Source organism: Mesorhizobium sp. WSM2561, assembly GCF_000513915.1.
Classification (GTDB): domain Bacteria; phylum Pseudomonadota; class Alphaproteobacteria; order Rhizobiales; family Rhizobiaceae; genus Mesorhizobium; species Mesorhizobium muleiense.
The window spans coordinates 1-56,635 of sequence record NZ_AZUX01000023.1; the positions used below are offsets into that span (position 1 = coordinate 1).

Sequence of the window (56,635 nt, forward strand, 5' to 3'; positions counted from 1 at the left end):
GACCCGTAGCTGCCCTTCCTGCGGAGAAGAGCAAAGGCAAGCTTCCTCGTGCGCGCGCACCGTGCCGGGTGTATGTTGCTGATATGAGTTGGGTCGACGCCCTTCAGGCTCTCACGCCCCAGCAGGGTCGGGTCAGCAACAGGAGGAAGTTATGGCAGACGTGACGCTAAGAAATCAGAACTCCGAGCTCGTTCGGCGCNGTTGTGCCGCGTTCAACTCGGGAGACATGGACACGCTCACGCAAATCATCGACGAGTCCTGCATCTGGCATACTCCGGGGAAGAGTCCGATCGCCGGGGACTACGAAGCCCGCGAGGCGACCTTTGGCCAGTTCGGCCGCTATGGCGGCGAAACCACGGGACTTTCAAGGCCAACCTTTTGCATGTGATGGAGAGCGAGGACGGACGCGCGGTCGGCGTCCATCGCAATACCGGGGAGCGCAACGGCAAACGGCTGGATGTGCTCTGTTGCATTGTCTTCGACATCAAGAATGGCAAGGTGATTGACGGCCGGGAGCACTTCTACGACCTCTACGCCTGGGATGCGTTCTGGGCTTAGCCTCGCGAGTTATCTCGGGCGGCACGCGAGACTGCCCCGGGGTTCGGCCCGGATGGGTCAGCTCAGGGGCGCTACTTGCTCGTTGGGAAGAGACCAACGACCGCTTCCCACCCTAACCCGTCCTTTTTCAGCCTTATCATGAATGTCGCGCAGGCTTGTAAATCAGACATTGCGCTGGCGCGGTTCGAGCGCTCCAGTTAATTCGAGCATCTGATAGCCGGCCAAGAGTGTGATCAGAGATCCGACAACCCAAGAGCGTCCTTTCCCGCAATGCCTTGACCATCTATCCCGACAGCGGTGCCGCAATAACGCCTCCAGCGATCAGGCCGGCGACCGAAGTTGGGTAGTCGCAGAATCCGCCGGCGTGCTCCCAACGGGCGGTAAAACAGAATGCATTGGTTTAAAGGGCGGCCATGGGCACTTCCGCGAGATTGCTCCCAGCGGTTGTCGGTGCTAAATTTGGTAGAAGCTGCCGCACTGATGTGTCCGAGTGCGCCGCCTGCCGCCGCCGATGCGTTCTTAGAGTGGCCTAAAGAGGTGGCAGGGTTTGGAGACCGGGACGATGAGCTTGACGCGCCGCGATGTGTTGATCGCCGGGAGTGTGGGGTTTGCCGGGGTCGCGCTCTTCTCGCCGCGGAGCGCGCGTGCGAACGATGAAGCGTTGGATCTCATCGAGCAGCTCACCGGACGGACGGCCACGGTGTCGGATCGCCTTCACCTGATAATGCCGACGGACTTCCCGACCGGCTACACCGTGCCCATGAGTCTTTACATCGACAGCCCCATGACCGAGGCCGACCATGTAAGGCAGATGCGCGTGTTCGCGCCGCGGAACCCGCTCATCGAAGTGGCCAGTTTCCACTTCGTCCCGCAACGCAGTCTGCCCCGCGTGTCGACGCGCATCCGGCTTGCCAAACCGCAACACGTCGTCGCTGTCGCTGAAATGAATGACGGCATTTTGCTGATGACCACGACGTGGGTCCGTGTCGCCTCGGATGGCTGTGCCTGAGGATCGGAGAGAGACTGTGACCACCCCGACACCACGCGTGATCGTGCCAAACGCTGCGGCGAAGGGGGAGATTTTTCAGGTCAAGACCATTATCAGCCACGAGATGGAAACGGGGCTACGCCATGATGATCAAGGCAATGTAATCCCGCGCAAGATCATCAACAAGTTTGTCTGTCGCTACAACGAAACTGTGGTGTTCAGTGTCGATCTTCACGAGGCGATTTCGGCCAACCCGTTCTTCGAATTTTCCTTGCGCGCGACGGAGAGCGGCCGGCTCGATTTTGTCTGGGAAGAAGACGGGGGTGGCGTATATATGTTGTCGCACCAGTTCACGGTCGGTTGAGGTGTCGACGCAATCGAGCTGCGCGAATTATAGCGTGACAAGTTGAGTGGGAGCGTGACCGGAAAACTGCGAAACAGACGGGTATTCAGCATGCGCCCCGTCGCGAGATCTGCGATTGCCACGGGCCTCGTGCTGCTCTTCAGCCAATCCGGCGCGGCGGCGGGGCCCGATCAAGGCGCTCAACTCGCCGCAATCTGTGCGTCCTGCCATCGTCTCGATGGCGGCGGCACAGGCATTCCCAGCATCATCGGGCTTGGTGAGGAGAGGCTTACCAACGCCCTGCTTGCCTACCGGGCGAGCGAGAGTCCAAATCACATCATGCACGTTATCGCGCTGTCGCTCAGCGACGAGGAGATCGCGAGCGTCGCGCGCTATGTCGCAGCGCAGGGAAGTAACCCGCGATGAAATCCTGGACTCGTCGCGAGTTCGGCCGCCTCACCGGAGCAGCGTTGTTAACGGCGCTCAACCAGCCGAAGGCGCGGGGCCAGGCCAAGGCGCGTGTCGTCGTGATCGGCGGCGGCATCGGCGGCGCAACGGTCGCCAGATATCTCGCCGCCAGCGCCACGGCTATCGAGGTGACCCTGGTTGAACCGCGGCAGAGCTACGCGACCTGTTTCTTCAGCAATCTCTATCTCGCCGGGCTGCGCCCGTTCGAATCGCTCAGTCATGGTTATGAAGCGCTGGCAAAACAAAATGGTATCATCGTCATTCATGAGTCCGCCGCGGCGATTCACCCGGCGGCGAAAACCGTTGCGCTCAACAACGGTTCAAAGCTCAGCTACGACCGTCTCGTTGTTGCGCCAGGCATCGCATTCAGGGATCGGGCGCTTAAGGGCTATGACGAAGCGGCGATGGAGATCATGCCGCACGCCTGGAATGCAGGACCGCAAAGCAAGCTGCTGCGCCGGCAACTGGAAAGCATGGAGGACGGCGGGCTGTTCGTGCTCGTTGCTCCGCCGAATCCGTTTCGCTGCCCGCCCGCCCCCTACGAGCGCGCTTCCCTCGTCGCATCCTATTTCCAGCGCCGCAAACCCAAGGCCAAAATTCTGATCCTCGATGCGAAAGACAGCTTCAACGCGCAGGACCTGTTCCAGGACGCTTGGAACCGCCACTATCCGGGAATGATCGAATGGCTACCGGCTCAGTTCACCGGCGGGGTCACGGCAATCGACGCGAAGACCCGGTCGGTGATCACCGCGGGAGCTACATTCAAGGCCGCGGTGGCCAATGTCATCCCGGCGCAAATGGCCGGGCGCTTGGCGCAGCAGGCGGGGCTCGCCAATCGGTCGGGCTGGTGTCCGGTCGATCCGGTCACCTTCGAATCGGCGCTGCAGCCCGGCGTCCATCTGGTCGGTGACGCGATCATCGGCGGGGATATGCCGAAATCCGCCTTCTGCGCCAACAGCCAGGCCAAAGCCTGCGCCTTTGCCATCGCGGCCGATCTCACTGGATCAGCGCGTTTCCCGGCGCATTTGTTCAACACCTGCTACACCTATCTCGCCCCCGACGATGCGTTCAGCAACGCCATCAGCTTCAAGCCCGTCGACGGGAAGCTCAAGAGCGTCATCAGCTTCGTCAGCAAGGTCGAGGAAAGCTACGAGGTCCGCCGGCAGGCTGCGCGCGCGGCGGAAGGCTGGTATGACGCCTTCACGCACGACGTGTTTGGCTGAAACGAAACTCAACTCCGCTCGACGGCCGGGCCGGCCATTGCGGAAATGCCGGCGCCATCGTGGGTACGCTGCGACTTGGTGCCGGATCGTTGCTCCGGGATCAGCGCTGGAACAGGATCGGGCAGCCGCTCCAGCCGCAGCGAATTCACCACCACGAGAATGCTCGAGCCGGCCATGACCGCCGCCGCAAGGATTGGCTGCAGAAGTCCGAATGTTGCGAACGTCAGGGCGACGAGGTTGTAGCCGAACGCCCACATAAGGTTGGTCAAGATGGTCCTGCGGACCGCACGGGCCACGTCGACGATCCAGGGCAGCATCCACAATCCGTCCGCAGGCAGCACGAGCGCTGCAGTCTCGCGGGCGAGATCGGTGGCGGAGCCGACGGCAATACCGACATCTGCGGCGGCCAGGACCGGCCCGTCATTCAGTCCATCGCCGACCATCGCCACCGAACCGTGGTCATGGCGGAGCCGATCCAGGGCCAGCCGTTTGGCCTCCGGCGAAAGGCCCGCTTGGACGTCCTTGATCCCGACCAGAGCCGCGATCCGCTCCGCCGCTTGCGCCAAGTCGCCGGTCAACAGCGTGGCGTCGAGCCCGCGCTCACGCAGGGCCGCGATCGCGGCATGCGCCTCGGGAAGCGGTGAATCATCGAGCGACAGCACGGCGTGAACCTGCTCGCCCCAACCGACATAGACCACCGAATAACCGCTCGCCTCCAGCGACCGCGCACGCTCAGTCAGCGACGGGGGAAGCGGCCAGCCCAGATCATTCATCAATCTGCCGTTCCCTGCCGCTACGGGCCGGCCTTCGGCGCTGCCGCGGACGCCACGGCCGGGAACCGTCCGGACATCGCGGGTGACGAGCGGCGTGATGCCGCGCTGAGCGGCGGCTGCCGCGATGGCCCGCGCCAGACCATGCTCGGAAAGTCGCTCCAGACCGGCGGCGCGCGCCAGCACTTCGTCGATGCCGACCTCCTGGCAGTCGACGCCGACGAGACGCGCTTTGCCCGCCGTCAGAGTGCCGGTCTTGTCGAAGGCGAGCAACCGGACACGCGCGAGGGTCTCAAGCACGCCGGGGTCGCGGACAAGGCAGCCGTGCCGTGCCAACCGGCCGATGCCGAGTGATGTCGCCATCGGAGCAGCGAGGCCGACGGCACAAGGACAGGCAACCACCAGTACCGAGAGGCCAATCAGCAACGCCCGATCGAACGGCAATGACTGCGCCCAGTAAACGATCGTCAGCCCGCCGAGGGCGAGGACGAGCGGCACGGACACGCCAACGACGCGATCGGCAAGACGCTGGGTTGGACTGCGACGGCCCAGCGCTTCGCGCACCGACCGGCAAATCCGCGCCCAGCGGGTTGCAGTTCCGTCACCGCTGCTTTGGATCAGGAGCGGGCCGTCGATATTGATACTGCCGGCAATCACCTTGGAGCCGGCGCCCTTGGTCACTTGCCGGCTTTCTCCGGTAATCACGGCTTCATCGGTGTTCGATTCCCCTTCGACAACCACGCCGTCGACCGGAATGCGCTCGCCTGGCCGGACCCGCACCAGCATGCCGGCCGACACCTCCCGCACCGGACGGCGGATCTCTGCCGCGCCATCGATCACGGTCGCGCTCTCGCCTTCTGCGGCCAGAAGAGGTTCGAGGTCGCGCGCCGCCCTGGCGCGGCCAACAGCCTCGAGATAGCGGCCAACGGTGAACAGCATCAGCACCATCACGGCGGTGTCGAAATAGACATGCGTGCTGCCCTCGAACACGGCAAATGCCGAATAGAGGTAAGCGGCAGCGACGCCAAGCACGATGAGTGCCGACGACGTCACTCGTCCCTGAATACCATTGAGCCACATTTCGCGCAGATAGGGTCCGCCGAGAATCACCACCGCCGGCGTCGCGAAGATCCAGAGCAAAAGGTGGATCCACGGCAGCACGCCCGCATCGACGCCGGTGAACGCGTCCGAATAGAGGAGGAGGCTGAACATCATGATATTCATGGAGAGAAAGCCTCCCACGCCGAGCTGGATCAGAAGCCAGGCGGCTTCCCACTCTTCGTGTCTGCCGCTCTTCACCTGAAAGGCGATGCAACAGCCGTAGCAGCAGAATGCGCAAGCCTCACCATTGAGCCTGCGCTCCATCGGGCGCAGGCCGACGGGCAGCGAACAATGGCTACAGAGGATATCGCCATGCGCAGTCATGCAGGATGTCCGCCCAGCCAGGCAAGGCCGATATGCGCGTCGGAAGGCAGGAGACCACGGCCGAGCGTGATGAGACCGAGCAAAAGAATAAAGCCGCCAGCCAGCCGCACGCCGCGCCGCCGCCAGGCTGGCCCTAGTATCCGGCCAACGCCGCCCATCATCAACATCGCGGGGAAGGTTCCCAGTCCGAACCATGCCATGACGAGAAGCCCGGGAAGCGCTCCGGCGGTGCTCGCCGCCTGGGCGGCGAAGGCATAGACCAGGGGACATGGCAGGAAGCCGTTGAAAACGCCAAAGGCAAGCGGTGCTGCGCTGCTCCCGGCGGTCAACAGACCGCGCAGAGACAATGCAAATGTGCTGCCGCCAAATCCGATCGCAAGACGATGGAAGACCTGCAGCAAGCCGAAGAACTGCAACGCCATGGCAATCATGAGCAGGCCAGCGACGATCGCGAGAATTCGTTGGGCGGTGTCGAGGGAGCCGTTCAAGGGCGGCGCCGCCGTTAGACCTTGCGTGGTGCAGATGACCTGACCGATCGCACCCGCGAGCCCGCCCAGAAAGCAATAGGTTGTCAATCGGCCGGTATTATAGAGCAGGTGGCGAAGGACGGTTGCGCCTCCGCCTCGCTGATCGCGGCCCAGCGCGCAGGCAAAGCCGCCGCACATGCCGATGCAATGAAAGCTGCCTGCAAATCCAGCGGCGAAGATCACGAGGTAGTAGATCATTGGCGTTTTCGCAGCGCCGCGCCCGCGTCGCTATTGCCGCACAAGATAGACAAGAAAGATGATAAAGCCGACGGTGCAGCCGCCATAGATGAGGAAGCCGAGCATCTGTGGCAAGCCGGCGTCAGCGAGCTTGAAAACCGTGTCCTGTAGCATCCGCTGCTCCTATGTCAGCCGAAATAAAGACGAAGCACGTTTACCGCCACCTCGAAGGCCAGGAAAAGGAGGTTCAATGCGGCGACCCCAAGGAGAATTTTGGCTACCAACATCTCCATCACTCCTGCCTTACCAGCTCTTGCGACAGTCTTCTTAGAACAGACGGCCGGGGCCGAGCCCGCCCCAGTAAACATACATGTAATACAGCCCCCAGGCGAACAGCAGCACGTAGACGACGAGAAGCCATAGCGGAATGAAGCCCACACGCGCCTGTATCAGGCCGCCGGCATAGTCCTCTAGTTCAGGGTGCGAGCTTTGACGTACATCCAGTTCCGGGTGCCTCGGGCTCTCCGGATCGCTGCTCTGCAGATCGCTCATTCTCCATCTCCCTTTCAAAAAAGCCGTTGGCGGCTTTGTCGGTGCCGCTCAACGCGCCGGATAGGACGCCCCAGATGAACAAGAACAGGGCCGCCAGGCTCATCATCATGGCGCCGACATAGGGTCCGGTGACTTCAAAACCGAGCATGCGCTAACCTCCGGCGGGTGCCTGTTCCTCGCCAGGCGGCGCTGGCGGGCCGGACGCCGGCACCGACGGATCGGGCACATAGGCTCGCTCAGGCTTGTCAGCGACCAGTTCCAGATCGTTCAGCGCCGCGCGGGCCTCCTTCTTGATCGACAGCGGCTGCAGCGAGAGCGGGTCTTTATAGGCGGAAAGCGCCACCACGAAATAAGAAAGCGCCCACCGGTCCTCGTCCGGAAAAGAATCCCGATACGACGGCATCGGCGTGCCGCTGAGGCCGGTAGTTATCGTTCGGAAGATGTCTTCGACGGCCGGGCCAGACTTGAACTGGCCGCTGGTGAGGTCGGCCGGCACGGTGGCGAACCCGAGATCATCCTTGAGGCCGGCAGCCTTCTCGCCGTCGCCCTTGCCGCCTTGGCCGTGGCACTCCCAGCACTTCGCCACCTGCCAAACCTCCTTACCTCGGTCCAGCATCGTCTGGGACGGCGTCGGCGGGCGCCCGATATACAACGGTGGGCCAGGCGGTTCCTCGACGAAGAAAGCGTAAGGACTGGCGGGATCGGAACGGTCAACCGCTAGCTCATATTTGATGTATTGGATCACCGCCAGCCGATCGTTGAGCGGCAGTTCGTACCAAGGGGGCATTGCCGTGCCGCGGATGCCGCGAGTAATGGTGCGCAGCATGTCGCCGTCCGTGGGCAGGGGCTCCTTTGTCAACCTGAACTTGAAGACTGCGGACGTGAAGTCCCTGGGCCGCTGGTTAAACATAAAGGTGGCGGCCGGCCCGTTGCCGTCGCCTTTGGCACCGTGGCAACCGATGCAGCGGCGCTCATAGACTTCCTTGCCATAAGCAATCCATTCCTCGGAGCGCGGCATCGTCGCATCCATGACCTCCAGACTTTGCGGCTCGAAAAGATCGCGCCATTTACCCCGGTTCGTGCCGAGCTTCTGGACGTAGGAAACGAGCGCCGCCACCGATTCCGTCTCCGCCGCGATGCTGACGGTTTCTCCTGTGTATTCGTCATTCGGCGTCAGGATGATCGGCTTTCTTTCGCGCGCCTTCAGCGGCACGAACAGCAACCCGTACGCATTCGGCGTCAGCTGGATGGCTTGCTGGCTGTCGAAGTCGAACAGGCCTTCGGTGACCTCTGTCCTTTCCAGGGTCCGATTTCCAGCGCCGTCGTCAACGATACGGACGGCTGCATCGGGCTCGTGGAAGAGGCCGCGATACGGCGCCATTATCGAGTCCGGCACCAGCATCCGAGGATTGTAGAAGTGCGCCAGGTGCCATTCGTCGCTGTATTTCAGGCCGACGCGCGTCAGGTCCGGCCCGATCCGGCGTGTGCCTAACAGGTGCGGCACGTCATAGGCGTATTCGCCCGCCTCGCTGACCGGTCCCCAGCGGCGGATCTCGCCGGTCACCGGCCGCACGAATTGCGAATGGCAGTACCAGCAGCCTTCGCGCAGGTAAATGTTGCGGCCGCGACGCTGCTGTTCGGTGTAGTCAGTCGCCTCTGAAACCGTCCATTTCAGCTGGCCGAAATCCGTCCGCACCACCGAGGTCACGCGCGTAGTTCGCGAGGACGGCTCCACGAAGGGCAGCACGCCCTGCGTGATCACCGCAAGGGTGATGCAAAAGACGCCGGCGAACAGCGCGAAGAAGCGAACGTTCACTGCGCGGGCCCTCCCGCCGGGGCCGGGATAGGCGCCTCCACCGGCCCGCGGACGCGTCGCGCCTCAGCCGCCGGGCTGGTCAGTGCGGTCAGCATCAGATTCACCACCAGCAGCGACATACCGATATCCATGCTGATGCCTGCCAGGGTCCGCGCCAGCCAGTAGGGCTTCACCCAGACGAGCGAGTCGAGCCATTCGACACCATTCATCCATTGATAACCCTGCTGCAGCCCGCCCGCTGTGAGAACCAGGCCCATGGTCGTGATGCCGATGGTGATCAGCCAGAACGACCAGTTGCCGAGCTTGAAGGACCAGAGTTCGCGCCCGAACAGCCGCGGCCAAGTATAGACGAGGCCCCCCATCGCCCATACGACGAAGGTGCCGAACACGGTGAGATGCGAATGCGAGATGACGAAATCGGTGAAATGGGTCGGCTGCTGCAGCTGCCGCAGCGCCTCGGTCGAGCCCTGGAAGCAGCCGACGAGATACATGAGCGAGCCCATGATCAGGAACTTCGCCGGCAGATTCCTGCCGAACTCATGCCACTTGCCCATCATAGTGCCGAAGAAGTTCACCAGTACCGTCCACACCGGAATGATCAGTAGCATCGACGTGACGACGGCCAAGGTCTCGGCCCAGTCCGCGATCGGGCTGTAGAGGTAATGGTGGATGCCGACGAACGGGTAGAACAATGCCAGGGACCAGAAGCCTACCAGCGAGAGCTTATGGGCATAGAGCGGATTTCGCGCGCTGATCGGCAGGAAATAGTAAATGATCACGTAGCCCGCGGGCGTTAGCCACAGCCCGACGATGTAGTGGAGATAGAGGCCATGGAAGGCGGCGCTGTTGATGCCCGAGATCGTGTACGGCAGGATGAAGCTTCCAAGCACGAAGTTCATCGTCGTCCACACGAAAGTGGCGATCAAGTACCATAGCGCGACATAGATCGCCGGCTCGAGCCTTCGACTGATCGTGATCAGGAATTGCGCGGTAGCAACAGCCACTACGATGAAGAATGCGACCTTCGCATAGAGCGGAAACTCTCCGGCTTCCAAACCGTCACTGTCGCCGAACAGCAAGCCGACCAAACCGGCAAGCGTTGCGACGTTCCAGACCCATGCGAGAAGAACCGACCACTCCGACCATATTACCCGCACCCCCGACAGACGCGGCACGAGATAGTAGCAAAGGCCGATGAAAAGCGTCGAGAAAGCGCCGAAGATGACACCGTTGACGTGGACCGGGCGCAGCCGGCCGAAGGTGAGCTCGAGATTCCCCGATCCGAGATAGTCGGGGTAGTTGAAGGTGCTCGATATCAGGACGCCGACGGATGGCGTTACCATCAGCCAGAACATGCCGAAATAAAGCCAGGTCCGCACGACCCGGTTGTCGACCAGCGCATCCAGGTCCACATTCGCGAACTTGCCGCGCAGCTCCATCCCAGTCTCTGCCAACGCATAGACCTCCCCGCGCGGTTCCCCGGCCGCACGACTGCTTCAACCCCACCCATCGAGGTGTCACCCCCGATGGCGGACGCGCTCCCGTGAAGCCGAGCCCCGGCTATCGACGAGACTAGTACTTGCCTGGCACCAACACCGAACCGGTGTTCGACCAGGTGATGTACGCCTCGAGCGCCTTCATCGCCTCCGATTCGGGATCGATCTTCTCGCCCTGGTTCGGTTTCTCGATGCACCAGTTGATCATGTCGCGCAGTGTCGCGAATTTGGCCATCGACTGCTGGAACTTCGGGAACGCATGCGGGTGGGTATCGGAGGCCATCGGATGGCACATGGCGCAGGCCCACCCGGTGGTCGACAGCTTGACGCCCAACTGCTCCGCCATCGCCGCATCACCGTGGAACAGGAGGTCTCCCTTCCTGACCTCCTCCATGAACGCCTCTTGATAGAGCTTCAGCTGCTTTGGCGTCACCGGGTCCTTGTTGGCACTGGCCGGGCCGACGACGACGGCAGCTGCGACGACTGCTCCGGCGACGGTGGAACGCCTCAGAATGCAGAGGAATGTCGATGTGTTTATCATAGCCATCCCCTTTATGGATTTTCCCACGGGTACTGTCTGTCGGCGATGCGTGGCTGTAAGACCTCCCCAATGCTCTTGTCGTGGTCCTCCGGCGACTGGACGAACACCTCCTTGCGGCCCCACATGATGTACTCGACATCGACCTTGTCGTCGGCGTTGACGCTCACGGTTTCCCAACCGACCCCGTCGAAGGGATCGCCCGGATCGACACGGATCATCGGCTTGGTCAGCTTGGGCACGCCTTCCGGCGCATACGGCCATGGCCAGGAGGTCGCCAGCATGCCGATCGAGCGCATGCTGCCGATCTCGTTGTAGAGCACCTGGTGCACGTGACCGTGGATGTTGGTGACCTTGGTATAAGGCTTCAGCACGTCATTCACTTCGCGCCAGTCGCGCACCCAGAAATTCCAGGGCGGGTAGTACTCATACAGCGGATTATGGCTGAAGATGACGATCGGCTTGGACTTATCCCAGTCGGCGAGTGTCTTCTGCATCCAGTCGAGTTGCTCGCGGCCGACGCCGGCCCACGCGCCGGCAACCGTGCCGTCGAGGGTAGCCATGTGGCCCATGCGCTCCTCTGGCGTCATCTTTTTCGCTGTCCAGTAGTCCGGTCCCCGGCTGACCGTATCGAGCCCGATGAAGCGCACGCCTTTGTGATCGAAGGTCCAGTTGGGTTGGCCGAACAACTCGCCCCACTTCTTGCCCATATCCAGATACCAGTCATGCTCGCCCGGGATGTAGTACTTCTTGATCTTCAGATCCTTGAGGAGCTCAACGCCAAGCTCAAGTTCCTCGATCTTTCCGAGCTGGGCCAGGTCGCCGCCGAAGATCAGGAAGTCGGCCGGCGGATCCATGGCCTGGACCTCTTGTACGGCGCGCACCACCTTGTCGACGAAGCGCGTGTTGAGGGACCTCTCGTAGAGATGGGTGTCCGAAATCCAGGCAAACTTGAAGGGCGCTTCGGCGGCGTGAGCGACGTCGATGGTGTTGAGCAGCGGCCACCACGCGAACGTCTGGCCGACGGAAGCAGCGCCGAACAGCAGCGATCTGTGAATGAATGTGCGGCGGGTGATTTGGAGCGAGTCGTCGGGCCGTACTCCAGGCGGCTGCAGCACCGCATGCATTTCGCGCCGAATGCGGTCAAGCTCGTCAGACATCAGGGTTCCTCCTCAGTGCAGACCGTTTCTTAAAGCGTCGGCCTTCTCGCAGGAGCGCGACCCTATTGAATCAGTGGGTCGCCCATTTTCTTATTTTTTCAGTTCAATCGTCAGACTGGTGGCCTTATTCTCCTCTACCTTTACAATCTGCTCGATGGGCCCGGTGAAGGGGTGGATCGCCACGAGCTTGTAGTCCCCAGGCGGAACATCGGTTATGCTGAACTTGCCGTCGGCGCCGGTGACAGCGTAGTAGGGATTGTCTACCACATAGACCCAGCCTTCCATCCAGCCATGCGCGTCGCAGTCGACGCGGACAGTGCCGGCCCGCTTCAGTTCGACGGGTATCCGCTGGCCCTTATTGGGCAGCGCCAGGTTGAAGGCGGTGCGCTTGCCATAATACCCGTGGGTGTTGTGGAGCATTGGGTCGCTGTTGACCACCTCCAGCGAACCGGCGGGTATCATCTGAACCGCGGGCTCAAAGCGACATTTGAGGTTGTTGAGCTCAGGCGGCTTTCCGGGCTCCGGCCAGGCCTTTCCCTGTGCCACGTCGACCAGCTGCACCGCCGCGTTCAGCACGGCCTGATCGCTGCCGACTTCGATCAGCGGCTCCTCGCGGGGATCGCCGCACACCTCGATATCCTTGGTGGGGATGATCTTTGTTGTCGGCACGTCGCCGCGGTAGACGATCGTACCCTCGATCGTTCCGCCTCCCGTGACCGGACCCACTTCGTAGGCTTGCGCAGGCGCGGACACCATCGCAACGAAAGCGATCGCCGCCAGCCCGCTCATCAATTCGCGAATGGTCATAAAAGCCTCCTCCTTCTAGCGAGATGAGGGGCAACTGTTAAAAATAGAGCTAAACCAGTACCATGTCTAGCCATTCAGCAACAAAACATGATAAAGTGAGATAGTTTAGGCGAGTTTGTTAATCACAAACACACGCGGGGGTTGGTGCGTCATTCTCGAAGTGCCGGAGGTACTTGATGAAGCGGCGGCATGGACTCCTCAGCCCCTGGGCCTACGGTCCGCATACCCTCTTCTGCATCATATTCGCAGCGGCCCTGTCGATCTGCCAACCGCTCGTGCGGGCCGACACGGCGCCTGTGACGGTCGGTGGCCCATTCACGCTTACGGCGCCGGACGGAACGACGGTCACCGATGAGACTTATCGCGGCAAATGGCTGCTGGTTTTCTTCGGCTATACTTCTTGTCCCGACATCTGTCCGACGACGCTGTCATCAATCGCCGCGGCGATTGAGGAACTCGGCCCCGACGCCGCAAAACTGCAACCGCTCTTCATCACTGTCGATCCCGAACGCGACACGCCTGAGGTGATGGGAAGCTTTACCGCAGCGTTCGATCCGCGCATCCTGGGACTGACCGGCAGCCCGCAACAGATCGCTGCGGTTTCGGAGGCATATGGCGCCTATGGTGTGGCGCGCCGGGGCGAGGCGGGCGGTGACGACTACCTAATGGATCACGGCACCCACATCTACATCATGAACCCACAGGGGCAATTCGTGGAGGGGCTAGACTCTGACACACCAAGCAGCGGCATTGCCGCTAGGTTGGGTGAACTGGTGCGATGACACCAGCCCTGGGATGACGGACATCACGATTATGCAGTTGAGCGATCCATAGAAAGTTGTCATCCGGAAGGAGAGCGACCATGCAAAGACATACAAAGGAGGCTTCGGAGCTTAAGGCATTGATCCTCGCGGATCTTCATAAGGAGCCGGGATGCGAGCACGTCACTGATTTTGTGATTCAGCGGCTCGAAACCAAGGAGAACGGGGCAAACTGGACTGTCAAATATCTGGATCCTAATCAAGATAAGGTCTGCGAGACAATTCTGATAAACATCGCGCGAATGTTGCAGCTCAATTTCGACCTTCCTGAACGCGGGTCGTGAGGAACTATGCGAGCGGGATCGGCGCGCATCGCGCTTCGACATAATTCGTATGCAAGCAGGGGAATCGGGCGATGGCGGAACCCACAGCGTTGCACACCGGCAAACCTGGCGGCGTAAAGAACGTCCTTGCGCCGCGGCGATTTGGACCTCCGATGACCGGAGATGCGGGCGATATGGCCGGTGGGCAAGGCCGTATCTTGGTGCCAGGCAATACGAGTTATGACGGTTTCTTTGCAGATGCGATCGCGCGTCTGCAGGAGGAACGGCGCTACCGTGTGTTCGCGGACCTCGAGCGCGTCGCCGGACGCTTTCCCAATGCCGTGTGGCATTCCCCGCATGGACCGAAGGACGTCGTGATCTGGTGCTCCAACGACTATCTCGGGATGGGACAACACCCAAAAGTGGTCGCCGCCATGGTGGAGACTGCTACCCGCCTGGGAACGGGGGCCGGCGGGACGCGCAATATCTCCGGCACCAGCCATCCGCTCCTAGAGCTCGAGAGCGAGCTTGCCGATCTCCACGGCAAGGAGGCGGCACTGGTCTTTACGTCCGGCTATGTTTCGAACCAGACTGGCATCTCGACCATCGCCAAGCTGATCCCCGGTTGTCTGATCCTGTCCGATGCGCTCAACCACAATTCGATGATCGAAGGCATCCGTCAGTCCGGTACGCAGAAGAGCATCTTCCGCCACAACGACGTCGATCATCTCGAGGAATTGTTGAAGGCAGCGGGTCCGGATCGGCCAAAACTCATCGTCTTCGAACTCTATTCGATGGACGGCGACGTCGCGCCAATCAATCGCATTTGCGAAATCGCCGATCGTTACGGCGCAATGACCTATCTCGACGAGGTCCATGCTGTGGGCATGTACGGCCCTCGCGGCGCCGGCATCGCCGCGCGCGACGGCGCCATGAACCGGATCGATGTTATCGAAGGCACGCTCGCCAAGGCCTTCGGCTGCCTCGGCGGCTATATCACGGGAAGTGCTGTGCTGATCGATGCGGTTCGTTCCTATGCTCCGGGTTTCATCTTCACCACCGCGTTGCCGCCGGCGATTTGCGCCGCGGCCACAGCGGCGATCCGGCATCTGAAAACCTCGCACTGGGAGCGCAAGCGCCAGCAGGATCGCGTCCGGCGGGTCAAGGCGGCGCTGGGTGCCGCTGCGCTGCCGGTCATCCTGAGCGACACCCATATCGTTCCGGTGGCAGTCGGCGATCCGGCGCATTGCAAAGCGGCGAGCGACCTGCTGCTGAGCGATCACGACATCTATATCCAGCCGATCAATTATCCGACTGTGGCGAAGGGAACTGAGCGGCTGCGCATCACGCCGACACCCTGTCATGAGGACATCATGATTGATCGGCTCGCGGCAGCTTTGTTCGATGTCTGGAATCGGCTCGGGCTGCCACGGGACAATCTCGCCTGAGCGGCCGAATGAGGCGTCGCCGTTCCCCGAAGATTTGGTCTTAAGGAACAAGGAAATGGCTGCCAAGGAAATCATGTTCTCGTTCGAAGCTCGCGACAGAATGCTGCGCGGCATTGACATCCTGGCGAATGCGGTGAGCGTCACGCTTGGCCCGCGGGGGCGCAACGTCGCGATCGGCAGGGAGCACGGCGCGCCACGGGTCACGAAGGACGGCGTGACCGTCGCCAGGGAAATCGAACTCGACAACAAGTTCGAGAACATGGGCGCCCAGATGGTGCGCGAGATAGCAACAAAAACCTCCCATCAGGCCGGCGACGGCACGACCACCGCCGTCGTGCTCGCGCATGCGATCGCCCGGGAGGGCGCCAAGGCGGTGGCCGCCGGCATGAATCCCATGGACCTGAAACGCGGCATCGATCTCGCGGTCGAAGCCGTCGTCGCGGAACTCAAAAACAACGCCACGAAGGTCACCTCGAACGTCGAGATTGCGCAAGTCGGGACCATCTCGGCCAACGGCGACAGGGAGATCGGCCGCTGCCTCGCCGACGCCATGAAGAGGGTCGGCAATGACGGCGTGATCACTGTCGAGGACGGGACGTCGCTCGAAACCGAACTCGAATTCGTCGAGGGCATGCAGTTCGACCGCGGCTATATCTCGCCCCATTTCATCACCAATCGCGCAAAGATGCGGGTCGAGATGCAGGATGCCTATGTCCTCGTCAGCGAGAAGAAACTGTCCAGTCTGAACGAAATACTGCCGCTGCTGGAGAAGGTGGTGCAGGCCGGCAAGCCGCTGCTCATCATCGCCGAGGATGTCGAGAGTGAGGTGATGGCGGCGCTGGTGGTCAACAAGTTGCGCGGCGCTCTCAAGGTTGCAGCCGTGAAGGCGCCGGCCTACGGAAACCGCCGCAAGGCGATGCTGCAGGATCTCGCGCTGATGACCGGCGGAACGGTGATCTCCGAGGATTTGGGCATCAAGCTCGAACATGCTTCCCTCGATATGCTCGGGCGCACCAAGAAGGTGATGATCGACAAGGCAAACACCACGATCGTCGGCGGCGCCGGCGAGCGGGAAAGCATCGAGGCCCGCATCGCCGAGATCAAGCTCGAGCTTGCGGAAACCACCTCCGATTTCGACCGCGAGAACCTCCAGGAGCGGCTGGCCAGGCTCGCCGGTGGCGTCGCCGTTATCCGGGTCGGCGGTGCAACCGAAGTCGAGGTCAGGGAGAAGAAGGATCGCATCGATGACGCGATGAACGCGACAAGAGCCGCGGTTGCAGAGGGCATTCTCCCCGGCGGTGGGGTCGCCTTACTGCGCGCCGGCAGGGCGCTCAAGAAGCTCAAGGGCAGCAACGAGGACCAGCAGGTCGGCATCGCGATCGTCAGGAAGGCGATCACCTGGCCGGCTCGGCAAATCGCGATCAATGCCGGCCTGGAAGGCTCGGTCGTCATCGCCGGGATCCTCGAAAACGATGACAATGCCTATGGCTACGATGCCCAATCGGGCGTGTACGCGGATCTGGTGTCAAAGGGCATCATCGACCCAGCCAAGGTGGTGCGAACGGCGCTCCAGGGCGCAGCCTCGGTGGCAGGCCTCCTCATCATGACGGAGGCGATGGTGGCCGAAGTGCCTGGCCCGCCGCCGCCGGAGCTTCCCGGTCACGAGCATCATCATCACGATATGGATTTGGATTTCTGACCGCTTCGCGGTCGTAATCCGGCCTCGCCGCCGTCAACAATGATCTCGTCCGCTATCGAGGTGAGACAAGTCGTCGAGGATCACGGTATCCAAGGTGTCGGCTTATGGCGCTACCTGCTCGTTCCGATAGATGAGACGACTGGCAATATTCACCCATCTCGGCCCTTCTCAGTACCTACCTGATTAGGTTTTACCTGGGCCGTGATCCCGAACCGAAGGTCAGCGCAGCAAGATGTGAAACCGGTTTCGGGAAAGGACTAATGAAGCCCCATCCCGATTCCATCGAGATCGATCAAGCGCTGGTCAGACCGGCCGCACCAGAACGTGTTTTTTCTTGCCGAGCGACAGCTTTACGACCTGTTCCGGACCTAGATCCTCAAGTGTCACCAACCGGCGATCGTCGGACACGGACTGGTCGTTCAGCCGCACGGCGCCGCCCTGGATGTGTCGCCGCGCCTCGCCGTTGGACGCGGCAAGCCCAGCGGCAACGAACAGCGACAATATGCCGATGCCGCTTTCCAGATCGGCCTTGCCGACCTCGACGGTCGGCAGCGTTTCGGCCAGCGCACCTTCTTCAAACGTCTTGCGCGCGGTTTCCTCGGCTTGCTCGGCCGCCTCGCGGCTGTGCACGATGGCCGTCGTTTCCGTGGCCAGGACCTTCTTGGCCTCGTTGATCTCGGAGCCGCCAAGCGCGGCGAGCCGCGCGATCTCGCCGAGCGGCAGGCGGGTGAAAATCTTGAGGAAGCGCGTGACGTCGGCGTCCTCGGTGTTGCGCCAGTACTGCCAGAAATCATAGGGCGAGTAGAGGTCGCCGTTCAGCCAGACCGCGCCCTTGGCCGATTTGCCCATCTTGGCGCCTGACGACGTCGTCAGCAGCGGTGTGGTCAAGGCATAGAGCTGCGGCGTGCCCATGCGGTGTCCGAGATCGACGCCGTTGATGATATTGCCCCACTGGTCCGATCCGCCCATCTGCAGGCGGCAGCCATAGCGCCGGCTGAGCTCGACGAAATCATAGCCCTGCAGGATCATGTAATTGAATTCGAGGAACGACAGCGATTGTTCGCGCTCGAGCCTCAGTTTGACGCTGTCGAAGGTCAGCATGCGGTTGACCGAAAAATGCCGGCCGACATCGCGCAGGAACTCGACATAGTTGAGCTTCATCAGCCAGTCGGCATTGTTGACCATGATCGCGTCGCCCGCACCGTCGCCGAATCGCAGGATGCGGCCGAAGATGCGCTTGATGCCCTCGATGTTGGTGGCGATGGCCTCAGGCGTCAAAAGCTTGCGCTGGTCGTCGCGGAAGGAAGGATCGCCGATCATTGAGGTGCCGCCGCCCATCAGCGCAATCGGCCGGTGGCCGGTCTCCTGCAGCCAGTAGAGCATGGTCGCGGAAATCAGATTGCCGATATGCAGGCTGGTCGCGGTGGCGTCGTAACCGACATAGGCGGTCACCGTTTCCCTGGCGAAAAGCTGGTCGAGGCCGGCATCATCCGAAATCTGGTGGATGAAACCGCGCTCGCTCATTACGCGCAGGAAATCGGATTTGAAGGCGGACATTTTTTCTTTCCCGAAAGCGCCCGACCGATGCGGATCGGGCGTGGTATGGGTGAACGCGGGCGTTTAGCATCCAAGCGCGGTCAGCAAAAGGGGAATCCGGTTTTGCCACCTGACCGCTGTAACGGCGCCGCACGGCATCGAATCGAATGCCATATCCTGCGACAGAGCCGAGATGCCGGAGATATCTTCGCTGTTCGGCCTATCTCAACCGTTTCGGCCGCGGGTCGGACAACTCGCCTGCCAGACGGCGATCGAGATAGTCCGCGCATTCCTGGAGCAGGAGGTCCGCATCGTTGGAGAAGAAATGGTTGGCGCCGGGCAAGGTCTTCTGGGTGATGGTGATGCCCTTTTGCGTGTGCAGCTTGTCGACCAGCCCCTGCACGTCCTTTGGCGGCGCGACCTTGTCGGCGTCGCCATGGATGATGAGGCCGGACGACGGGCAGGGCGCCAGGAACGAGAAATCATAGGTGTTGGGCTGCGGCGCGATCGAGATGAAGCCTTCGATCTCCGGCCGGCGCATCAGAAGCTGCATGCCGATCCACGAGCCGAACGAATAGCCGGCGACCCAGCAGCTCTTGGAATCCGGATGCAGCGACTGCACCCAGTCAAGTGCCGCGGCCGCATCCGACAGTTCGCCGGTGCCGTGGTCGAATTCGCCCTGGCTGCGGCCGATGCCGCGGAAATTGAAGCGCAGCGTGGTGAAATCCCGCTTCTGGAACATGTAGAAGAGGTCGTAGACGATCTTGTTGTTCATCGTGCCGCCGAACTGTGGGTGCGGGTGCAGGATGATGGCGATCGGCGCGCTCTTTTCCTTGGAAGGCTGGTAGCGACCCTCCAGGCGGCCGGCCGGACCGGTGAAAATGACCTCAGGCATAAAATACTCCACATGGCATAAGAATGCGCGGCGCCCAGAACAACTCTTCCTCTGGCCCCAGTCTTCCGCAGGCCTTGACGCAGGGCGAGCGTCTTTCTAGAAGCTAGTTTAGAATTGTTCAAAACTGGGTGGCCAAAACGTCGTGGTTCGGCCATCCGCGCCGCAAGTCGCGTAAATAGGACGGCTTGCCTTGCAATTTCAAGGAAATAACGCGCTATCCTCGCGGAATGGCTCTTGAAGGGACCCATCGAAACGAAAATGGCCGGAAGACGCGCCTATCTCGACTACAATGCCAGCGCGCCGCTGCTTGCCGCGGCGCGCACGGCAATGATTGCCGCGCTCGACACCGCCGCCAACCCATCGTCGGTCCATGCCGAGGGCCGCGCCGCACGGCGGCTGATCGAGAATGCAAGGCGCGACGTGGCGGCGCTGGTCAACGCCGGCGCCGAGCATGTCGTGTTCACCTCCGGTGCGACGGAAGCCGCCTCGACGCTGCTGACGCCGGATTGGCAGATGGGGCGCGGCACTGTCCGCATGAGCCGGCTCTATGTCTGCGAAGCCGATCATCCCTGTGTGCTGAACGGCGGGCGCTTTCCGGCAGCCCAGGTAATACGCATCGGCGTCGACGCCGACGGCCTGGTCAGGCTGGACGCGCTGGCGGCGGCACTTGGCCGTCATGACAAGGCAGACGGCCTGCCGCTGGTGGCGATCCATGCCGCCAACAACGAGACCGGCGTTATCCAACCGGTCGGGCGCATCGCCGAAATCGTCAAGGCGGCAGGCGGCATCCTGGTCGTCGACGCCGTGCAGGCAGCCGGTCGCATTCCGCTCGATATGTCAGCGGGTTATGCCGATTACTTGATTCTGTCTTCGCACAAGATCGGCGGTCCCAAGGGCGTTGGCGCCATTATCGCCGCCGCGGACCTGATGATGCCCAGGCCCTTGATCGCCGGCGGCGGCCAGGAAAAGGGTCATCGTGGCGGGACCGAAAACCTGGCCGCGATCGCCGGCTTTGGCGCAGCGGCGCGCGAAGCCCTGATCGGGATGAAGACCATCGAAGCGGTCGGCAGCCGCCGCGACGAGATCGAGGCCATCGTGAAAACACTGGTGCCGGATGCGGAAATCTTCGGAACCGGCGCGCCGAGGCTTGCCAACACGACGTTCTTCGCTATTGCCGGCATCAAGGCCGAGACGGCGCAGATCGCCTTCGATCTGGCGGGCGTGGCGCTGTCGGCCGGTTCCGCCTGTTCGTCGGGCAAGGTCGGCCCGAGCCATGTGCTGAAAGCCATGGGATACAATGACAGCCTTGGCGCTTTGCGCGTGTCCATCGGCCACGCAACGAGCGCCGAGGACATCGAACTGTTCCGCGCTGCGCTGGCAGGCATTGCCTCACGCCGCGCAGGCAGGGAAGAAGCCGCCTGAGCGCGGCAAACAAACGCAGGCTTTTTGGCCTGGTAGAGCCGTGCGTTTCATGGTGGCCGGGTGAATTCCCGGCAGGGACGCACTATATGGAACTTACGCCGCCTCGGTTGCCCAAGGGCACTCGTTTCGCGGTGCCATAGTTTGAAAACTGCCGGGCCTTGACCCCGGCGTGGATGGAGAACGCTGATGCCTGCTGTGCAGGACACGATCGATCGGGTCCGAAAGATCGACGTCGACCAATACAAATACGGATTCCAGACCGAAATCGCGATGGACAAGGCCCCAAAGGGCCTGAGCGAAGACATTATCCGCTTCATTTCGGCGAAGAAGGACGAGCCGTCCTGGATGCTGGAATGGCGTCTGGAAGCCTATCGGCGCTGGGTGACGCTGGACGAGCCGAAATGGGCGCGCGTCCATTATCCGAAGATCGATTTCCAGGACCTCTACTATTACGCGGCGCCCAAGAGCACGCCGGGACCGACATCGCTGAGCGACGTCGATCCCGAACTGTTGAGGGTCTATGAAAAGCTCGGCATCCCGCTGAGGGAACAGGAGATCCTCGCCGGTGTGCAGAAGACCGACGCGTCGGAACTCGAGGAAGCCAGCGACAATGTCTACAAGTCGGGCCGCGTCGCCGTCGACGCGGTGTTCGATTCGGTTTCCGTTGTCACCACCTTCAAGAAGGAGCTGGCGCAGGCCGGCGTCATCTTCTGCTCGATCTCGGAAGCCATCCGCGAGCACCCGGAACTTGTAAAAAAATATCTCGGCTCGGTCGTGCCGACCTCCGACAATTTCTACGCCACGCTGAATTCGGCGGTGTTTACCGACGGCTCCTTCGTCTTCGTGCCCAAGGGCGTGCGCTGCCCGATGGAACTGTCGACCTATTTCCGCATGAACGAGAAGAACACCGGCCAGTTCGAGCGCACGCTGATCATCGCCGAGGAAGGGGCCTACGTCTCCTATCTCGAAGGCTGCACGGCGCCGCAGCGCGACGAGAACCAGCTTCACGCTGCGGTTGTCGAGCTGATCGCGCTCGACGATGCCGAGATCAAATACTCGACGGTGCAGAACTGGTACCCCGGCGACGCCGAAGGCAAGGGCGGCATCTACAATTTCGTCACCAAGCGCGGCGACTGCCGCGGCCACCGCTCGAAGATATCGTGGACGCAGGTCGAGACCGGTTCGGCGATCACCTGGAAATATCCGAGCTGCATCCTGCGCGGCGACGATTCCAGCGGCGAGTTCTATTCGATCGCCGTGTCGAACGGCTACCAGCAGGTCGACAGCGGCACCAAGATGATCCATCTCGGCAAGAACACGTCGAGCCGCATCATCTCCAAGGGCATCGCCGCCGGCTTCTCGCAGAACACCTATCGCGGCCAGGTCTCGGCGCACCGCAAGGCAACCAATGCCCGCAACTTCACCAACTGCGACTCGCTGCTGATCGGCGACCAGTGCGGCGCGCACACCGTGCCCTACATGGAAGCCAAGAACGCGACGGCACAGTTCGAGCATGAGGCGACGACGTCGAAGATTTCCGAGGACCAGAAATTCTACGTCATGCAGCGCGGCATTCCCGAAGAAGAGGCGATCGCGCTGATCGTCAACGGCTTCGTCAAGGACGTCATCCAGCAACTGCCGATGGAATTCGCGGTCGAGGCGCAGAAGCTGATTGGGATTAGCCTCGAGGGCTCGGTCGGCTGACCGGACAAATATTTTCAGGAAAAGAAGAAATGCTTGAAATCAGAAATTTGCATGCTCGCATCGTCGACGACGGCACCGAGATCATCCGCGGCCTGAACCTGACGGTGAAAGCCGGCGAGGTCGCCGCCATCATGGGGCCGAACGGCTCGGGAAAATCGACGCTGTCCTACATCCTCGCCGGGCGCGAGGACTACGAAGTCACCGAAGGCGACATCCTCTACAACGGCCAGTCGATCCTCGAAATGGATCCTGCCGAGCGCGCCACATCAGGCATTTTTCTCGCCTTCCAGTATCCGATGGAGATACCCGGTGTGGCGACGATGGAATTCCTGAAGGTGGCGATGAACGAGCAGCGCAAGGCCCGCGGCGAGGAGCCGCTGAAGATCCCCGAATTCCTGAAGCGCGTGAAGGACGCCGCCGCCTTGCTCGACATGGATATGGCGATGCTGAAACGGCCGCTCAATGTCGGCTTTTCCGGCGGCGAGAAGAAGCGCGCCGAGATCCTGCAGATGAAGCTTCTGGAGCCAAAACTCTGCGTGCTCGACGAGACCGATTCCGGCCTCGACATCGATGCGCTGAAGATCGTCTCGGAAGGCGTCAATGCGTTGCGCGCGCCGGACCGCGCCATCGTCATCATCACCCACTACCAGCGCCTGCTTCAGTACATCGTGCCGGATAGTGTGCACGTGCTCTACAGAGGCCAGGTGGTCAAGTCGGGCGACAAGTCGCTGGCGCTCGACCTCGAGGCCAACGGCTATGCCGGCGTGATCGGCCAAGCTGCGTGAGATGCCAGAAGGCCAAGAAGGCAAGCCAAACAAGGCGAGACCGATGAATATACATACGACACCCCAGCGAACGCCGGCCGAAACGGCGCTGATCGACGCCTTCAGCGACCGGCTGTCGTTGCTGCCCGGCGACGGCACGGTGATGCTGAAGCGCGACGACGCCATCGAGGCGATCAAGAGCGGCCTGCCGACGCGGCGCATCGAATCCTGGCACTACACCGACCTGCGCCGCCTGTTGACTTCGGTTCCGGATTTCGATCCCGCAGCCGCCCCAAAAGCCATTGCGCCTGTCGTCGAAGGATCCGCTGTCCTGCCGGTGCTCAACGGCGTGTCGAGTGCGAAAATGCCTGAAATCGAGGGCATCGCCGTGCAGCGCCTGTCGGAGAAGCTGACCGACGGCAGCATCGCACCGGGCCTCGACCTCTATGGCGTCGACGATGCCATCGGCGCGCTGAACACCGCTTTCGTTGCCGACGGCTATTTTGTCGACATTGCCGACGGCACCGAGTTGGACAAGCCGATCGAACTGCAGAACCTGCAGGCCGGCGGCCAGACGCATGTCCGCCTCAGCGTCCGCGTCGGCGCCGGCGCCAAGGCCGTGATCGTCGAGCGCCAGGCGGGCGAGGGCGCCGCACTCGTCAGTTCGGTCAGCCAGCTTCTGCTTGACGAGGGCGCCGAGGTGACCTGGCTGATCGTGCAGGAGCAGCCGGATACGGCGACGCATCTTGCCCAGTTCAAGGCGCATCTCGGCAAGGATGCGAAGCTGACGCTGTTCGTGATGAACGCCGGCGGCAAGCTGGTGCGCCAGGAGATCGTGGTCAGAACGACCGGCGAAGGTGCCGATTTCACGCTGCGCGGCATCAACCTGCTGGCCGGTGACACTCATACCGACGTGACCATGGTGCTCGACCATGCGGTGCCGCATACGGCTTCGACGGAAGTGATCCGCAACGTGGTGACGGGAAGAGCGCGCGGCGTCTTCCAGGGGCGCATCAACGTCCACCAATACGCGCAGAAGACCAACGCCAAGATGGCCTGCAACACGCTGCTCCTGTCGGATGACGGCGAATTCTCGACCAAGCCTGAGCTCGAAATTTTCGCCGACGACGTCGTCTGCGGCCACGGCGCGACCGTCACCGAGATCGACCACAGCCACCTGTTCTACCTGATGGCGCGTGGCATCGACGAGAAGGCCGCCCGTGGCCTGCTGGTCAAGGCCTTCGTTGCCGAGGTGATCGAGGAACTGGACGACGAGGCGATCGTCGAGGCGCTGGAAACGAGGCTCGACGGCTGGTTCGCGGCGCACGGGTGACAGTGGGTGAGGGTTGGGCTTCGGCCAGCACCCCTCATCCGTCGCCTTCGGCGACACCTTCTCGTAGCGCCAAGACGGATGAGGGGTGCTGGACGGAATGAGGCGATGCCTCGAGAGAGCTTATGATGGACCAGAAAGTCGAAAACATCCCCTACGACGTCGAGGCGATCCGCCGCGACTTTCCGATCCTGTCGCGGGAAGTCTACGGCAAACCGCTGGTCTATCTCGACAACGGCGCCTCGGCGCAGAAGCCGCAGGCCGTGCTCGACGCCATCCAGCACGCCTACGCCCAGGAATATGCCAACGTCCATCGCGGGCTGCATTTCCTGTCGAATGCCTCGACCGACGCCTTTGAGAACGCGCGCAAGATAGTGCAAAGATTTCTCAACGCGCCAAGCACCGACAACATCGTCTTCACCTCGAACACGACCGCGGCGATCAACACCGTTGCCTATGGTTATGGCATGCCCAATATCGGCGAGGGCGATGAAATAGTCCTGTCGATCATGGAACACCATTCCAACATCGTGCCGTGGCATTTCATCCGCGAGCGCCAGGGCGCGAAGCTGGTCTGGGTGCCGGTCGACGATCTCGGCGTCTTCCATATCGAGGAGTTCGAGAAGCGGCTGAGCGATCGCACCAAACTGGTCGCCATCACGCACATGTCGAATGCGCTGGGCACGGTGACGCCGATCAAGGAGATCGTCCGCATCGCGCATGCGCGCGGCATTCCGGTGCTGGTCGATGGCAGCCAGAGCGCCGTGCACATGCCGATCGACGTCCAGGATATCGACTGCGATTTCTTCGTCTTCACCGGCCACAAGGTCTATGGGCCCTCTGGCATCGGCGTGCTCTACGGCAAGAAGGACATGCTGGAGCGCATGCGCCCGTTCATGGGCGGCGGCGAGATGATCGAGGAGGTGACGCAAGACATCGTCACCTACAACGATCCGCCGCACCGTTTCGAGGCAGGCACGCCGCCGATCGTCCAGGCGATCGGGCTGGGTGCGGCGCTCGAATATATGGAAAAGATCGGCCGCGAGCGCATCGCCGCCCACGAGGCCGATCTCAGGGATTATGCCCATCAGCGGCTGCGCGCCATCAATTCGCTGCGCATCTTCGGCGATGCGCCTGACAAGGGCGCCATCATCTCCTTCGAGCTGCAAGGCATTCATGCCCACGACGTGTCGATGGTGATCGACAGGCAAGGCGTCGCCGTCCGTGCCGGCACCCATTGCGCCCAGCCGCTGTTGAAACGTTTTGGCGTAACCTCCACATGCAGGGCATCGTTCGGCATGTATAACACCAGGGCCGAAGTCGACGCTTTGGCCGATGCGCTCGAAAAAGCGCGAAAGTTCTTCGGATGACGATCATGGATGATGCAGGCCACACCGCTGAGACCACGTCGGAAACGGTAACCAATGAGGTGGTTTCCGCCTCGGCAATTCCCGCCGACGAACTGGCACGGCTGACCGACGACATCGTTTCGGCGCTGAAGACGGTTTACGACCCGGAAATCCCGGCCGACATCTATGAGCTCGGCCTGATCTACAAGATCGACATCGAGGACGACCGCTCGGTCAAGATCGACATGACCCTGACCGCGCCGGGCTGCCCGGTGGCCGGCGAAATGCCCGGCTGGGTGGAGAATGCCGTCGGCGCCGTCGAAGGCGTTTCCGGCGTCGAGGTCAACATGACCTTCGATCCGCCCTGGTCGCCCGACCGCATGTCGGAAGAGGCGCAGGTCGCGGTGGGCTGGTATTGAGGCGCACTTGCGCCAGGCAGAAAACTTCACCATTTTAGGTGAAGACTCATTCCGCAGGCCTTGAACCTGCGTGAACGCGGAGAAAAAGAATGGGACGCTTCGCCGTCATCACGATGACCGAAAAGGCTGCCGACCGGGTGCGCGAGATCGTCGCGACCCGTGAGAATGCGCATGGCATTCGCCTTGGCATCAAGAAGGGCGGCTGCGCCGGCATGGAATATACGGTCGACCTGGTGACCGAGCCCAACACCAAGGACGATCATATCGAGCGCGACGGCGCCCATGTCTATGTCGCGCCTGAGGCGGCGCTTTTCCTGTTCGGCACCGAGATGGATTTCGAGCAGACGACGCTGCGCACCGGCTTCACCTTCCGCAACCCGAACCAGAGCTCGGCCTGCGGCTGCGGCGAATCGGTGGAGCTCAAGCCGGCCGATTTGAAGGCCTTGGCCGAGGCGCGCGCGTCGGCCTGATCTTCCCTTCGCCCCGTTTACGGGGAGAAGGTGGCCCGAAGGGCCGGATGAGGGGCAGAGCCGGCCTCTCCTCTGTGATGCTTGCGCCGCCCCATAGCTTAGCTTCTCTCCCCGTAAACGGGGCGAAGAAATGCTAATCCGCCCACATTCCCGTCCGTTTGTGCCAGTCTGCGATCGATTCCTCGGGATAGACGTCGAAGACCTTGTCGCCCTTGCCGATCACGGGTTCGACCCAGTTCGCCTTGTATTTCAGCATGAGGTGCACCTTTTCAGGCGGTTTCGGCAGGTCTGTGTCGATCGCCGAGGCGAAGGGGTGGACCAGTTCCGGCCAGGTCCGGTCATAGAGCCACAGTGCCGATCCGCATTTCCTGCAGAAATTCCGCTCGCCTGACGAGATCTCGCATTGCGGATGCTCGTCGTCCTCGATCTCGGCCTGGTAGACGCCAAGATTGCGCTTGCCCTTGATTTTCAGCGTCTCGTAATCGGCGCCGAGATTGATGGCAAAGCCACCGCCGCCCTGCTGCTTGCGGCAGATCGAGCAGTAGCACAGCATGAACGGCACCGGCGTGTGGCTTTCCACCTCGAAGCGGACGGCATTGCACCGGCAGGACCCTTTGAGCAGAAGTGGCATGAAAAACTCCGACGAAATTGGCTTTCAACTTGTCAGGATGGTGCCGGTTGCGGCGATGACAAGGGGAAATCCGGATGACATGATCGCGGCATGGACAATGAACGCATCGCCGAACTGTTCGAAGGCCTCGGCCCGGTCAGCATTCGCAAGATGTTCGGCGGCAAGGGCATCTATTTTGATGGCCTTATCGTGGCGATCGTCCTTCGCGGCGAATTGATGCTGAAGGCCGACGCCGAAAGCATGACCGATTTCGCAGAAGCCGGCTGCACGCAGTGGACCTACACCGGCTCACGGCACGGCAAGCTGGTGTCCATGCCGTATTGGAGCATTCCCGACAGTGCTTTCGATGATCCGGACGAGATGGCGGTCTGGGCGCGCCGGGCCTATGAGGCTGGGCTGCGGGCCGGCAAGTAGGTGTGTCCGCTAGCCACTCAGCTTAAGATAATCGCTTCAGGTTGTTGAGGGGCGGCGCCAACATCCAGGATTTCATGCCACGTCGCGCGCCTCGGGCACGAATGCCAGCGCCTCGGCAAAGATAGCGCTCGTGAAGGTGGCGTTCTCGACGGCGAGCATCGCGGCGGCGACGCCTTCGCGCAGCGCCGCGCGCAGCGTCAGGCCGCGCAGCAGGGCGGCGACCGTTGCGCCCGCCACCGCATCGGCGGCGCCGTCCGCGACTTTTTTCGGCGGCAGGATCGAGAAGGCGCCGGCCGCGTCGAAACCCAGCACCGGACCGTCGCCAGCGGTGACCACGCCGCTTTTCAGGCCGGCGCGTCTTAGGCCGTCGACAATGCCACGCTCGTCGGCATCGACGTCGGCGCCGGTAAGCGCGCCGGCGTCGTGCCGGTTCATGAAGGCCATCGCCAAAAACTCAAGCACCGGCGCGAGCCGCGCCGCCTTGCTGGGCGAAACGGCAAGTGCAAACACCGGCTTGCCGGCGGCAAGCGCCACCAGCCGCTCCAGCGCCATCGGCGGCAGGTTGGCGTCGCACAGAACCGCATCGGCGGTGCTGATTGCCTCGCGCACCTTGGCACGGCGGATCTGCTTGGTAAGCGCCAGGTCGTAGAGCGCCATGTCGGCAAGGCCGACGATCAACGCGCCGTCGCCGTCGATTATCGTCGTGTTGCTCGGCGTCGTGCGATCGAGGAACACCACGGACAGATCGGCAATGCCGGCCGCAGCGATGGCGCGCGAGACCGTATCGGCCAGAACATCACCGCCGCGCACCGAAAGCAGCGAACCGGAGACGCCGCGGCGCACGGCGCAGCACAGCGCATTGAAGACGGCGCCGCCGACAGCCTCGCGCATCGTGCCGGGATTCGACGCTGCCGGCACAAAGGCGCCCGACACCTGGCCGCGCCGATCTATATACGCGGCGCCTACTGCCAGGATTGTCGGCGACTTCATCATGCCGGCGAGGAGACCTTTGCTGTTGCCGGGTGGAGACTAGGTTGTCCGGCGGAACCCGGCAACCGGAGGCGCGATTCGGAGATGCCGGCGCGATCCTGCGGGAGACGCGGGATACATCTTGGCGTGAAAGCGCGAAACAAAAAAAGAACAAATCCGGATACCTTTTTGTTTTTCAATGGCTTGTATCCCCTTGCCAGATGAGAACAAAAAAGGTACAAATTAATAAGGATTACGGATTGTCCGGCCTTCATTGACGACCAAGGGGTGATGTATCATGGCTCAGAATTCTTTGCGGCTTGTAGAGGACAAAGCAGTGGACAAATCAAAGGCTCTGGATGCGGCGCTGTCGCAAATCGAGCGTGCCTTCGGCAAGGGCTCGATCATGCGGCTCGGCGCAAACGAGCAGGTCGTCGAGATCGAAACCGTGCCGACCGGGTCGCTTGGCCTCGACATCGCGCTTGGCGTCGGCGGCCTCCCACGCGGCCGCATCGTTGAGATCTACGGGCCGGAAAGCTCGGGCAAGACGACGCTGGCGCTGCACACTGTGGCCGAAGCCCAGAAGAAGGGCGGCATCTGCGCCTTCGTCGATGCTGAGCACGCGCTCGATCCGGTCTATGCCCGCAAGCTCGGCGTCGATCTCGAAAACCTGCTGATTTCGCAGCCCGATACCGGCGAGCAGGCGCTGGAGATCTGCGACACGCTGGTGCGTTCCGGAGCCATTGACGTGCTGGTGGTCGATTCGGTCGCGGCGCTGACGCCGCGCGCCGAAATCGAAGGCGAGATGGGCGATTCGCTGCCCGGCCTGCAGGCCCGCCTGATGAGTCAGGCGCTGCGCAAGCTGACCGCCTCGATCTCGCGCTCCAACACCATGGTCATCTTCATCAACCAGATCCGCATGAAGATCGGCGTCATGTTCGGTTCGCCCGAGACCACGACCGGCGGCAACGCGCTGAAATTCTACGCTTCGGTGCGCCTCGACATTCGCCGCATCGGCTCGGTCAAGGACCGCGACGAGGTCGTCGGCAACCAGACCCGCGTCAAGGTGGTCAAGAACAAGCTGGCGCCGCCCTTCAAGGTGGTCGAGTTCGATATCATGTATGGCGAGGGCGTGTCCAAGACCGGCGAGCTGGTCGACCTCGGCGTCAAGGCCGGCGTGGTCGAAAAGTCGGGCGCCTGGTTCTCCTACAATTCGCAGCGTCTCGGCCAGGGCCGCGAGAATGCAAAACTGTTCCTGCGCGACAATCCCGACACGGCGCGCGAAATCGAATTGGCACTGCGGCAGAATGCCGGGCTGATTGCGGAAAAGTTCCTCGAGAATGGTGGTTCCGAAGGCGGAGACGATGGTTTCGAGGACGAAGCTGGCGCCATGTAGGCTTCGGCAATGGCCGGAGTTTGGCCATGATTCCCGCGCATCACCTCCAGCCTGTGTAATCGAGTTCTGTATTGTTGCGTTCGAACCGCCGGCCTAGCGCCGGCGGTTTGCGTTTCAGCGGTGGCGCCGAGATGACCGGCAAGCCCCGCAAATTGGCCCAGTTCCGTGTTTCTGGACAGGGTGCAACGCGGCGGCTAAAAGGCCATGTCCATTTGCCGTCGGCCGCGCCGACGGCTCTCTCTAAAGCTAAAAGGCAGTGTCATTCATGAGTGGCGTGAACGAGATCCGGTCGACATTCCTCGACTATTTCCGCAAGGAGGGTCACGAGGTCGTCGCGTCGAGCCCGCTGGTGCCGCGCAACGACCCGACACTGATGTTCACCAATGCCGGCATGGTGCAGTTCAAGAACGTTTTCACCGGCCTGGAAAAGCGACCCTATTCGCGTGCCACGACGGCTCAGAAGAGTGTTCGCGCCGGCGGCAAGCACAACGACCTCGACAATGTCGGCTACACCGCGCGCCACCTGACCTTCTTCGAGATGCTCGGCAATTTCTCGTTCGGCGACTATTTCAAGGAGCGCGCCATCGAGCTTGCCTGGAACCTGATCACCAGGGAGTTCGGGCTGAAGAAGGACAAGCTGCTGGTCACGGTCTATCACACCGACGACGAGGCTGCCGGCTACTGGAAGAAGATCGCCGGCTTTTCCGACGATCGCATCATCCGCATTCCGACCTCGGACAATTTCTGGGCAATGGGCGACACCGGACCTTGCGGTCCGTGCTCGGAGATATTCATCGACCGTGGCGAGCACATCTGGGGCGGCCCTCCCGGCAGCCCCGAGGAAGATGGCGACCGTTTCCTCGAATTTTGGAACCTGGTGTTCATGCAGTACGAACAGGTGACGAAGGACGAGCGGATCGACCTGCCGCGCCCGTCGATCGACACTGGCATGGGCCTGGAGCGCATGGCCTCGATTCTGCAAGGGGTCGAGAGCGTCTTCGAGACCGACCTGTTCCGTCACCTGATCGAGGTGGCGTCATCCGCGCTCGGCCGCGGTCCGGATGCCGACACCGTCGCATCGTTCCGCGTCATCGCCGACCATTTGCGTTCGTGCTGCTTTCTGGTGGCCGACGGCGTGCTGCCGTCCAATGAAGGCCGCGGCTACGTGCTGCGTCGCATCATGCGCCGCGCCATGCGCCATGCGCAGCTTTTGGGCGCCGGTGATCCGCTGATGTGGCGGCTGGTGCCGGCGCTAGTGCGTGAGATGGGCCAGGCCTATCCGGAACTGGCGCGCGGCGAACAGATGATCACCGAGACGCTGAAGCTCGAAGAAACCCGTTTCCGCAAGACGCTGGTGCGCGGCTTGGGCCTGCTTTCGGAGGCGACGGAAAAGCTGGGTGCCGGCGACATGCTGGATGGCGAGACCGCCTTCAAGCTCTACGATACCTATGGCTTTCCGCTCGATCTGACGCAGGACGCGCTGCGTCAGCGCAACATCTCGGTCGATCTTGCCGGCTTCACCAATGCGATGGAGCAGCAGAAGGCGGAGGCGCGCAAGAGCTGGGCTGGTTCCGGCGAGGCCGCGACCGAAACAGTGTGGTTCCCGGTGCGCGAGAAGAATGGCGCCACCGAGTTCCTCGGCTACGAGACCGAGCAGGCGGAAGGCCTTATCCAGGCGCTGGTCAGGGACGGCAAGATCGTCGACAGCGCCGCCAACGGCGACGCGGTTGCCGTGGTCGTCAACCAGACGCCGTTCTATGGCGAATCCGGCGGCCAGGTGGGCGATACCGGCGTCATTTCAGGCGAAGGGTTCTTGATCGAGATTTCCGATACGCAGAAGAAGGCCGACGGGCTTTTCGTGCATCTCGGCAAGGTGGCCGACGGCACGGTCGACACGGGCGCGAGCGTCGAGCTGAAGGTCGACCATGCGCGCCGCTCCAGGCTGCGCGCGAACCATTCCGCGACGCATCTGATCCACGAAGCGCTGCGCGAGGTGCTCGGCACCCATGTCGCGCAGAAGGGCTCACTGGTCGCGCCCGAGCGTCTGCGCTTCGACATTTCGCACAACAAGCCGATCTCGCCTGACGAGCTCGAAGAGGTCGAGCGGATGGCGAACGAGATCGTCGTCCAGAACAGCCCGGTCACCACGCGGCTGATGTCGGTCGACGATGCCATTGCCGAAGGCGCCATGGCGCTGTTCGGCGAAAAGTATGGCGATGAAGTGCGCGTCGTATCGATGGGCACGGGTTTGCATGGTGCCAAGGCCAACCGGCCCTATTCGGTCGAGCTATGCGGCGGCACCCATGTCAGGGCGACCGGCGACATCGGTCTGGTGCGCATCGTGTCGGACAGTGCAGTCGCTGCCGGCGTGCGCCGCATCGAGGCGCTGACCGGCGAAACGGCCAGAAAGCATCTCGACGAGCAGGACAAGCGGCTGAAGGCGGCCGCGGCGGCGCTGAAGATTTCGCCGTCCGACGTGCCGGCGCGCGTCGAAGCGCTGCTCGACGAGCGCAAGAAGCTCGAGAAGGAACTGATCGAAGCGCGCAAGAAACTGGCGCTGGGCGACCGCTCGCCAGCCGGTGTGCCTGCGGAAAACGAGACCATTGCCGGTGTCGGTTTTCTCGGCAAGGCGGTATCGGGCGTCTCGCCAAAGGATTTGAAGCCATTGGCAGATGCCGGCAAGAAATCGCTCGGCTCCGGGATCGTCGTCTTCGTTGGCGCCGGCGAGGACAACAAGGCGAGCGTCGTGGTCGGCGTCACCGACGACCTGACCGGCCGCTTCAGCGCTGTCGATCTGGTGCGTGTGGCGTCCGCGGCATTGGGCGGGCAGGGCGGCGGCGGTCGGCCTGACATGGCCCAGGCCGGCGGCCCGGACGCCTCGAGGGCCGAAGACGCGATCGCTGCGGTGAAGGCGGCCCTGGAGGCGGCTTGATCGGTTGCTGTGATTCTTCCCTTCTCCCCTTGTGGGAGAAGGTGGATTGGCGCGCAGCGCCAAGACGGTTGAGGGGTGTTGGACGGAGTGCGGTTTTGCCAAGCTGGAGCACCCCTCATCCGACCGCTTCGCGGCCACCTTCTCCCACAAGGGGAGAAGGGGAGAGCCGCACTGGCGGGCAGGCAAGGGGGGGCCAGCGCCAACGCTGGAAAGGGGTCACGGGACCCCCTGCTGTCACCCGGCCTTTTCGGTCTTCGCAAAACTCTCCCGTAGGGCGATGCGCGCGAACCAGTCCCGAATATCTGGAAATTCGGCCAGCAGGTTCTGTCCGTCGGCAACCTTGACGAAATAGCCGATGATGGGTGCTGCATGCAGGTCGGCCAGCGTCAGTTGCTCGCCCAGCAGCCACGGCCCGGCGGCTTTCAGTGAGGTGAGTGCGCGAAGCACCGTCGCCGCCTGCAGAAGCCCATTGGCGATCAAAGCCTCGTCGGGCGTTGTTTTCTCCAGTCGCTCGACGGCGACATCCCAGACCATGGCCCGATAGGCATAGGCGTCGAGCATGGCGATGATCTGGTTCATACGTGCGCGAGATCGGGCTTCGATCGGTTGCAACGCCGGGCCGTCGAACGCTTCGTCGACATAGCGGGCGATCGCGCCGGTCTCGTGGAGGCGGAACCCGTCATGCTCGAAGGCCGGGATGCGGCGGAACGGCTGATGGTCGAGATACCAGCCCGGAATGCCGTCCGCCGCAAAGATGTCGACCGGCACGAGCTCGTAGCCGATGCCTTTTTCCTCGAGTGCGAGGCGGACGATGCGCACATAGACGCTGTAGTCCGCCCCGTAGACGACGGGCCTGCTCACAACGCTGGTCAGGCCATCGCCTTCTGCAGATTCTCGTCGATCTTGTCGAGGAAGCCGGTGGTCGAAAGCCATGGCTGGTCGGGACCGATCAGCAGCGACAGATCCTTGGTCATGAAGCCGGCTTCGACGGTCTGGATGCAGACTTTTTCCAGCGTCTCGGCAAAACGCATCAGCTCGGCATTGTCGTCGAGTTTGGCGCGGTGCGCCAGGCCACGCGTCCAGGCGAAGATCGAGGCGATCGAATTGGTCGAGGTTTCCTCGCCCTTCTGGTGCTGCCGATAATGGCGGGTGACGGTGCCGTGCGCGGCCTCTGCCTCCACCGTCTTGCCGTCCGGCGTCATCAGCACCGAGGTCATCAGGCCGAGCGACCCAAAACCTTGCGCCACCGTGTCCGACTGCACGTCGCCATCATAGTTCTTGCAGGCCCAGATATAGCCGCCCGACCATTTCAGGCTTGAGGCAACCATGTCGTCGATCAGCCGGTGCTCGTACCAGAGCTTCTTGGCTTTGAACTCGGCTTCGAACTCTGCCTCGTAGACTTCCTGGAAAATGTCCTTGAAGCGGCCGTCATAGGCCTTGAGGATGGTGTTCTTGGTCGAGAAGTAGACCGGGTAGTTGCGCAGCAGGCCGTAATTGAGCGAGGCGCGGGCGAATTCGCGGATCGAGTCGTCGAGATTGTACATGGCCATGGCGACGCCGGCCGCCGGCGCCTCGAACACGTCATGCTCGATCACCTGGCCGTCCTCGCCGACGAACTTGATCGTCAGCTTGCCCTTGCCGGGGAAGCGGAAGTCGGTGGCGCGGTACTGGTCGCCGAAGGCATGACGGCCGACGATGATCGGCTTGGTCCAGCCGGGCACCAGCCGCGGCACGTTCTTCATGATGATCGGCTCGCGAAAGATGGTGCCGCCGAGGATGTTGCGGATGGTGCCGTTCGGCGACTTCCACATCTTCTTCAGCCCGAATTCCTCGACACGCTGCTCGTCGGGCGTGATCGTCGCGCATTTCACGCCGACGCCATGTTTCTTGATGGCATTGGCCGAATCGATGGTCACCTGGTCGTTGGTGGCGTCGCGGTGCTCAACGCTGAGGTCGTAATATTCAAGCTTGAGGTCGAGATAGGGGTGGATCAGCTTGTCCTTGATGAACTGCCAGATGATGCGGGTCATCTCGTCGCCGTCGAGTTCGACGACCGGGTTCGCCACCTTGATCTTCGCCATGGAAAGAATGCCTCATTGTTGGGGATCGGAACGGCCTTGCCCGCATGGCTTTGGCCGGGGATGCGGCCCGTATATCAAAGCATTTTTGGCCGCGCAAACGGCGATCCGCGCTAGCGAGCTCGCCCCTGGCATCGGGCGTTGCCTGCCAAAGCTTCATTTTCGCGGCCGGATATGGCAGGGGACGCTGAAATGCCGCAAACAGCAGTTCATTGAGACAATGCAAGCCAGCAACGACATCCTTCCTGCCACCGGCCCGGCGATCATCCTGGTCGAGCCGCAGCTCGGCGAGAATATCGGCATGGTCGCGCGCGCCATGGCGAATTTCGGCCTTGCCGAGCTGCGCCTCGTCAATCCGCGCGACGGCTGGCCGAGCGAAAAGGCGCGCGCCGCCGCGAGCCGCGCCGATCACGTCATCGATGCCGCTGGAGTATATGACGATCTGGCCTCGGCGGTCGCCGACCTGAACTTCCTCTTCGCCACCACGGCGCGCGCGCGCGATAATTTCAAACCGGTGCGCGGGCCGGTCGAGGCGGGCAGGGCGCTGAGAGCGCGGCAGCGATCCGGACAGCGCACCGGCATCCTGTTCGGCCGCGAGCGGTTCGGGCTCTACAATGACGAGGTCGGCCTCGCCGACGAGATCGTCACCTTCCCGGTCGATCCCGCCTTCTCCTCGCTCAACATCGCCCAGGCTGCCCTGCTGATGTCCTATGAGTGGATGAAGTCCGGCCTTGAGGATGAGACGAAAACCAATTTTTCCAGCCCCGACATGATGCCGGCGACCAAGGAACAGTTGCACGGCCTGTTCGCCTATCTGGAAGGCGCGCTCGAAGCGCGCGGCTATTTCCGCCCGGCGGCGAAGAAGCCGAAAATGGTCGACAATCTGCGCGCGGTGCTGACGCGCGCCGGCTTCGCCGAGCCGGAGCTCAAGGTGCTGCGCGGCATAATATCATCGCTGGACAGGTTCTCGCCGGCCATGCCGCGCGGCGACGGATCGCCGGGCGATGATCCAAGGCGGCTTCCGGCAGCGGCCCGCGCCGCCAAGGCGACTGACAAGAACCAGGTGTAAGAGACAGTCTGTAGCCGTAACCGAATGTTATTTGCTGTGGTCCATCATCCCAAAAATGATGGATCAGGATTTGTGACCATCTTCCCGCCGCGGACCCGCAGCCTTCTCCGCCTTCTCCTGTAGACGATGACAATGACCGATCCTTCAAGCGCCCGCCCGATCCTGATGTTCGATTCCGGCATCGGCGGCCTGACGGTGCTGCGCGAAGCGCGGGTGCTGATGCCCGACCGCCGCTTCATCTATGTCGCCGACGACGCGGCTTTCCCTTACGGGGCTTGGGAGGAACCGGCACTGAGGGCACATGTGCTGGAGCTGTTCGGCAAACTGCTTGATCGTTTTTCGCCGGCCATTTCAGTCATCGCCTGCAATACCGCCTCGACGCTGGTCATCGATGCGTTGCGCGAAAGATTTCCCGGTCATCCTTTCGTCGGCACGGTGCCGGCGATCAAGCCGGCAGCGGAACGCACGCGCTCGGGGCTGGTTTCGGTGCTGGCGACGCCCGGCACCGTCAAGCGCCAGTATACGCGCGACCTGATCGGCAAATGGGCGCAGAAATGCCATGTCCGCCTGGTTGGCAGCGACCGTCTGGCGGGACTGGCCGAGGTCTATATGCGCGATGGCTTTGTCGATGAAGAGGCGGTGCGTGCCGAGATCGCGCCGTGCTTCGTCGAACGTGACGAACTGCGGACCGACATCGTCGTGCTTGCCTGCACCCACTATCCCTTTCTGGCCAATCGCATGCGCAAGACGGCACCCTGGCCGGTCGATTGGCTCGATCCCGCCGAGGCGATCGCGCGACGGGCGCTCTCGCTGCTCGCGCATGCCGAGGCCAGCCACCGCGGCGAGGCGTTGCCGGAAGGCGCCGACCTTGCTGTCTTCACCTCGAAGCGGGTCGATTTCCCGACCCGCCGCCTGATGCAGGGGTTTGGGCTGGCGATTTCCTGATATCTGGGAACATCACCACGACCGCTGCGTTTTTCCCTCATCGCAAGACGGGAGAAACGATCATGCCAGCCACTTCAAAAGCCCAGCAGAAAGCCGCCGGCGCGGCATTGTCCGCCAAGCGTGGCGAAACCAAGAAGAGCGAGCTAAAAGGCGCTTCGAAGGGAATGTACAAGTCGATGAGCGAAAAGCAGCTCGAGGAGTTCGCCGAGACCAAGCGCAAGGGCCTGCCGGAGAAGAAATCGAAACACTAGCCGCTGGTCCGCAGCCGAGGTCCGGTCCCGTGGTTGGATAGCCGCGGTCCAGCACGCGCGCGGGGGAACCGCGGCTGCCATCACCGACGCCAGCCGCGAACTGCCGCGAGCTTGACACCAGTTAAATCTCCGTTTAATCAGCCCACCAACACCGGGCCGCAATGTCCGGTGGTTTCTTGATGTGCGCAAGACATTTGGGAAGCCGCTCTATTCCTCCCGGAGTCTTGTCTAGAATGACGTGTCCCGTGGGTTTTCCGCCGCGTTGCGTGGGAGAACCCTGTCAGGTCTCGAAAACGGGGGCCAGAGGAGGGCGCGTTTCCTTCACCCGGACCATGAGGTGCCGGGTGTGTCTTTTTGAAAGGGAATGCGATGAGCAAGCGCGAATCCGCGAAATACAAGATCGACCGCCGTCTCGGCGAAAACATCTGGGGCCGCCCGAAGTCCCCGGTCAACAAGCGCGAATACGGTCCTGGCCAGCACGGCCAGCGCCGCAAGGGCAAGCTTTCCGATTTCGGCCTGCAGCTGCGTGCCAAGCAGAAGCTGAAGGGTCACTACGGCGACGTGTCGGAAAAGCAATTCCGCAAGGTCTATGAAGAGGCGAACCGCCGCAAGGGCGACACCTCGGAGAACCTGATCGGCCTGCTCGAGTCGCGTCTCGACGCGGTCGTCTACCGCGCCAAGTTCGTACCGACCATTTTTGCCGCTCGCCAGTTCGTCAATCACGGCCACATCAATGTCAACGGCAAGCGCGTCAACATCGGCTCGTACCGCTGCAAGCCGGGCGATGTCATCGAAGTGCGCGAAAAGTCGAAGCAGTTGGTGATCGTCCTGGAATCGGTAGGCCTGGCTGAGCGCGACGTGCCTGATTACATCGAGGTCGATCATAACAAGATGACGGCGTCCTTCGGGCGCATCCCCGGGCTGTCGGATGTTCCCTTCGCCGTGCAGATGGAACCGAACCTGGTCGTCGAATTCTATTCGCGCTGATCGTTTTTTTCATCTGCGACATCATCGAAGGCCGCCCTCGAGGCGGCCTTTTCTTTGGGGTTCCGAAAATCGATTTCGATTTTCGGGCCGATGCGCTACTCCGGGCAGCAACAAGGATTTTTGGGGCCGCCGCGCCATGAACATGCTGCCAGAAACAATCGAACCGATCACTGACGCCGCAGGCGGCTTTCATCCGCTGTTTGCCGATGTGCCGTCCTCCGTCGAATTCAACAAGCTGCGCAAGCGGCTGCTGCGTCTCGCCCGTCAGGCGATCGACGATTTTTCGATGGTCAGGCCCGGCGATCGCTGGCTGGTCGCCTTGTCCGGCGGCAAGGATTCCTACGGCCTGCTTGCGTTGCTGCTCGACCTCAAATGGCGCGGGCTGCTGCCGGTCGACCTGCTGGCTTGCAATCTCGACCAGGGCCAGCCGAACTTTCCAAAGCACATTCTGCCCGATTATCTCAACACATACGCCATTCCGCACCGCATCGAATATCAGGACACCTATTCGGTGGTGACCGACAAGCTTCCCCAGGGCAGCACCTATTGTTCGCTGTGCTCGCGGCTCAGGCGCGGCCATCTCTACCGCATCGCGCGCGAGGAGAACTGCTCGGCTTTGGTGCTTGGCCACCACCGCGAAGACATTCTCGAAACCTTTTTCATGAACCTGTTGCATGGCGGGCGCCTCGCCGCCATGCCGCCAAAACTGCTCAACGACGACGGCGACGTCATGGTGCTGCGGCCGCTTGCCTATTGCGCCGAGGCCGATCTCGAAAAATTCGCCGGCGCCATGAAGTTCCCGATCATCCCGTGCGATCTGTGCGGCAGCCAGGACGGCTTGCAGCGCAATGCGATGAAGGCGATGCTCGACGACCTGGAAAAGCGCATGCCCGGCCGCAAGGACACGATGATCCACGCCATGACCAATGTGCGGCCCTCGCATCTGCTCGACAGAAAGCTGTTCGATTTCGCCGCCCTCAACGAGACCCTGACCGCAAGGCAAGACCTTCCCGATGACATTTGACGATACCGCAATCGACTGGCTCGCCAAGCTTCTGTCCGACGCTGCCATTGCCGAGATCATGCCGCGCTTTCGCCGGCTGGATGAGGGCGACGTCCGCCAGAAGACCTCGGCAGCCGATCTGGTGACGGAGGCCGATGTGAGTGCCGAGCGGCTCATCACCGTCAGGCTGCGTGAGCGCTACCCGCAGGCGATGATCGTCGGCGAGGAAGCCTGCTCCGACGACCCGGCGCTGCTCCAGGGCCTCGGCGAAGCCGATCTCGCCTTCGTCATCGATCCAGTCGACGGCACTTTCAATTTCGCCTCCGGCGTGCCGCTGTTCGGCGTCATGCTCGGCGTCGTGGTGAAGGGCGAGACCATCGTCGGCATCATTCACGATCCCATCGGCAAGGACTGGCTGATCGGCGCCAGGGGTGCTGGCAGCCACATACGGCATGCGCATGGCACTTTGGAAAAGGTGCATGTCGCCGAGCCTGCGCCGATCTCGCAAATGACCGGCGCGGTGTCCTGGCAATATATGCCCGAGCCGGAACGGTCACGGCTGGCGCGCAACCAGACGAAATCCTTGTCGCAATTCGGTTATCGCTGCGCGGCACACGAATACCGCCTGCTGGCGAGCGGCCACGCCCACTTCGTCGTCTACAACAAGCTGATGCCGTGGGATCATCTGGCCGGTGTGCTGATCCATGCCGAGGCAGGTGGTTACGCGGCGCATTTCGACGGCAGCGCCTATCTGCCTTCGCATGTCGGCGGTGGCCTTCTTGTCGCACCGGACGAAGCAAGCTGGCGCGAACTGCGCCGGGAACTGTGGGCGGAATAGGCTGTTTGGGATCGATCCGATTCGGGCCATGCCCGGCCGATCCGATACCAATCCGATTTTTGGGATCATGCGCTACTGCACTGCATGTCGCGCAAAAGTGTGCAGCGGTTTTGCGATAACGACATGCATAAACAACAACCTAAAGCGCGTCGCATGAGGCGGTCAAACGCGACGCGCTTTAGGCGGAGCTGACGCCCAGGTTTCCGCTATGGCGACTACCGCGGCATTGATGGGTCCGCTCGGGATCGTCGGCATCACCGACGCGTCGACGATGAAGACGTTGTCGAAGCCGTTCAGCCGCAAATCCGGGTCGACGACTGCGTCGGCATCCCCGCCCATCCTGCACGTGCCGGCAGGATGATGATGTGTGGAGGCAGCGCTGGCGATGAAAGCGTCAAGCCCGTCGTCCGACTGCACCTGTGATCCCGGCAGGATTTCCACATCGCGCCACTCGTCGAGCGCTCGATGATGGCCAATCGCGCGCGCCGTCTTCAGCGCTATCCGGAAAACGGCCCGGTCATGTTCGGTTTCGAGATAATGCGGATCGATGATCGGTGCATCGTTCCGGCCCGGCCCGCTCGGTGCGATGCACCCACGACTGGTCGGCTGGGTGACGCCGCAGAGTATCGTGAAAGCCGAGCCGTAGGGCGGCGCATTCAAGCCCACTGCGGCCGATGGAGCAACGACGCAGGCGAGTACGATATCGGGGCTTCCCGTCGAACGGGTCGGGTCGCTGCCGTGCAGATACATCAGCGATTCCGAGTGCTGCAGGCGCGACGGGGGCAGCGGCTTTTTCGTGCTGTAGACGTTCCCAAGGGCCAGCAGATGGTCCTGCAGATTGCGGCCGACATCGCGCCGGTCGGCACGACAGCGAATCCCCGCCCGCTTCAGTGTATCCGGATCGCCGATGCCCGATCGCATGAGGATGAGCGGCGACGACACCGCGCCGGCACAAAGAATGATCCTGTCGGCGGAGATCGTCATGCTCTCCCCATCGCACACGACAGCCACACCCGTGGCCCGCTGGCCTTCCAGCACGAGGTGCTCGACTTCGTGAGCGGTGAGCAGAGCGAGGTTCGGTCGCACCATGACCTCCGGCGGCAGATAGGCGTCGGCGACGCTCAGGCGCTTGCCGGCGCGGATGTTCAGCGAATTAGGGCTCGTGCCAGCGAGTTCGCCGCTGTTGTGGTCGGTCAGGACGGGGATCCCCATGGCCTGTCCAGCGGCTATATAGGCGCGGACGACGGGGCTGACCTCCGCATCCGGCAGATAGACGTCCAACGGTCCGCTGCGGCCGCGCGACGGCGCGTCGAAGGCGGTGAAAGCTTCGCTGCGGACGAAGCCCGGCAACAAGCCCGAAAAGGACCAGCGCTGGCCGCCTGCTACTGCCCAGGGCCGGAAATCATCGGGATGGCCACGCACATAGGCCATGGCATGCAGGCAGCTAGAACCGCCGACGATCTTCCCGCGCGGCCATTCGTGGACGCGGTTTGCGGTAAAGGGTTGCGGCACCGTCCGATAAGCCCAGTCATAGGCGCGGCCCTGCAGCATCGTCCATTTCAACGGGTCGGCGATATCGGGATCGGACGGCATGACCCCGGCTTCGATCAGGCCGACCTGGCACGCGCTGTCCTCGCTTAACCGGCTAGCCACCACCGAGCCGGCAGATCCGGCGCCGACGACCAGCACGTCGAAATGACGCATCAATTTGAAAGTTCCCGCGAGCAGGCTGTCTGGCTAGAATACGAGACGCTCATGCCGCAAAAGCGCCGGCATTCGACCGCTCCGTGATTCGTCTTTGCACGGATAGCAAATGCGCGCGCATGGCCGCTTCGGCTGCTTCGGGGTCGCGTTTCGAGATCGCTTCGGCGATCAGACGATGTTCGCCGTCGCGCTCGGCGATCCGCTTAGGGCAGGTGGGTGCTGCGGTCCGTGCGACCTTGACCCGCGCATCGACCCCGACCTGGCGCAGCATCTTGTAGAATTCGGCGGCAAGATGGTTGCGGGCGGCAGCGACGATGGCGGAATGAAAAGCGAAATCGACCGCGCCCGACGAGGCATTCTCCGGCGTGGTTGCCGCATCGATGATCCGGGCCGTCTCGAACGAGGAGGCGCGCAGCGATGCCAGCCGGGCGAGGCCCGGTTCCATGAGCAGGCGCAACTCCAGAACCTCGATGGGGTTGGTTACCCTGACAAGTTCTTCGCCATATCGGGGCAGGGCAGTCGGCGCACGCCTCGCGCGCGCCGGTTTCAAATCACCTGATTGGCGCAGCATCTCGAGCGCCTTGCGAAGCTGATGGCGTTTCACGTTGAGATGTTCGGCAAGGTCACGCTCGGAAGGAAGCTTGCCGCCGCCCTGCTGCAAGCGGCGGACCGCTGCGATGATGTCGTCGAGATCCGATGATACGATCTGCGGCTCGAATGCGCTCAAAACCAAATCTCCTGTCTGATCGGCAGCGGTCGACTCGATGTCCCGATATCAGTTGTGACACGGAATCGATGGGCACGGCACTCAACCAACTCAACCAATCTACATCTGCGTCCGATGGTTGACAACACCAGTTGCGCGATGGTTGAGTGCCGCAGTTGTTTCTTTGACGGCTCACATCTCGGCGGGGCCGTCTTCTCCCGAGGACAGTGCATGCCGTTTGGGGAAACATTCGACTATGTCATTGTCGGCGCCGGGTCGGCCGGCTGCGTGCTTGCAAACCGCCTGAGCGAAGATCCTGATGTTTCCGTGCTGCTCCTGGAAGCCGGCGACTGGGATCGCGATCCGATGATCCACATCCCGCTCGGCTGGGGTAAGATCCTGACCGAACGCCGTCACGACTGGATGTATTTCTGCGAGCCCGAGGCCAATGTCGGCGGACGCAAGGTCGAATGTGCGCGCGGCAAGGTCATCGGCGGCTCCTCCTCCACCAACGCCATGGCCTATGTGCGCGGCAATCGCGGCGATTACGATCGCTGGGCGGCCAGCGGTCTCACCGATTGGTCATTCGACAAGGTGCTGCCCTATTTCAAGAAGCAGGAGCGCTGGGAAAAGGGCGAGAGCGACTATCGCGGCGGCAGCGGGCCGCTGAACACGCAGTTCTGCCGCTACAAGGACGAACTGATCGATGCCTTCGCTACGGCGAGCCGGGATGCCGGATATCCCCAGACCGACGATTACAATGGCCCGGTGCAGGAAGGCTTTGGCCGCCTGCAGATGACGATCGCAAACGGTCGCCGCTGCTCGACCGCGTCGGCCTATCTGCGTCCTGCCATGCGCCGCAGCAATGTCAAGGTGCTGACCGGCGCGATGGCGACGCGGATAATGCTGAAGGACGGGCGAGCGATCGGCATCGCCTACACCAGGGGCGGCGCGACCCACCAGGTGCTGGCGCGGCATGAGGTCGTGCTTGCCGGCGGCGTCATCAACACGCCGCAGTTGCTGATGCTGTCGGGGATCGGCGATAGCGGCGAGCTCGCCGCGCATGGTATCGAGACGAAAGTAGACCGTCCGCAGGTCGGCAAGAACCTGCAGGACCATGTCTCGGTCATTCTGATGTATCGGCGCAAGCAGCCGGGGCCATTCCTCAAGATGATGCGGGCCGATCGTATCGGGCTGGATTTCGTCAAGACCTATTTTACCGGAAAGGGCTTTTCGGGAGATGTGCCCGGCGGGGTCGTGGCGTTTCTGAAAAGCGATGCAAGCCGGCCGTTGCCGGATGTTCAGCTGCTTTTCACGGCTGCGCCGCTTGCCGCATGGCCTTACATGCCGCCATTCAAAGCGCCCTTCGCCGATGGCTTTGCGACCCGCATCGTCGCCGTCCAGCCGGAGAGCAGGGGGAGCGTGAAACTGGCGTCGAACGACCCATTGGCCGCGCCGCTGATCCACCAGAATTTCCTGTCTTCGCCGCGCGACTGGCAGTCGCTTCGCGCCGGCTTCCGCGTCGCGCGCAACCTCGCTGCGCAACCGTCGATGATGCCGTTCATCGCCTCGGAGTTCTTTCCGGGCTCGCAATGCCAGAGCGACGACGAGATCGATGAGCATATTCGCAAAACCTCGATCACCGTACATCATCCCGGCGGCACCTGCCGCATGGGTGTCGATGCCGGCTCGGTGGTCGATCCCGAACTGCGGGTACGCGGCGTTGCCGGACTTCGCGCAGTGGATGCTTCCGTGATGCCGGACCTTATTTGCGGCAACATCAATGCGGCGGTCATCATGATCGCCGAAAAGGCCTCGGACCTGATCCGCGGCCGTGCTGAACAAAGCATGGCGGCCTGATCGCTGTCGCCCGGTGTTCAACCAAATTCCTTTGGTTGAAAACAAAATTCGAGTTGGTTGGGCTGCCGAGCGATTGCCACGGCCGTAATGGTACAATCCGCATTCGCCGGACCGGCCATATTCTCGCATCTTTTCGACTTTTCTTGCCCTTTTTGGAGTCATTCGGCTTTCAAAGAAGCGCTCAACCAAAAATTTCTAAAATTCTCAATTTTGGGATTGTCGAGCAAAACCAATCCGAATACGGTTGAGTTGGTTAAACGCGTTTTCTTCGTGAAGAGAGGTGTCAGACATGTCCTTGGCGCAACCGACAGACCTTACCGTCACCAACAAGAAGGCCGCGCTGAAGGGCCTTTATGACGCCCTCTACGAAAAGAATATGTTCCCGTTCTGGGCGACGTCGGAAGGCGTCGATCACGACGAGATCAAGCAGCTCATGGCGATGTCGAAGGCGATCCCCTTCGTCTGGTCCTATGCCGACATCGAGCCGCTGCTGCAGCGCGCCGCCGAACTGGTGACCATGGACGACAGCGAGCGCCGGTCGCTGATCCTGGTCAATCCGGGGCTCGCGCCCAAGCGCGCCTCGGTCAGCACCATGTACACCGCCTACCGCCTGAATGATCCGGACGAGATCATGCCGCCGCACAAGCATTCGCCGAGCGCCATACGTTTTGGCCTGACCGGCAAGGGTAATTTTACCGGCGTCGAGGGCGAGGACGTGGTTTTCGGCCCCGGCGACATGGTGCTGACGCCGAACGACGCCTGGCACAATCACGGCACGGTCGGCGGCGAACAGGCGGTCAACCTTTCGGTCCTCGACCTGCCGCTGGTCGAGACGCTGCACGCCGTGCATTTCGATCACAAATACACCGAGATGGTCGACGGCAAGGAAGTCGAGAAGAAGGTGCAGACCGCGCGTTTTCCGAGCGATTATTCGCAGCGAATCTATGGCGAGGGCGGCCTGATGCCGCGCTTCGTCGACCACAAGCGCGGCGGCGGCCTGTCGTCGCCGATGTATGTCTATCGCTGGGAAAAGATGGAAGCGATCCTCGACGCGCACAAGGATTGGGACGGCGATCCGCATGAAGGCATCGTCATCGACTATGTCGACCCCACCACCGGCGGCCCGGTCTTCCGCACGATCAACTTCTACGTGCAGATGTTGCGGCCGGGCGAAAAAACGCTGCCGCAGCGCGAGACCGCCAGCCTGCTGTTGGCGCCGTTCCGCGGCAATGGCCATTCGATGATCGACGGCAAGCGCTACGACTGGAACCAGTTCGACACGATCGCCATACCGGGCGGTTGCTGGGTCGAGCATATCAATGGCTCCTCGACCGAGCCGGTCATCTTCTTCGGCGCGACCGATGCGCCGACACAGAAGGCGCTGCTGCTCTACAAGCGCTGGGGCCGCAACCAGGCCGGCGATCTGCTCCGCATCGTCTAGTTTGCAGGGGAAACCGTCCGCGCCGCCATAGTGGCGCGGACAAAGAACGAGACGGTTCAGCAGCAAGGGCGGATGCATTGGTTTCGGCGTTCAACACAAAGCAGATCGGCCATGTCGACTGTCCCGGCGGTGGTCAGGTCTGGGTCGACGGCAATATTCTCTATATCGGCCACATGCGTCCGCCGAGCGGCACGACGCTTGTCGACATTTCCGATCCGCGCAATCCCAAGAAGGTCGCGACGATCGACGTTCCGCCCGGCTGGCACTCGCACAAGGTGCGCGCCCAGGACGGTCTGATGATCATCAACCACGAGCGCTTCGGCAATGCGGGCCCGGCCGATTTCGGCGGTGGCCTGGCGCTCTACGACACGACCCGACCGGCGGAGCCGAGGCTGATCTCGAAGTGGATAACCGGCGGCCATGGCGTGCATCGCTACGACTATGACGGCCGCTATGCCTATATCTCGCCGACTGCCGACGGCTATGTCGGCAACATCGTGATGATCCTCGACCTGATCGATCCGGTAAATCCGGTCGAAATCGGCCGCTGGTGGATACCGGGGCAATGGACCGGCGGCGGCGAAGAGTATCCGTGGCATGATTACGTCACGCCGCGCTGCCACCATCCGTTACGCATGGGCGACCGGCTCTATGTCAGCTACTGGCATCACGGCCTGTTCATCCTCGACATTTCCGACATTTCGACGCCGAAGCTTGTCTCGCATGTCAATTCGAGCCCGAGCTTCCCGCATCCCACGCACACATGCCTGCCGATCCCGCAGCCCCTCAAGGGCCGCAACATCATGGTGGTGGCGGACGAGGATGTCGCCAAGCTCCGACCTTCGCCGCCGGCCTTCACCTGGATCTACGACATCACCGACGAAACGAAGCCGCTGCCGATCTCGACCTTCCAGGTGCCTGGCCTCGACCCGGATGGCGAACCACAACCGCCAATGACCGGCTGCCATCAGCCTTCCGAGCGGTTCAAGGGCACCATCATTCCGTTTGCATGGTTCGCCCAGGGGCTGCGGCTGGTCGACATCGCCGACCCGTTCGCACCCAAGGAGGTCGGCCATTTCGTGCCCGATGCGCCTGAGGGCGCCGAGCGATCGTCTTCCAACGACGTCACCATCGACGATCGCGGCATCGTCTACCTTATCGACCGCGTCCGTGGCGTCGATATCATCGAAACCAGCGTTCTCTAGGGGGATAGGTTGAGCGACAGCACGCGAAAATCCGCCAGCCACTACGCCATCGGCAAGAAGAATCCGAACCTGCCGTTTCATCCGGCGGTGCGTGCCGGCGATTTCATTTTCGTCTCCGGCCAGGTGCCGAAGGACGAGAACAACAACATGATCAGCGGCACGATCGAGGAAGAGACGCTGGCGACGCTGAGGACCATCGCGCGCGTCATTGCCGATGAGGGGGCAACGCTCTCCGATGTCGTGCGGATCACCACCTATCTCGAGGATACGCGCGACTTCGGCCGCTACAACAAGGCGTTTCTCGAAGGGATCGGCGACGCGGTGCTGGCGCGCACGACGGTGGAGGCAAAGGCCGTCATCAACACCAAGATCGAAATGGACGCTATCGTCTACAAGCCGCTGCCGGCCGGCAAGTAGGCCACAATCGAGGAGATGATATGTACAAGCTCTTAGGCCGCCAGACATCGGGCAACGTTCAAAAGGTGCTCTTCATGCTCGAAGAGCTTGGCGCGCCATACAAGCGCGAAGATTACGGCCGCCAGTTCGAAAACACCCAGACGGCCGAATACAAGGCGCTTAATCCGACGTTGAAAGTCCCGACGCTGGTCGACGGCGACACCGTGATCTGGGAGTCCAACACCATCCTGCGCTATCTCGCGGCATCCGGCGGTGAGCGGCTGAATGGCGCCACCCCTGCGGAAAAGACCGAGGTCGAGCGCTGGATGGATTTTCTGCTGGCGGCGGTCAATCCCGGCTATATGGCTGCCTTCAAGGGGGCCAAGCTGACGCCAGAGGAACAGACCGCCGAATACAAGGAACAGGTCAAGGACCTGGTGGCGCAGCTCAAGATCATCGACGGGCATCTGGCCGGCAAGGAATTCCTGGCGCTGGGAAAGCTGACCATTGCCGACATCGCCTGCGCACCGATCCTGAAACGCTGCATCGACTTCAAGATTGATCGGCCGTCGCTGCCCAATCTCGAGCGCTGGGTCGCCGCAATCGCCGCTCGTCCAGCCTTCAAGGCGGCAACCGCTGCGGCTCCCGCAAAGGCCGCATGATGATCAAGCGCGCCGCTCTCATCGGACTGGGAACGATGGGTCCGGGCATCGCCGCGCGGCTTTCGCGCGGCGGGCTCGACGTGGCGGCGTACGATGTTTCCGATGTCGCGGTCGAACGCGCCCGCGGCACGCTCGACATCGCCGGCGGGGTTCTGGACCGTCTCGACATCAAGGTGCCGGCAACGGGCGCCGGCACGGTGCGCTTCGCCCGCACTATCGCCGAGGCCGTTGATGGTGCGGAACTGGTCATCGAGAATGTGCCTGAGAATATCGACATCAAGGCCGAAACCTATCGCGCCATCGACCCGCTGATCGGTCCTTCGGTGATCGTCGCCTCGGATACGTCGGGTATTCCGATCACCAAGCTGCAGGCCCATATCTCGCACCCCGAGAGAATGGTCGGCATGCACTGGTCGAACCCGCCGCACATCATTCCGATGATCGAGGTGATCGGCGGCGAGAAGACCGCGCCCGAAACGGTGGCGACGATACGCGACCTGATCCGCTCGATTGGCCTGTTGCCGGTGGTCGTGAAGAAAGACGTTCCCGGCTTCGTCGAAAATCGCGTTCTTTACGCACTGCTGCGTGAAGCGGTGGATCTGGTCGAGCGCGGCGTCATCGAACCGGAGGATCTCGACACCTGCGTATCCTGGGGCATCGGCTACAAGATCGCCGTCATCGGGCCAATGGCGCTGCTCGATATGGCCGGCCTCGATATCTACAAATCCGTCTCTTCGTTCCTGAACGCCGATCTCTCCAATCGGGATGATGTGGCGCCGATGGTGCTGGAGAAGACCGGTGCATCGAAGTTCGGTATCAAGTCGGGCGAGGGCATGTTCTCCTATACGCCCGAGCAGATAAGGGCGCTGCAAGGCGAACGGGCGCGCAAGCTGGTCGCGGTGCGCCGCATCCTCGAGGGCCGGGAGTAGCCGATGGCACGAGTTAGGCATGAGGCTGGCCATGCCGGGGACTTCACCCGGTTGGCCGTTCATGCGGACTGTGCCATCAAGACAGCGCAGCTGCGGCCAATCACGATGCATGGGGTGATCGACCATGCAGGTTGAAACCATTCGACCCGCCGGCGGCCGACCGACCCACATGCGCCACGACGACCTCATTTCCGCCAAAGGCGTTTCGGTGGTCATGGGCACGGATCGGAATCGCCAGCTGATCCTCAGGGATATAGACCTTGCAGTTCCGCAAGGCTCGTTCGTTTCCCTGATCGGCCCTTCGGGTTGCGGCAAGAGTACGCTGCTCAAAGTGCTGGCTGGGTTGGTAAATCCGAGCAGCGGCAGCGTCTCGGTTGCCGGCGTTTCGCCAGGCGAAGCGGCGCGCAAGCGGATGATCGGTCTGGTCTTTCAGGATGCCAATCTGCTGCCATGGAAAAACGCCGTCGACAATGCCTCGATGCTGCTCGGCATCGCCGACAAATCGATGTCGCGCTCGGCGCTGCGGGCGCGTGGACAGGAAATGCTGGACCTGGTGGGACTTGGCGATGCCGCCCACAAGCGCCCAAACGAACTGTCTGGCGGCATGCGGCAGCGGGTTGCCATCGCCCGGGCTTTGGCGCTCGATCCGGCGGTCTTGCTGATGGACGAGCCGTTTGGCGCCCTTGACGCGATCACCCGCGATTCGATGGGCCAGTCGCTGCTGGAGATCTGGCAGCGGACCGGCAAGACGATCGTCTTCGTGACGCATTCGATCGACGAAGCCATTCAGTTGTCGCGCCAGGTTCATGTGCTGGGAATCAAACCGGGACGCATTACCCAGAGCCTGGACATTCCGCTGCCTTATCCGCGCGACGCTTCCGTGACCGAAGTCCCCGAGTTCGTCAGGCTGGTGCTTCAGCTTCGAACGATGCTGCGCTCCAGTCATCAGCCCGGAGGCGCGACGTGAGCAGGCAACCCCTCATGAATGTCTCATCGCCGCAACCGGTTTCCGGCTGGGACGCGGCCACAAGCAGCTGGCTTCCGGCGGCTATCCTTCTGCTGGTGACGATCGTGTTGTGGGAAGCGGCGGTGCGGATATTCTCGATATCTTCCTTTATCGTTCCTGCCCCATCCGAGATTGCAAAATCGCTGGTCGCGCAGTGGGGCACTCTCATGCAGGCGACGGTGGTCACGGCAGGCGAAATCCTGTTTGGCTTTCTTGTCTCGGTCATAGTCGGCATTGCGCTTGCTCTCGTCATCGTGCGCTTCGATTGGCTGGGCCGCGCACTCTACCCGCTCGTCGTGCTGTTCCAGAATGTGCCGAAGGTCGCGCTGGCGCCGATCTTCATCCTCTGGTTCGGTTATGGGCTCGCTCCCAAAATCGGTCTGATTCTGGTCATCGCCTTCTTCCCGGTGACGCTGTCGATGCTGGCCGGCATGCAATCGGTCGACCGTTCGCTTCTGTCGCTGATGAATTCAGTCGGCGCCAGCCCGACCCAGATCCTGTTCAGGATCCGTGTCCCCCACTCGCTTCCGAGCCTGATGGCCGGGACCAAGATCGCCGCGACCCTGAGCGTCATCGGCGCCATCGTCGGCGAATTTGCCGGAGCCTCGGACGGGCTCGGCTACGTCATCCAATTCGCGTCGACGCAGCTCGACACGGCCCTTGTCTTCGCGGCGCTGCTGCTGGTTTCAGTGCTCGGCATCGCCTTCTACTACGCAGCCGAAATTCTTGAACGTGTCGTGGTGCCGTGGGCGCCGAAATTCAGCCAGGCCTAGGATCTTTCGAACAACCAAACAAGGGAACAGACAATGCTGAGACGCTCTCTTATCAAGGCGGCCACCTTTGCGGCATTTGTCGGCGCGCTTGGCGTCTCGAACGCGGCGCTGGCGGCGGACACGGTCAACGTCCAGCTCGACTGGGTGGTGCGCGGCAATCACGCCATGTTCTTTGTCGGCATGGAAAAAGGCTTCTTCGCCAAGAACGACATCGATGTGAGCGAGGTCCGCAAAGGGTCCGGCTCGCCTGACGCCATGCGGCTGGTGGGCAACGGCAACGCTGAATTCGGCTTCGGCGATCTTCCCACGCTCGCCGTGGCAAGGTCGCAGAATGTTCCCGTCGTGGCGCTCGCGGCGGTCAACCAGCAGTCGCCGCTGGGCATTATTTCGCTCGCCAAGACGCTTAAGCTGACCAAGCCTTCAGACCTCAAGGGCCTGACCATCGGCATCCACCCGGCGGGCTCCACCTACATTTTCTTCCGGGGCTTCCTGGCTGCCAACGGCATGAGTGAGAAGGACATGACGCTCAACAGCGTCTCGCCGCCTTACGAAAGCTACCTGCTGCTCGGACGGGTCCAGACGGTCGTCGGTTATCTCGACGCCGAAGTGCCAGAACTTGAAGCCAAGGCTGGCGGCCCAGGGTCGCTGAGCATCATGCTCGGCGCGGATCACGGCTGGAAGGCCTATGGCTCGGGACTGTTCACCTCTGAAGCGATGATCAAGGACAATGCCGATGTCGTGCGCCGCTTCGTGAAGGCCTACAGGGAGGCTTTCGACTATGTCGCGGCCCATCCGGAAGAAGCTGCCGAGATCACCGCCAAGGCCGTTCCTGGCTATGCGGAAAAGAAGGATGTGCTGCTGGCCCAGCTCAAGGCCGACATCGCTTCGACGTTCAACAGCCCGGCGACGAAGGAACACGGCCTCGGCTGGATGACGAAGACCCAATGGGAAGAGACCTTGAAGACGCTGACGGATCAGGGCGTGCTCAAAACGGCACTGTCGGCCGACGACGTCTTCACCGACAAATTCCTGGCGGCAGAGTGAAGGTCGGGGGCGGTGTCTGACCTGGCAAAAAGCGAGCGTCTACCGGCAGACCAGCCTGTCGTCCGCTCTGCTGCAGGTCACGGCCATTTGCCGCTTTCTTGCACTGGTCCAGTCGAGCGCGATTTGCACGCGCGTGGCGTATGCCTGTCTGGCAAGGCCGCACCACAGCCGCTCGACGGGCAGGTTTTCGCGCTTGTCGTTGAGGATCGCAAATGTCCCGGTTTCTGGATCGAACCACAGCTCGACACGGGCGCTCTTGCCAGGCGCCGCGGTGGCGATCGTGGCCGAATACCAGTGGGCGAAGTCTGCGTTGCAGGAAAGCGCCTCGCGCCCCGCGTTCGAGATCGTCAGTGGCACCGGATCGAGCCCGTCGGTGCCGGTTCGCACAGTGATGTGCCGCAATTCAACCGCGTTGGCGAACGACGTGAACGCCAGAATTGTCGGAAGGATGTATCGCACAACCACCTTGCATGAACTCCGTGTGGAATTGTTCAGGCAATCTACCTCGCTTTTGCGCAATAACAATAAGAATATCTTGGGTCAACCGAACAGAGAGGGTAACATGTCTAAGTTCCTGAAGGGCAGCGTAAGCGCTGTTATATTAAGCGGCCTCTTGCTGGGCAATGCAGCACTTGCCGCCGAAGTCAAGTCCATTGCCATCCTGACGCCGGAAGAAGGCACCGATTATGGTTGGAACCAGCAAGGCATCGACGCTGCCAAGGCAGCGGCGAAAGCTGCCGGTGTCGAGATAGTGACGGCGCAGGGGCTCGGCTATGGCGACGTGCGCCCGACATTGCGGGAACTGGCGGCCGACGGCGCCAGCCTGTTGATTGCCCATGCCAGCGGGTACAACACCGCGGCTCCCGAAATCGCCAAGGAAACCAAGGTGCCAGTGGCGATCGTCGACACGCCGACCGGCCTGGAGGCGGGGCTCGTCGCAGACTACACGCTGAGCGGTCACGAAGGTGCGTACCTTGCCGGCCGTCTCGCCGCCAAGATGTCGCGTTCCAAGTCGGTCGGCATCGTCGTGTCCGGCGAGCCTCCGTCGTGGAACTCGCAGTCGGCGGCATTCGCGCAAGGTGTGAAGGCCGAGAACCCTGACGTCAAGGTCACCTATGCGGTGATCGGACCCGCCGCCTACAGCGATGCGGCCGGCGGCAAGCGCGTTACCGAAAGCGTGATCGCATCGGGCGCCGACATCATCTTCGGCCAGGGCAACGGCTCGAGCTTCGGCATGCTGCAGGCGGTCGAGACGACCAAGGCCGGCGATGGCGGCAAGGTCTATTTCATCGACGTCATCGGCGACAAGACGCCGATCGACAAAGGCTTCCTGCTGTCGTCGGTGGTTTGGAACATCGAGCCGGTCTATGCGGCGATGATCGCCGACCTCAAGGCCGACACGTTCGGCACCAAGAGCTACTCGATCGGCCTCAAGGACGATTCGGTCAAGCTTCTGAAAACCGCTGCGATCCCGGACAAGGTATGGGCGGAGATCCAGACGCTGCGCGAGGACATCGTTTCCGGCAAGACCAAGGTCGATCCGGTCTATGATGCAGCAGCAGTCAGGGCGCTGATGACCAGCGTCGCCCAGTAAGGCGCTTCAATGCAGACTTCCGGAGGGGTGACAATTCACCCCGCCGGACCGATTTCATGTTTCAAGGCCTTGGCTTCATGAGTAGTGCGACCTCATTGTCGGTCGACAAGCGCGACATCGTCGCGCTTGAAGGCGTGACCAAGCGGTTTCCCGGCGTCGTCGCCAACGACAGCGTCGATCTGGCGATCCGTCCGGGTGAAGTGCATGTGCTGCTCGGTGAAAACGGCGCCGGAAAATCCACCTTGATCGGCATGCTGTCCGGCCTGCAGCAGCCGGACGAGGGCCGCATACTGGTCGACGGCGAGCCTATCGCGATCACCTCGCCGCGCCATGCGCTGGCGCTCGGCATCGGAACCGTATTCCAGCACGTGATGCTGGTGCCGACGCTGACGGTCGCGCAAAACCTGTTGCTCGGCGGCCCGTGGTGGCAGCGGCCCAAGACCGAGGAGCTGGAAGTGCGCGTCGCCGAAATCACCAGGGCGCTCGGTATCACGGTCAAGCTGCATGCCAAGGTGTCGGAACTCTCGCTCGGCGAACAGCAGCAGGTCGAGATCCTGCGCGCGATGGTGCGCAACAGCCGGCTTCTGATCCTCGACGAGTCGACCTCGATGCTGACGCCGAAGGGCATCGATGAGCTGGGCGCGCTGATGCGCCGCCTTGTCGAGCAGGGGCTGGCGATCGTCTTCATCACCCATAAGCTCAAGGAGGCGGCGGCTTTTGGCGATCGAATCTCGGTGCTGAAACTCGGCCGCAAGGTCGGCGAAATTCCTCCCGAGCGGTTTCGCGCGCTAGGCGAGCAGGCGATCGTTTCGGAGATCGTCGAATTGATGTTCGGCAAGCAGAAGGACGACCCGGAAGCGTCCGAGCGTCCGGTTCGCACCATTCACGCCGGAGCGGCTCCGCTGCTTCAGGTCCATGAACTCGCGGTCGCATCGACAGACGACGCGCCGGGCCTGTTGTCGATTTCGTTCGACATCCGTCCAGGCGAGCTGCTGGGCATCGCTGGTATCGACGGCAATGGCCAGAAGCAACTGGCGGAAGCGCTGGCCGGCCAGCGGGCGACGGTGAGCGGTTCGGTGCGGCTGCAGGGCGCGCCCATCGAGGCGCTGAGCGTCGGAGAACGCCGTGAGCGAGGCCTTCGCTACCTGACCGACGACCGGCTCGGCGAGGGCACGGTCGGGACTTTTCCGGTCTCGATCAACTTCTTCCTCAAGCAGGTCGGCGCCGCTCCCTTCTGGCGCAACGGCGTCGAGCAGCGCGCTGAAATCGACAAGCGCGCCGCTCAGCTCGTCCGCGAATACGACGTGCGCACGCCCAGCCTGAAAACGCCGGTCGCCCGGCTCTCCGGCGGCAACATCCAGAAGGTGCTGCTGGCGCGCGAACTCGCCGAAGGCGCAAAAGTGGTGATCTTCAACAAGCCGACCTATGGGCTCGATCTCGCCAACACATTGGCTTCGCGTCAGCGAATCCGCAACACGGCGGCTCGCGGCCTTGCCGTTCTGCTCATCTCCACCGACCTGGAGGAGTTGCTCAGCATGTGCGACCGCATCGCCGTCATCTCGAACGGCTCGCTGGTCGGCACGGTCGAGAATGTCGGCGATGCCCGCTCCAAGATCGGTCGCTTGATGATCGGACTTGCCGCATGAGCATCGACACCGTCCCAGCCGCCGGCGCAACCGCACTCGATGCCACGGCTGCTGTGGTGACGCGCCGCGATATCCAGCATCGGCTGCTGATGACCATCGGGCCTATACTGGCCGCGCTTGTCATCGCCGGCTGCATCCTGCTTGCCGTCGGGGTCGACCCGCTTGCCTATTATGGCTTTGTGCTCGAGAGAGGGCTTTTGTCGCCGCTCGGCATCCAGCAGACGCTGACGCGCATGGCGCCGCTGCTGTTTCTTGCGGCTGGCCTGATCGTGGCCTTTCGCGCCGGCATGTGGAATCTCGGCGGCGATGGCCAGTTCCTGCTCGGCGCGGTAACGGCCGCCGCCAGCGCGCCGCTCTTCGTGGAAGTCATGCCTGCCTGGCTGGCGCTGATCTGCTCGTTCGTCATCGCCATGGCGGTTGCGATGCTCTGGTCGCTGGTGCCGGCCCTTTTGCGGGCCTATCAGGGCGTCAACGAGATCATCACCACGCTGATGATGACGTTCCTGGGCACCTCGCTCGCCAATGTGCTGGTCAAGCTGGTGTTTCGCGATCCGGGCACGACCGTGCCGCAGACCCGCACCTTGCCGGTCGAGGACCGGCTGCCGCGCCTGCTCGACACGACCATCACCAGCGGCCTGCTTCTGGGACTGGCGGCGATCATCACCGTACATCTGGTGATGACGCGCACGGCCTTCGGCCTGAAGCTGAGGATCGTCGGGGCCAACCCACGCGCGGCCATCCATGCGGGGCTCGGCGTGCCGAAGCTCACCATTGCCGTCTTCGCCATGTCGGCCGGGCTGGCCGGACTTGCCGGCGCTGTCGATATCCTCGGCGTCCAGGGTAACGTCCGCGCCGACTGGAACCCCGCCTATGGGCTGGCGGTCATTCCCGTCGTGTTCCTCGCCCGCATGAACGGCTTTGCCGCCATCGGTTTCGTGTTCCTGCTTTCGGTGCTGTCGATCGGCGGCGAGAGCGCGGCCCGCCGCCTCGGCGTGCCCAATCATTTCACGCTGGTGCTGGTCTCCATCGTGCTGATCGTGCTCGCGCTCGCCGAATACATCGATCACCGCTACAATCAGTCGCGGAGGGCCTGAAGTTATGACCGGGCTGTTCAGCGAAGTCTTTCTCAGCGCGCTTTTGTTTGGCGCCGTCACCGCGGCGATCCCGCTGTTGCTGGCTGGCCTCGGC

56 protein-coding genes and 1 pseudogene (1 of these 57 cut by a window edge) are annotated in these 56,635 nt (G+C 62.2%); 38 read left to right on the forward strand and 19 right to left on the reverse strand.

Going from position 1 to position 56,635, the window contains the following annotated elements:
* The first annotated feature begins 384 nt into the window (after positions 1-384).
* Positions 385-558: a hypothetical protein gene (locus M727_RS41605; RefSeq protein ID WP_156941566.1), complete on the forward strand. Its 174-nt coding sequence runs from the start codon at positions 385-387 to the stop codon at positions 556-558.
* A gap of 162 nt (positions 559-720) precedes the next feature.
* Here M727_RS41605 and M727_RS43120 read toward each other — a convergent pair.
* A pseudogene (locus M727_RS43120) lies at positions 721-931 on the reverse strand (sulfite exporter TauE/SafE family protein); the annotation flags it as partial.
* A gap of 189 nt (positions 932-1,120) precedes the next feature.
* On the opposite strand from M727_RS43120, the gene M727_RS0119865 reads away from it, so the two are divergent.
* The 4 genes from M727_RS0119865 to M727_RS0119880 are packed head-to-tail and all read left to right on the forward strand — an operon-like array spanning position 1,121 to position 3,580.
* Positions 1,121-1,567, forward strand: coding sequence for a thiosulfate oxidation carrier protein SoxY (locus M727_RS0119865; RefSeq protein ID WP_027154133.1), 447 nt, complete (start codon positions 1,121-1,123; stop codon positions 1,565-1,567).
* A 16-nt stretch (positions 1,568-1,583) separates the two neighbouring features.
* Positions 1,584-1,910 carry a thiosulfate oxidation carrier complex protein SoxZ gene (gene soxZ / locus M727_RS0119870; protein WP_036262802.1) on the forward strand — a complete coding sequence of 109 codons (327 nt, stop codon included), beginning with the start codon at positions 1,584-1,586 and terminating at the stop codon, positions 1,908-1,910.
* A 54-nt stretch (positions 1,911-1,964) separates the two neighbouring features.
* Positions 1,965-2,315 carry a c-type cytochrome gene (locus M727_RS36880; protein WP_236389845.1) on the forward strand — a complete coding sequence of 117 codons (351 nt, stop codon included), beginning with the start codon at positions 1,965-1,967 and terminating at the stop codon, positions 2,313-2,315.
* Entirely contained in the window at positions 2,312-3,580 is a 1,269-nt protein-coding gene (locus M727_RS0119880; protein WP_027154135.1) for an NAD(P)/FAD-dependent oxidoreductase, read from the forward strand. The genes M727_RS36880 and M727_RS0119880 overlap by 4 nt, the downstream gene beginning before the upstream one ends.
* A gap of 8 nt (positions 3,581-3,588) precedes the next feature.
* On the opposite strand, the gene M727_RS0119885 is transcribed toward M727_RS0119880, so the two are convergent.
* The 9 genes from M727_RS0119885 to M727_RS0119930 all read right to left on the reverse strand — a co-directional run bounded on the left by M727_RS0119885 (position 3,589) and on the right by M727_RS0119930 (position 12,848).
* Entirely contained in the window at positions 3,589-5,715 is a 2,127-nt protein-coding gene (locus M727_RS0119885; RefSeq protein WP_027154136.1) for a cation-translocating P-type ATPase, read from the reverse strand.
* Positions 5,716-5,771: 56 nt separating this feature from the next.
* On the reverse strand, positions 5,772-6,500 hold the full coding sequence (locus M727_RS0119890; protein ID WP_027154137.1) for a sulfite exporter TauE/SafE family protein: 729 nt from the start codon (positions 6,498-6,500) through the stop codon (positions 5,772-5,774).
* A gap of 30 nt (positions 6,501-6,530) precedes the next feature.
* Positions 6,531-6,653, reverse strand: a complete 123-nt coding sequence (locus tag M727_RS43805; RefSeq protein WP_023798301.1) for a hypothetical protein — start codon at positions 6,651-6,653, stop codon at positions 6,531-6,533.
* Between the two features lie 153 nt (positions 6,654-6,806).
* Complete coding sequence (locus tag M727_RS0119905) at positions 6,807-7,031, reverse strand: hypothetical protein (RefSeq protein WP_014766281.1); 225 nt, start codon at positions 7,029-7,031, stop codon at positions 6,807-6,809.
* A 151-nt stretch (positions 7,032-7,182) separates the two neighbouring features.
* Positions 7,183-8,847, reverse strand: coding sequence for a cbb3-type cytochrome c oxidase subunit II (locus M727_RS0119910; protein WP_027154139.1), 1,665 nt, complete (start codon positions 8,845-8,847; stop codon positions 7,183-7,185).
* Positions 8,844-10,286, reverse strand: coding sequence for a cbb3-type cytochrome c oxidase subunit I (locus M727_RS0119915; RefSeq protein WP_027154140.1), 1,443 nt, complete (start codon positions 10,284-10,286; stop codon positions 8,844-8,846). Before M727_RS0119915 ends, M727_RS0119910 begins: the two co-directional genes overlap by 4 nt.
* Before the next feature lie 133 nt (positions 10,287-10,419).
* Positions 10,420-10,884 (reverse strand): hypothetical protein, encoded by a 465-nt coding sequence (locus M727_RS0119920; RefSeq protein WP_023798298.1) that lies wholly within the window; start codon positions 10,882-10,884, stop codon positions 10,420-10,422.
* An 11-nt stretch (positions 10,885-10,895) separates the two neighbouring features.
* Positions 10,896-12,041, reverse strand: coding sequence for a metallophosphoesterase (locus tag M727_RS0119925; protein WP_027154141.1), 1,146 nt, complete (start codon positions 12,039-12,041; stop codon positions 10,896-10,898).
* Positions 12,042-12,131: 90 nt separating this feature from the next.
* Positions 12,132-12,848 (reverse strand): carboxypeptidase regulatory-like domain-containing protein, encoded by a 717-nt coding sequence (locus M727_RS0119930; RefSeq protein ID WP_245268710.1) that lies wholly within the window; start codon positions 12,846-12,848, stop codon positions 12,132-12,134.
* Between the two features lie 176 nt (positions 12,849-13,024).
* Between M727_RS0119930 and M727_RS0119935 the strand changes: the two genes are divergently transcribed.
* The 4 genes from M727_RS0119935 (at position 13,025) to groL (ending at position 17,079) form a co-directional block, all read left to right on the forward strand.
* A complete protein-coding gene (locus M727_RS0119935) occupies positions 13,025-13,630 on the forward strand; it encodes an SCO family protein (protein ID WP_027154143.1) in 606 nt (201 codons plus the stop codon).
* A gap of 80 nt (positions 13,631-13,710) precedes the next feature.
* The gene (locus tag M727_RS0119940; protein WP_027154144.1) at positions 13,711-13,953 is read left to right on the forward strand and encodes a hypothetical protein; all 243 of its coding nucleotides are present in this window, start codon (positions 13,711-13,713) and stop codon (positions 13,951-13,953) included.
* 173 nt (positions 13,954-14,126) lie between these two features.
* Entirely contained in the window at positions 14,127-15,380 is a 1,254-nt protein-coding gene (gene hemA, locus M727_RS0119945; RefSeq protein WP_051505664.1) for a 5-aminolevulinate synthase, read from the forward strand.
* A 55-nt stretch (positions 15,381-15,435) separates the two neighbouring features.
* The gene (groL, locus tag M727_RS0119950; RefSeq protein WP_027154146.1) at positions 15,436-17,079 is read left to right on the forward strand and encodes a chaperonin GroEL; all 1,644 of its coding nucleotides are present in this window, start codon (positions 15,436-15,438) and stop codon (positions 17,077-17,079) included.
* 303 nt (positions 17,080-17,382) lie between these two features.
* Here groL and tyrS read toward each other — a convergent pair whose 3' ends face one another.
* Both tyrS and M727_RS0119960 read right to left on the reverse strand, forming a co-directional pair.
* Positions 17,383-18,636, reverse strand: coding sequence for a tyrosine--tRNA ligase (tyrS, locus tag M727_RS0119955; protein ID WP_027154147.1), 1,254 nt, complete (start codon positions 18,634-18,636; stop codon positions 17,383-17,385).
* Between the two features lie 199 nt (positions 18,637-18,835).
* Entirely contained in the window at positions 18,836-19,510 is a 675-nt protein-coding gene (locus tag M727_RS0119960) for an alpha/beta hydrolase (RefSeq protein WP_027154148.1), read from the reverse strand.
* A 258-nt stretch (positions 19,511-19,768) separates the two neighbouring features.
* Between M727_RS0119960 and M727_RS0119965 the strand changes: the two genes are divergently transcribed.
* The 7 genes from M727_RS0119965 to sufA all read left to right on the forward strand — a co-directional run bounded on the left by M727_RS0119965 (position 19,769) and on the right by sufA (position 26,968).
* On the forward strand, positions 19,769-20,932 hold the full coding sequence (locus M727_RS0119965; protein WP_027154149.1) for a cysteine desulfurase family protein: 1,164 nt from the start codon (positions 19,769-19,771) through the stop codon (positions 20,930-20,932).
* Between the two features lie 186 nt (positions 20,933-21,118).
* Positions 21,119-22,636: a Fe-S cluster assembly protein SufB gene (gene sufB / locus M727_RS0119970; RefSeq protein ID WP_027154150.1), complete on the forward strand. Its 1,518-nt coding sequence runs from the start codon at positions 21,119-21,121 to the stop codon at positions 22,634-22,636.
* Between the two features lie 29 nt (positions 22,637-22,665).
* Complete coding sequence (gene sufC, locus M727_RS0119975; RefSeq protein WP_023798289.1) at positions 22,666-23,421, forward strand: Fe-S cluster assembly ATPase SufC; 756 nt, start codon at positions 22,666-22,668, stop codon at positions 23,419-23,421.
* Positions 23,422-23,464: 43 nt separating this feature from the next.
* Entirely contained in the window at positions 23,465-24,733 is a 1,269-nt protein-coding gene (gene sufD / locus M727_RS0119980) for a Fe-S cluster assembly protein SufD (RefSeq protein WP_084646807.1), read from the forward strand.
* Between the two features lie 125 nt (positions 24,734-24,858).
* A complete protein-coding gene (locus M727_RS0119985) occupies positions 24,859-26,100 on the forward strand; it encodes a cysteine desulfurase (RefSeq protein WP_027154152.1) in 1,242 nt (413 codons plus the stop codon).
* Positions 26,101-26,105: 5 nt separating this feature from the next.
* Positions 26,106-26,498, forward strand: coding sequence for an SUF system Fe-S cluster assembly protein (locus M727_RS0119990; protein ID WP_027154153.1), 393 nt, complete (start codon positions 26,106-26,108; stop codon positions 26,496-26,498).
* An 89-nt stretch (positions 26,499-26,587) separates the two neighbouring features.
* Positions 26,588-26,968, forward strand: a complete 381-nt coding sequence (sufA, locus tag M727_RS0119995; RefSeq protein ID WP_006206001.1) for a Fe-S cluster assembly scaffold SufA — start codon at positions 26,588-26,590, stop codon at positions 26,966-26,968.
* A gap of 133 nt (positions 26,969-27,101) precedes the next feature.
* Here the strand turns inward: sufA and M727_RS0120000 are convergent, their stop codons facing one another.
* Positions 27,102-27,599: a GFA family protein gene (locus M727_RS0120000; protein ID WP_027154154.1), complete on the reverse strand. Its 498-nt coding sequence runs from the start codon at positions 27,597-27,599 to the stop codon at positions 27,102-27,104.
* A 90-nt stretch (positions 27,600-27,689) separates the two neighbouring features.
* Between M727_RS0120000 and M727_RS0120005 the strand changes: the two genes are divergently transcribed.
* Positions 27,690-28,013 (forward strand): TfoX/Sxy family protein, encoded by a 324-nt coding sequence (locus M727_RS0120005; protein ID WP_027154155.1) that lies wholly within the window; start codon positions 27,690-27,692, stop codon positions 28,011-28,013.
* A gap of 72 nt (positions 28,014-28,085) precedes the next feature.
* On the opposite strand, the gene M727_RS0120010 is transcribed toward M727_RS0120005, so the two are convergent.
* Positions 28,086-29,006, reverse strand: coding sequence for a PfkB family carbohydrate kinase (locus M727_RS0120010; protein ID WP_027154156.1), 921 nt, complete (start codon positions 29,004-29,006; stop codon positions 28,086-28,088).
* 274 nt (positions 29,007-29,280) lie between these two features.
* Here M727_RS0120010 and recA point away from each other — a divergent pair, with 274 nt between their 5' ends.
* Positions 29,281-30,378 (forward strand): recombinase RecA, encoded by a 1,098-nt coding sequence (gene recA, locus M727_RS0120015; protein WP_008875470.1) that lies wholly within the window; start codon positions 29,281-29,283, stop codon positions 30,376-30,378.
* 265 nt (positions 30,379-30,643) lie between these two features.
* The gene (gene alaS / locus M727_RS0120020) at positions 30,644-33,310 is read left to right on the forward strand and encodes an alanine--tRNA ligase (protein WP_027154157.1); all 2,667 of its coding nucleotides are present in this window, start codon (positions 30,644-30,646) and stop codon (positions 33,308-33,310) included.
* Between the two features lie 234 nt (positions 33,311-33,544).
* Here alaS and M727_RS0120025 read toward each other — a convergent pair whose 3' ends face one another.
* The gene (locus M727_RS0120025) at positions 33,545-34,171 is read right to left on the reverse strand and encodes a glutathione S-transferase family protein (protein ID WP_027154158.1); all 627 of its coding nucleotides are present in this window, start codon (positions 34,169-34,171) and stop codon (positions 33,545-33,547) included.
* An 8-nt stretch (positions 34,172-34,179) separates the two neighbouring features.
* Positions 34,180-35,391, reverse strand: a complete 1,212-nt coding sequence (locus M727_RS0120030; RefSeq protein ID WP_027154159.1) for an NADP-dependent isocitrate dehydrogenase — start codon at positions 35,389-35,391, stop codon at positions 34,180-34,182.
* A 217-nt stretch (positions 35,392-35,608) separates the two neighbouring features.
* On the opposite strand from M727_RS0120030, the gene M727_RS36885 reads away from it, so the two are divergent.
* The 6 genes from M727_RS36885 to M727_RS0120060 all read left to right on the forward strand — a co-directional run bounded on the left by M727_RS36885 (position 35,609) and on the right by M727_RS0120060 (position 40,481).
* The gene (locus M727_RS36885) at positions 35,609-36,457 is read left to right on the forward strand and encodes an RNA methyltransferase (protein WP_036262807.1); all 849 of its coding nucleotides are present in this window, start codon (positions 35,609-35,611) and stop codon (positions 36,455-36,457) included.
* Positions 36,458-36,589: 132 nt separating this feature from the next.
* The gene (murI, locus tag M727_RS0120040) at positions 36,590-37,402 is read left to right on the forward strand and encodes a glutamate racemase (RefSeq protein WP_027154160.1); all 813 of its coding nucleotides are present in this window, start codon (positions 36,590-36,592) and stop codon (positions 37,400-37,402) included.
* 62 nt (positions 37,403-37,464) lie between these two features.
* The gene (locus M727_RS0120045; protein WP_023717374.1) at positions 37,465-37,653 is read left to right on the forward strand and encodes a DUF3008 family protein; all 189 of its coding nucleotides are present in this window, start codon (positions 37,465-37,467) and stop codon (positions 37,651-37,653) included.
* Between the two features lie 369 nt (positions 37,654-38,022).
* Positions 38,023-38,640 (forward strand): 30S ribosomal protein S4, encoded by a 618-nt coding sequence (gene rpsD / locus M727_RS0120050; protein ID WP_023798277.1) that lies wholly within the window; start codon positions 38,023-38,025, stop codon positions 38,638-38,640.
* 136 nt (positions 38,641-38,776) lie between these two features.
* Positions 38,777-39,664, forward strand: coding sequence for a tRNA 2-thiocytidine(32) synthetase TtcA (gene ttcA, locus M727_RS0120055; protein WP_027154161.1), 888 nt, complete (start codon positions 38,777-38,779; stop codon positions 39,662-39,664).
* Positions 39,654-40,481: an inositol monophosphatase family protein gene (locus tag M727_RS0120060; protein ID WP_027154162.1), complete on the forward strand. Its 828-nt coding sequence runs from the start codon at positions 39,654-39,656 to the stop codon at positions 40,479-40,481. The genes ttcA and M727_RS0120060 overlap by 11 nt, the downstream gene beginning before the upstream one ends.
* 162 nt (positions 40,482-40,643) lie before the next feature.
* Here M727_RS0120060 and M727_RS0120065 read toward each other — a convergent pair whose 3' ends face one another.
* Together M727_RS0120065 and M727_RS0120070 are read right to left on the reverse strand one after the other, a co-directional pair.
* Complete coding sequence (locus tag M727_RS0120065) at positions 40,644-42,185, reverse strand: GMC family oxidoreductase N-terminal domain-containing protein (protein WP_036262798.1); 1,542 nt, start codon at positions 42,183-42,185, stop codon at positions 40,644-40,646.
* Positions 42,186-42,234: 49 nt separating this feature from the next.
* Entirely contained in the window at positions 42,235-42,912 is a 678-nt protein-coding gene (locus M727_RS0120070; protein ID WP_027154164.1) for an FCD domain-containing protein, read from the reverse strand.
* Positions 42,913-43,122: 210 nt separating this feature from the next.
* Between M727_RS0120070 and M727_RS0120075 the strand changes: the two genes are divergently transcribed.
* From M727_RS0120075 to M727_RS0120115, 9 genes are all read left to right on the forward strand, one after another.
* Positions 43,123-44,751, forward strand: a complete 1,629-nt coding sequence (locus M727_RS0120075) for a choline dehydrogenase (protein WP_027154165.1) — start codon at positions 43,123-43,125, stop codon at positions 44,749-44,751.
* Positions 44,752-45,040: 289 nt separating this feature from the next.
* Positions 45,041-46,192: a cupin domain-containing protein gene (locus tag M727_RS0120080; protein WP_027154166.1), complete on the forward strand. Its 1,152-nt coding sequence runs from the start codon at positions 45,041-45,043 to the stop codon at positions 46,190-46,192.
* A 77-nt stretch (positions 46,193-46,269) separates the two neighbouring features.
* Positions 46,270-47,397 carry a hypothetical protein gene (locus M727_RS0120085; RefSeq protein ID WP_027154167.1) on the forward strand — a complete coding sequence of 376 codons (1,128 nt, stop codon included), beginning with the start codon at positions 46,270-46,272 and terminating at the stop codon, positions 47,395-47,397.
* A 9-nt stretch (positions 47,398-47,406) separates the two neighbouring features.
* Complete coding sequence (locus tag M727_RS0120090; RefSeq protein ID WP_027154168.1) at positions 47,407-47,814, forward strand: RidA family protein; 408 nt, start codon at positions 47,407-47,409, stop codon at positions 47,812-47,814.
* 20 nt (positions 47,815-47,834) lie between these two features.
* Positions 47,835-48,455, forward strand: a complete 621-nt coding sequence (locus M727_RS0120095) for a glutathione S-transferase family protein (protein ID WP_027154169.1) — start codon at positions 47,835-47,837, stop codon at positions 48,453-48,455.
* Positions 48,455-49,384 carry a 5-formyl-3-hydroxy-2-methylpyridine 4-carboxylate 5-dehydrogenase gene (gene fhmpcd1 / locus M727_RS0120100; RefSeq protein ID WP_027154170.1) on the forward strand — a complete coding sequence of 310 codons (930 nt, stop codon included), beginning with the start codon at positions 48,455-48,457 and terminating at the stop codon, positions 49,382-49,384. Before M727_RS0120095 ends, fhmpcd1 begins: the two co-directional genes overlap by 1 nt.
* A gap of 124 nt (positions 49,385-49,508) precedes the next feature.
* The gene (locus tag M727_RS36890) at positions 49,509-50,351 is read left to right on the forward strand and encodes an ABC transporter ATP-binding protein (RefSeq protein WP_027154171.1); all 843 of its coding nucleotides are present in this window, start codon (positions 49,509-49,511) and stop codon (positions 50,349-50,351) included.
* On the forward strand, positions 50,348-51,163 hold the full coding sequence (locus tag M727_RS0120110) for an ABC transporter permease (protein WP_027154172.1): 816 nt from the start codon (positions 50,348-50,350) through the stop codon (positions 51,161-51,163). The genes M727_RS36890 and M727_RS0120110 overlap by 4 nt, the downstream gene beginning before the upstream one ends.
* Before the next feature lie 33 nt (positions 51,164-51,196).
* Positions 51,197-52,207, forward strand: coding sequence for an ABC transporter substrate-binding protein (locus tag M727_RS0120115; protein ID WP_027154173.1), 1,011 nt, complete (start codon positions 51,197-51,199; stop codon positions 52,205-52,207).
* 39 nt (positions 52,208-52,246) lie between these two features.
* On the opposite strand, the gene M727_RS0120120 is transcribed toward M727_RS0120115, so the two are convergent.
* A complete protein-coding gene (locus M727_RS0120120; protein ID WP_027154174.1) occupies positions 52,247-52,672 on the reverse strand; it encodes a hypothetical protein in 426 nt (141 codons plus the stop codon).
* 97 nt (positions 52,673-52,769) lie between these two features.
* Here M727_RS0120120 and M727_RS0120125 point away from each other — a divergent pair, with 97 nt between their 5' ends.
* The 4 genes from M727_RS0120125 to M727_RS0120140 form a co-directional block, all read left to right on the forward strand.
* Entirely contained in the window at positions 52,770-53,801 is a 1,032-nt protein-coding gene (locus tag M727_RS0120125; RefSeq protein ID WP_027154175.1) for a BMP family protein, read from the forward strand.
* 77 nt (positions 53,802-53,878) lie between these two features.
* On the forward strand, positions 53,879-55,447 hold the full coding sequence (locus M727_RS0120130) for an ABC transporter ATP-binding protein (RefSeq protein ID WP_027154176.1): 1,569 nt from the start codon (positions 53,879-53,881) through the stop codon (positions 55,445-55,447).
* A complete protein-coding gene (locus M727_RS0120135; RefSeq protein ID WP_027154177.1) occupies positions 55,444-56,541 on the forward strand; it encodes an ABC transporter permease in 1,098 nt (365 codons plus the stop codon). The genes M727_RS0120130 and M727_RS0120135 overlap by 4 nt, the downstream gene beginning before the upstream one ends.
* A gap of 4 nt (positions 56,542-56,545) precedes the next feature.
* Positions 56,546-56,635, forward strand: the start of a protein-coding gene (locus M727_RS0120140; RefSeq protein ID WP_027154178.1) for an ABC transporter permease. The gene runs 846 nt beyond the window's last position; only the first 90 of its 936 coding nucleotides appear in the window; the start codon lies at positions 56,546-56,548; its stop codon lies beyond the right edge, outside the window.

Bases quoted from the DNA above. Each gene is read 5' to 3' on its own strand.
- M727_RS0119990 (WP_027154153.1), top strand. From the start codon at position 26,106: ATGGATGATGCAGGCCACACCGCTGAGACCACGTCGGAAACGGTAACC.
- M727_RS0119920 (WP_023798298.1), bottom strand. From the start codon at position 10,884: ATGATAAACACATCGACATTCCTCTGCATTCTGAGGCGTTCCACCGTC.
- M727_RS0120065 (WP_036262798.1), bottom strand. From the start codon at position 42,185: ATGCGTCATTTCGACGTGCTGGTCGTCGGCGCCGGATCTGCCGGCTCG.
- tyrS (WP_027154147.1), bottom strand. From the start codon at position 18,636: ATGTCCGCCTTCAAATCCGATTTCCTGCGCGTAATGAGCGAGCGCGGT.
- M727_RS0119935 (WP_027154143.1), top strand. From the start codon at position 13,025: ATGAAGCGGCGGCATGGACTCCTCAGCCCCTGGGCCTACGGTCCGCAT.
- M727_RS0120115 (WP_027154173.1), top strand. From the start codon at position 51,197: ATGCTGAGACGCTCTCTTATCAAGGCGGCCACCTTTGCGGCATTTGTC.
- recA (WP_008875470.1), top strand. From the start codon at position 29,281: ATGGCTCAGAATTCTTTGCGGCTTGTAGAGGACAAAGCAGTGGACAAA.
- ttcA (WP_027154161.1), top strand. From the start codon at position 38,777: ATGAACATGCTGCCAGAAACAATCGAACCGATCACTGACGCCGCAGGC.
- M727_RS36890 (WP_027154171.1), top strand. From the start codon at position 49,509: ATGCAGGTTGAAACCATTCGACCCGCCGGCGGCCGACCGACCCACATG.
- sufB (WP_027154150.1), top strand. From the start codon at position 21,119: ATGCCTGCTGTGCAGGACACGATCGATCGGGTCCGAAAGATCGACGTC.
- M727_RS0119905 (WP_014766281.1), bottom strand. From the start codon at position 7,031: ATGAGCGATCTGCAGAGCAGCGATCCGGAGAGCCCGAGGCACCCGGAA.
- alaS (WP_027154157.1), top strand. From the start codon at position 30,644: ATGAGTGGCGTGAACGAGATCCGGTCGACATTCCTCGACTATTTCCGC.
- fhmpcd1 (WP_027154170.1), top strand. From the start codon at position 48,455: ATGATCAAGCGCGCCGCTCTCATCGGACTGGGAACGATGGGTCCGGGC.
- sufC (WP_023798289.1), top strand. From the start codon at position 22,666: ATGCTTGAAATCAGAAATTTGCATGCTCGCATCGTCGACGACGGCACC.
- M727_RS0119965 (WP_027154149.1), top strand. From the start codon at position 19,769: ATGGCCGGAAGACGCGCCTATCTCGACTACAATGCCAGCGCGCCGCTG.
- M727_RS0120080 (WP_027154166.1), top strand. From the start codon at position 45,041: ATGTCCTTGGCGCAACCGACAGACCTTACCGTCACCAACAAGAAGGCC.
- M727_RS0120135 (WP_027154177.1), top strand. From the start codon at position 55,444: ATGAGCATCGACACCGTCCCAGCCGCCGGCGCAACCGCACTCGATGCC.
- M727_RS0119985 (WP_027154152.1), top strand. From the start codon at position 24,859: ATGGACCAGAAAGTCGAAAACATCCCCTACGACGTCGAGGCGATCCGC.
- rpsD (WP_023798277.1), top strand. From the start codon at position 38,023: ATGAGCAAGCGCGAATCCGCGAAATACAAGATCGACCGCCGTCTCGGC.
- groL (WP_027154146.1), top strand. From the start codon at position 15,436: ATGGCTGCCAAGGAAATCATGTTCTCGTTCGAAGCTCGCGACAGAATG.
- sufA (WP_006206001.1), top strand. From the start codon at position 26,588: ATGGGACGCTTCGCCGTCATCACGATGACCGAAAAGGCTGCCGACCGG.
- M727_RS0120095 (WP_027154169.1), top strand. From the start codon at position 47,835: ATGTACAAGCTCTTAGGCCGCCAGACATCGGGCAACGTTCAAAAGGTG.
- M727_RS0119940 (WP_027154144.1), top strand. From the start codon at position 13,711: ATGCAAAGACATACAAAGGAGGCTTCGGAGCTTAAGGCATTGATCCTC.
- M727_RS43805 (WP_023798301.1), bottom strand. From the start codon at position 6,653: ATGCTACAGGACACGGTTTTCAAGCTCGCTGACGCCGGCTTGCCACAG.
- M727_RS0120060 (WP_027154162.1), top strand. From the start codon at position 39,654: ATGACATTTGACGATACCGCAATCGACTGGCTCGCCAAGCTTCTGTCC.
- hemA (WP_051505664.1), top strand. From the start codon at position 14,127: ATGGCCGGTGGGCAAGGCCGTATCTTGGTGCCAGGCAATACGAGTTAT.
- M727_RS0119930 (WP_245268710.1), bottom strand. From the start codon at position 12,848: ATGACCATTCGCGAATTGATGAGCGGGCTGGCGGCGATCGCTTTCGTT.
- M727_RS0120005 (WP_027154155.1), top strand. From the start codon at position 27,690: ATGGACAATGAACGCATCGCCGAACTGTTCGAAGGCCTCGGCCCGGTC.
- M727_RS0120000 (WP_027154154.1), bottom strand. From the start codon at position 27,599: ATGCCACTTCTGCTCAAAGGGTCCTGCCGGTGCAATGCCGTCCGCTTC.
- M727_RS0120125 (WP_027154175.1), top strand. From the start codon at position 52,770: ATGTCTAAGTTCCTGAAGGGCAGCGTAAGCGCTGTTATATTAAGCGGC.
- M727_RS0119915 (WP_027154140.1), bottom strand. From the start codon at position 10,286: ATGGAGCTGCGCGGCAAGTTCGCGAATGTGGACCTGGATGCGCTGGTC.
- M727_RS0119890 (WP_027154137.1), bottom strand. From the start codon at position 6,500: ATGATCTACTACCTCGTGATCTTCGCCGCTGGATTTGCAGGCAGCTTT.
- M727_RS0119925 (WP_027154141.1), bottom strand. From the start codon at position 12,041: ATGTCTGACGAGCTTGACCGCATTCGGCGCGAAATGCATGCGGTGCTG.
- M727_RS0120030 (WP_027154159.1), bottom strand. From the start codon at position 35,391: ATGGCGAAGATCAAGGTGGCGAACCCGGTCGTCGAACTCGACGGCGAC.
- M727_RS36885 (WP_036262807.1), top strand. From the start codon at position 35,609: ATGCAAGCCAGCAACGACATCCTTCCTGCCACCGGCCCGGCGATCATC.
- M727_RS0119865 (WP_027154133.1), top strand. From the start codon at position 1,121: ATGAGCTTGACGCGCCGCGATGTGTTGATCGCCGGGAGTGTGGGGTTT.
- M727_RS0120130 (WP_027154176.1), top strand. From the start codon at position 53,879: ATGAGTAGTGCGACCTCATTGTCGGTCGACAAGCGCGACATCGTCGCG.
- M727_RS0119960 (WP_027154148.1), bottom strand. From the start codon at position 19,510: ATGCCTGAGGTCATTTTCACCGGTCCGGCCGGCCGCCTGGAGGGTCGC.
- M727_RS0119885 (WP_027154136.1), bottom strand. From the start codon at position 5,715: ATGGAGCGCAGGCTCAATGGTGAGGCTTGCGCATTCTGCTGCTACGGC.
- murI (WP_027154160.1), top strand. From the start codon at position 36,590: ATGACCGATCCTTCAAGCGCCCGCCCGATCCTGATGTTCGATTCCGGC.
- M727_RS0120075 (WP_027154165.1), top strand. From the start codon at position 43,123: ATGCCGTTTGGGGAAACATTCGACTATGTCATTGTCGGCGCCGGGTCG.
- M727_RS0120010 (WP_027154156.1), bottom strand. From the start codon at position 29,006: ATGATGAAGTCGCCGACAATCCTGGCAGTAGGCGCCGCGTATATAGAT.
- M727_RS0119880 (WP_027154135.1), top strand. From the start codon at position 2,312: ATGAAATCCTGGACTCGTCGCGAGTTCGGCCGCCTCACCGGAGCAGCG.
- sufD (WP_084646807.1), top strand. From the start codon at position 23,465: ATGAATATACATACGACACCCCAGCGAACGCCGGCCGAAACGGCGCTG.
- M727_RS0120045 (WP_023717374.1), top strand. From the start codon at position 37,465: ATGCCAGCCACTTCAAAAGCCCAGCAGAAAGCCGCCGGCGCGGCATTG.